Origin of the sequence: Streptomyces sp. cg40 (assembly GCF_050320165.1) — a bacterium.
Classification (GTDB): Bacteria; Actinomycetota; Actinomycetes; order Streptomycetales; family Streptomycetaceae; genus Streptomyces; species Streptomyces hokutonensis.
Window position 1 is genome coordinate 5800170 of sequence record NZ_CP190128.1, and the last position, 54575, is coordinate 5854744.

Sequence of the window (54575 nt, forward strand, 5' to 3'; positions counted from 1 at the left end):
GTCCGGGCCGGTCTCGACGAGCAGCGGCGACAGCGGCACGGCAGGAGAGACGTCAGCCATTGATCTGCTTCCATGCCCGGGCGACGGCGTCGGTGTACTGGCGGAGGCCGGCCGCACCGGGAACGGCGAAGCGGTCGCCGAGGACGGTGAAGGGGACTCCGCGGGCGCCCAGGGCCACCGCGGCGGCGTGGTCGGCCCGTACGGCGTCGCGGTAGCGGTCGGTGGCGAGCACGTCGCGGATCTCGGCGGCGGGGACGCCCAGCCTCCCGCCGAGGCGGACGAGCGTGTCGTGCCCGAACGCGTCGGGGTTTCCGCCGAACAGTTCGGCCTGCATCGCCGCCATGTACCGCGCGCCGACACCGTGTTCGTTTCCGAGGTGGACCAGGCGCAGCATGTCGAGGGTGTTGCGCACCGGCCGGTCGAGGACGTACGGCAGACCGTCCGCGGCGGCCTGCCCGGCGACGTCCTTCTCCATCGCACGCGCCTGGTCGGGAGTGACCCCGAACTTCTTCACCCGGTACTCCGGGATCCAGGTGACCTGGGCCGGGACGTTCGGGTCGAGCTGCCACGTGTGCATCCTGACCTCGATGCGGTCCGCGTACGGGGACCGCGCGACCGCGGTGCTCAGCCGGTGCTCGCCGACGTAGCACCAGGGGCAGAGCACATCCGCCCACACGTCGATCACCAGTTGGGGGGATGCCATCCCGGACACCGCCTTTCTTCGCACGGACGGGGCTACTTGAGCGCCATCGGGGTGACAGGCGAGCCGACCGAGCCGGTGATCTTGAGGCCGGGGGCGCACAGCAGGAACTCCCAGACGCCGTCCTGGGCGCAGTCGGCGGCGAGCGCCTCGAAGTCCCACATCTCGCCGAGGGTGAGGCCCATGTCCCGGATCGCGACCTGGTGGAACGGGGCGTAGGTGCCTTCGACCGGGGACGGGTAGACCTCGACGGCCCAGTTGTCGACGGCTACGGCGGCGACCTCGACGTCGTAGAGCCAGCGCAGGGTGTCCAGGCCGAGGCCGGCCTCGTTCTCGCCCATGTAATGGTCGCGGTCGCCCTCGGCGAACCACCGGTGCCATCCGGTGCGGACGCAGAGGATGTCCCCGGACTCCACGTGCACGCCCTGGCGTTCCTCGGCCGCCGAGAGGTCGGCGGCAGTGATCTCGTAGGAGTCCGCGAGCCGGTCGACGCCCTTGAGCGCGGCGATGTCCAGGAGCACCCCGCGCGAGATCGGGCGTCCGGCCACCTTGTCGAAGGAGTCCCTGGAGGCGCCCGTGAAGTTGTTCACCGCGGCGGCCGGCACGTTGTTGTAGAAGTGCCCGCCGTATCCCATGTGGGCGAGGCCGTCCCACTGGGTGGCCGCCTGAAGGCTCATGACCACCAGGTCGTCGGTGCCGAACATGCCGTCGGGGGCGCCGGCGCTGTCCGAGGGCAGCAGGGTCATCAGGTGCTGGGGGTTGTCCCGGAAGGTGTTCGGCGTGGCGGGGCCCTCCTTGCCGAAGGACATGCCCAGGTCGAAGGTCTTTCCGGACCTGACCAGTTGGGCCGCGGCGACGAGTTTGGCGGGCGTGACGAAGTTCAGCGTGCCGATCTCGTCGTCGGCGCCCCACCGTCCCCAGTTGCTCAGCTCCTTGCCGAGGGCGTGGTGCGGCCAGGTCGTGGTGTCGCTCATGTGGTTCTCCTGAAGGTGTGTTCGGGCCGGGGTGCTGGGTGGAGGTGCTGGGTGGGGGTCAGAGCTGGGTGTGGCCGCCGTCGACGACGAGGTCGGAGCCGGTGGTGTAGCGGTTGTCGTCGGCGGCGAGGAACAGCACGGCCGCGGCGATCTCCTCGGGCCGACCCAGCCGGTGCAGGGGGACCATGGCGGCGAGGGCGGCGCGCAGGGCGTCCGGGTCGTCCTGGGTGTCGATGACGGGCGTGTCGACGGGCCCCGGGCTGACCGTGTTCACCCGGATCCCGCGGTCCCTCAACTCACTCGCCCAGGTACGGGCGAAGGAGCGGACGGCGGCCTTGGTGGCGCTGTAGACGGTGCGCTCGGCCGCGCCGTTCAGATGCCCGGCGGACGCCATCAGGACGATCGAGGCGTTGTCGTTGAGCAGCGGCAGCGCCTTCTGCACGGTGAAGAACGTGCCCCGGGCGTTGACGGAGAAGAGCCGGTCGAAGTGCTCGGGGGTGGCCTCGGCCAGGGTGGCCTGCTCGCCGTGACCGGCATTGGCGACGACGACGTCGACGCCTCCCCGCTCCTCCTCGACCTGCCGCCAGAGCCGGTCGAGATCCTCCAGGCGGGATATGTCGACCTGTACGGCGGTGACGTCGCCGCCGATCCCGGCCCGGGCCTCGACCAGTTCCTCCGCGTCCAGGCCCGTGATGTACACGTCCGCGCCCTCGGCGACGAACGTTCTCGCGGTCGCGAGACCGATGCCGCTGCTTCCGCCGGTGATGACCGCGGTCTTGCCGTCCAGCTTGCCCATGAGGGCACCCGACCTTCCGTGTAGCGATCGCTAAAGTGGTGGAGGGCTACACTGTAACGACCACTAAAGGAATCGTGCAACGGGCACCCGTAGCGGAGCCGGACAAGGGAGGGGAACCATGCCCAGGGGAGGCAAGCGCGCCTTCGACGAGGAGGTCGCACTGGACACGGCCCTGGAGCTCTTCTGGCGCCAGGGCTACGAGGCCACCTCGATCGCCGACCTGACCCAGGCGATGGACATCCGGCCGCCGAGCCTCTACGCGGCCTTCGGCAACAAGCGGCAGCTCTTCGAGAAGGTCCTGGACCGCTATGCCCGGGCGCGCTCGCCGCTCTCGCGCGAGGCACTGGCGCAGCCCACGGCGCACGAGGTGGCGCTACGGCTGCTGACCGGCCTGGTCGAGGCGTACACCACACCGGGCAAGCCCCGCGGCTGTCTGACCGTGCAGGCGGGATTCGCCTCCGGCGAAGACGGTCACGCGATCGTGGAACTGCTGGCAGCCGCCCGGAACGACTACCGGCAAGCAGTCCAGGACCGCTTCGAGCGGGCCGTATCGGAAGGGGACCTGCCCGCCGACACCGACTGCAAGGCCCTGGCGCGCTTCCTCATGGCCACGGCCGAGGGCTTCGCCGTCAACGCCGCCGCGGGTGCGCCCCGCGACGAACTGCTGGCCGCCGCCGTCCTCGCCGTACGCGTGGTGCCTGTCGGCTGACACGTGACCGGGGTGCGGGATCGCCATCCGAACGGGTGGACCCGGTGCAGCGTGATCGTACGGAGGGATCGCTGCGGCGGCCCGAGAGAGTGGACTGCGCAGTGCGCCGGCTCCGTTCGGCCGAAGCGGATTCGGGGGAGGCCCGCAGCCTGAAACGAGTCCGGTCCGTCAGTGGTTCGTCAACAGTGCGTACGGCACCGGCGTGTGCTTCAGCGGAGGCGCCGGCCGTGGTGTGAGCGGGCGCTGAGGCGGACCTGTGTGCGGACGGTGTGGGGAGCGAGGGCGCTTTCGGTCTGGTCGGCGAGGGCGGTGAGTGCGGGCAGGACGCCGGCGGGGGTGATGTCCGGGTGGAGCCATACCCGCATCCTCACCTGAAGGTGGTCGTGTCGTCCCAGCACACGGGTACGGCAGCCGGCGACTCCCGCGACGGCGACCGCCTGATGGGTGACGGCGTCCTCCAGGGCTCGGGTCCGCAGGGCGCTGTCCGGTGCGGACAGGGGCACGACCGGGCGGGCGCCGCTGCGCAGTTGCCGGGCACACCACAGGGCGAACCCGGCGGTCGCGGCGATCGAGCCCGCCAGGACCGTGGGGGTCCACCAGCCGTGGGTCCGGAGCTGTGGGAGTCGGTCCGCGTTCAGGAGCACGGCGTGCGGGCCGGGCCCGGGCCATGGTGCCGGAAGGTGCGGTGCCCAGGGCGCGCGGAGGAGGACGAGTCCCGCGAGGGCGAGGAGGAGCAGTCCGGCCAGGGCGAGGGCGGTCCGGTTGAGGACCGTGCGCAGTCGTGGCATCAGGGGTTCGCTCCTTCGAGGGCGGTGCCGGTGGGCTGTACGCCCGGTGCTTCTCCCCCGTCCGGCGCAGGTGGTGTCGCCGGGTCCCAGGACGGCTGCGGTCGGACGGTGACGCGCAGCCGGGGTACGCGGCGCAGGCGGCAGTCCTCCAGTGTTCGGCGCGCCGCTTCACGGGCCTCGTCGCGTGCGGTCGTGCGGTCGCCGAAGGCGAGGCGGGCGCGGACGGCGACGCGGTGGCGCCGGACGCGTACCGTGACCGCGCCGATGCCCGCCGTCGCGGCCACGGCGTCCCGCACGAGGGCCGCGACCGCGCGGCGGTCGACCACCGCGCCCAACCGTGGGTCGCAGGCGACGGTGAGCAGCCCGCGGTGTCCGGGGGTGAGAGCCGCGACGATCAGCAGCAGGCCGAGTGCGGCGACCGCGCCGCAGCCGACGACGACACCGGGCTCGCCGGGGCCGTGCTCCGCCGCCCGGTGGAGGATCCCGGTGCGCCAGCCGGCGGCCGGTCGGTGCGCGGTGTGGACCATGACCATGTCGAAGGCCAGGGCGCCGGCGGCCGCGGCCGCCGCCAGTGCGACCAGTGCCATCGGCAGCCGCCGTTGCGACCACCGGCGCCGGGGCGCGCGGGTCCCGCCGGTCGCCGCCGTCGACGCGTGGTCAGGCGTCCCCTTCCGCGCCGTGGCCGTGCCGTCGGCCGGCAACGGGGTCAGGGCGGTGACGCCCACCCTCGGCCGGGTGACATCGAGGCCGGTCAACTGCCGGGTACGGGAGCCGACATGCTCCTGGAGACCGCGTACCGCCTCGGCCACCGGGGCCGGATAGGGCAGGGCCACCTCGACGGCCACGTCCGCCCGCCGCCCGCGTACGCCGGCGCTGCCTTTCGCGATGCCGCGCACGGCCGTGGCTCCGCGGTCGGCCAGCGCTTCGGCGGCCGCCCGCTCGGCGATCTTCCGAACGGCCTTGTCCGAGACGGCCGTTGTGCCGCGCTGTGCCGCCGCGGTCATCGACGGCTCCGCTCGTAGGCGTCCCGCAGATCCCGCATCCGGCCGCCACCGTCGAACCAGTGGCCCACCGCCCACCCCAGCGCGCCCAGAGCGGCCACGAGGAGGAACGCCCCGAAGCCCCCGAAGAATCCGGCGAAGGCCAACGCCATCCCGGCGGCCATCCCCACGATCGGTCTGCTCACCACGTGTTCCCTTCCCCACGGCTGTCGGACCTGCTGCCGGAGCGCACGATCACTCCACCCGGGAGTCCGTGGCCTGGATCTCGGCGTCGTCCTCGGGCAGGTGCACGTCGTTGACGGTGACGTTGACCTCCACCACCTCCAGGCCGGTGACGCGCTCCACGGCGGAGACGACGTTCTCCCGCACGTCACGGGCGACGTCCATGATCGGAACGCCGTACTCCACGACGAGGTCCAGGTCGATGGCCGTCTGGCGCTCGCCGACCTCGACCTTCACACCTCGCCCCACGTTCGGCCGGCCGCCGGGTACCCGGTCACGGACGGCGCCGATGGTCCGCGACAGGCCGCCGCCCATGTCGTACACGCCCGGGATCTCCCGCGCCGCGATGCCCGCGACCTTCACCACGACGACATCGGCGATCGACGTACGGCCGCGGTTCGCGGCCGGCTGGTCGGCCCCGGTGACACCGCCGGACACGTCCGTGGTGGTCTGCGCGGGCTTGCGCGTCTGCGGGGTGGACACGTTCTGGGAAGTCGGTGCGGTCTGCGTGGTCATGGCACGTCCCCTCTGCTTCGTTTGCTTCGTTCAACCGTTGCTCTCATCCCGTAGGACCCGCCTCGGCCGCGTCTGTGACGCGGGTGTCCGGAGAATCCCGGCCCGGTTGCGCCGGTACGTGCCGGGCACCGCCGCTGCGGCGCCCGGCACGTGCGGGCCTCAACTGGCGGGCATCAGGACGGTGTCGATGATGTAGACGTTGGCGTTGGCGGTCTTGACGTTGCCGCAGACCACCTTGGCGGAGTCGTCGACGGTGTAGGACTCACCGGAGCCGGAGGTGGTGACCTTCGACTTCTCCAGGGTGTCGAAGGAGCCGTTCTCCAGGTCCTTGGGTGTCAGCTTCTGGCCGACGACGTGGTAGGTGAGGATCTTGGTCAGCTGGGCCTTGTCGTTGAGGACCTTGTCGAGGGTGGCCTTGGGGATCTTCGCGAAGGCGTCGTTGGTCGGGGCGAACACCGTGATGTTCTGGGCGTTGTTGAGGGTGTCGACGAGCCCGGCCTTCTTCACCGCCGCCACGAGGGTGGACAGGGCGGGGTTGTTGGAGGCGGCGGTGGCGACCGGGTCCTTGGCCATGCCGTCGAAGGAGCCGGCACCGCTCTTGGGGACACCGGAGCAGGCCGTACCGAAGGGCTGGTCGGAGGTCGTGGCGCCGGCGCCGGTCATGCTGTCGTCGGACGCGGTCGCGGAGGCGGACGCCTTGGTGGAGGAGTCCGACTTCGCGGAGTCGCTGCCGCCGCAGGCGCTGAGGGCCAGCGGCAGCACGGCGGAGGCGGCGAGGACGACCGCGGTACGGCGGATACGAGTACTCATGGTGTTTCTCCTGCGGGTCGGTGCAGCCTGGGCTGCGGTGATACGGGAAAGGGGAAAGGGGAAAAGTGGTTCGAGGGGTCAGTCGACGGTGACGACCACGGAGTGCCATCCGCTCGCGCCGTCGGGGATGGTGCGGGTGCGCCTGTCGGTCTGCACCCGGCCGGTGCGGTCGGTGGCGCGGACGGTGAGGGTGTGGCCGCCCTTGGTGGCCTGCCAGGGGAAGGACCACTGGCGCCAGGTGTCGCGGGTGTCCTCGGCGGCGAGCCGGGCCGCCTGCCAGGGCCCGTCGTCGACGCGGATCTCGACCTTGTCGATGCCGCGGTGCTGGGCCCAGGCGACCCCGGCGACCATGACCGTCCCGGTCCTCGGCCGGGCGAACGGCTTGGGGGTGTCGATGCGCGACTCGGTCTTGATCGGCGCCCGGCGCGCCCAGCCCCGCTTGACCCAGTAGGGGTCGTAGGAGGCGAAGGTGGTGAGTTCGATGTCCTTGATCCACTTGCAGGCGGAGACGAAGCCGTACAGGCCGGGCACCACCATGCGGACCGGGAAGCCGTGCGCGAAGGGCAGCGGTTCGCCGTTCATGCCCACGGCGAGGAGGGCGTCACGGCCGTCCATCACGTCCTCGACCGGGCTGCCGATCGTCATCCCGTCCACGGAACGGGCCACCAACTGGTCGGCGGGACCGCCCTTCGACGGCGGCTTCACCCCGCACTCGGCCAGCAGGTCCGCCAGTCGTACGCCGATCCAGCGGGCGTTGCCCACATAGGGGCCGCCGACCTCGTTCGACACACAGGTGAGGGTGATGTCGCGTTCGATCAGCTCGCGCCGCAGCAGGTCGTCGAAGGTGAGGGTGACAGGCCGGGTGACGCCCTTGCCGTGGATGCGGAGTGCCCAGGTCGTGGCGTTGACCTTGGGCACCACGAGCGCGGTGTCCACACGGTAGAAGTCACCGTTCGGCGTGGTGAAGGCGCTGATCCCGGGAATCCGCAGCTGGGCACCCCTGGGAACGGCTTCGGCCGCGGAGGCGGGACGAGGCAGGACGACCTTGTCGCGTGAGGCGACCGCGCTCTGGCCGCTCGCGCTGTTCAGCGTCCGGCCCAGCACCCCCGCCCCGGCGGAGGCGGTGGCAACGGCCGTCGCCGCGATCACGAACCCGCGGCGGTCCCAGTCCGCGCCGGGACGCGGACCGTTCCGCTCGCCGTCCACCGGTTCCGGGGACGGCTCCCGTCGTGCGAGGCGGCCCACCAGGACGTAGAGCACCGCGGCTCCCGCGAGCGCGCCGACCAGGGAGGGCAGCGCGTCGGAGAGGCTCGTCGAATCCGGTCGGCCGGTGGCCGATACCGCCCCGACGATTCCGAAGAGCAGAACACCGGCAGCGCCGCCGCGCCGGAAACGCAGTGCGACAATTCCCAGCGTCAGCGCGAAAAGCGCCAGCATCACGAGAATTCCGAGCTGGAGAACCAGCTTGTCATTGGTTCCGAAGTTCCGGATCGCCCAGTCCTTCAGAGCGGCCGGGGTGCGGTCGATCGCCGCCCCGCCGACCGCCACGACCGGACCGGCCTGCGGACGGACCGCGGCCGACACCAGCTCGGCGACGCCGAGCGAGGCGAGGCCGGCCAGCACACCGCTGCACGCGCCCAGGGTCGGGCGCGCCCAGGTGAGGCGCTGTCGCGTCTGCTTCTCGTCGTCGGTCACGTGGGGAATCCGGCTCCGAAAGCCCGGCGGATTGGTCGTCCAACCGATCGGATGAACTTTTTCCCGGACCAATCCGCGCCCGAACCCGCTTCGGATATAAGAGCCGTCGAATTTCGCTCTCTTCCACCGGGCGAGCTTTCATGGCCACGTACGGATTTCGGCGTCGCACCGGTATCGAGTCACCGGTTTCCGATGCGGAACCTGGGCCTCGCGCTCGTACCGGCCGGCGGTCTCGGTCCGGTGCGCGGCGATGTACGCGAACAGCTCGCGCAGTGGGGGCAGAGCGCTGCCGGCCAACGCATACGGCCACGGCACGGCACCGGTGCGACTGTCACTCACCCTGCGCGGGCAGGCGGGAGGCGGGCGGTCGGGTGGTGCGGGTCCAGGTCTCCGACATGGGTCCGGGTCTCGACATCGAGTTGGTCGGTGCGCGGTGGAGGCACCCCTCCTTCGGCCTGGACCAGGGTGGCCGTGGCCTGTTGCCGGTCGATGCGCTCTGCCGGGCGTGGGGCGAGCGGCGTGACCGCCGCGGTCACACCGTGTGGGGCGACCTGGCTCGCGGCATCGCCCGATGTCGACTCGGGGCATCCGTACAGCGCCCATGTCCGGAAGTCGTGCGTAACGAGGGCGGCACAGCGGTGTCCAACCTTGAGAAGACCGGACGAGAGGAGCCGCCCAGTGGTGGGGGCCCGCACACAGAGCGCACCACCCGACGGCCGGGGCGACACGGACGACGCCCTGTTGGCGGTCCGGGCGGCGGAGGGCGACGAGGATGCCTTCGCCGTCCTCGTCCAGCGCCACGCACCGGCGCTGATCCGGCTGGCCACCCGACTGCTCGACACCCGGGCCGAGGCGGAGGACGCCGTACAGGACGCCTTCCTCAGCGCCTGGCGGAGGCTGCCGGAGTTCCACGGCCATGCCTCTTTCGGTACGTGGATGTACCGGATCGTCACCAACCGCTGTCTGAACGTGCTGCGCTCGCGCAGGCCCGTGGCCCCGCTGGAGGCGGCCGGAGACGTGCCCGCGGCCGAGCACGCCACCTCCCCGGCCCGGATCGCGGAGGGGCGCGACGCGGTCCGCGAGGTGCGGGAGGCGCTCGACCTGCTGTCGGCCGAGCAGCGGGCCTGCTGGGTGCTGAGAGAATTGGACGGCCGCTCCTACGAGTTCATCGCGGACGCGGTCGGCATCAGCCAGGAGGCCGTCCGCGCCCGGGTCTTCCGCGCACGCCGTTGTCTGACACAAGCACTGGGGGCCTGGCGATGACCGCCCAAGACGACCCGCTCGACGACGCCCCCGGCACCGAGGACGAACACCTCGCGTGCGGACGGTCGATCTCCTCCGTGTGGGAGGCATGGGAGCAGCAGTCCGACGACCCGCATCTGCTCTCCTGCCCGCACTGCCGACGGGCAGCGAGCGAGCTCGAAGCGCTGGAGACCGCCGTGCGCGGCCTCCGCGACGATGCGGCCGACCCCTCGGGCGACGACGTGGCGACACTGACGCGACGGGTCATGGACGTCGTCCGTCTCGAACTCCGCCCCGGCCGGCCGATGCCGTTGGGCGAACCCGGCGAGGACCTGTGGATCATGGAAGCGGTGGCTGCCCGGTCCCTGCGCGCCGCGGCCGAGAGGGTGCCCGGCGTACGGGCCGGCTCCTGCCGCCTCGTTTCCGGCGCGGACGCCGGCGAGGCAGGCGCTGTGGAGGTCCGTCTCGACGTCCACGCGCCGTCCGGCGCCGTCCTGCCGGACCTCGCGGAACAGGTTCGCCGGCAGGTGTGGGCCGCCGCGGACCGTGAACTGGGCATGGCCATAGCGTCGGTGGACATCCGTGTCACCGACCTCGTCGACGCCCCGGCCGACAGCCAGGAAGGCTCCGCCTCATGACCCGGACCGCCGTTCACGCCACGCTCGTCGAGGAGATCGCCCGGGTCGTGGAGGACCTGCCGGGGGTGGCGTTCCTCAGACCGGGACTCACCGGCCTGCTGCGCTCCGCCCTGCCCAGGCCCGACCGGAGTACGGCGGCCACCGCGTCGGCGGGGGTGCGGGTGAGCAGGCCCAGTGGGGCCGAGCCCTGGCGCGTCGAGATCAGCCTCGTCGCGCGCCGCCACCTGCGCGGCGTGGATGTCGCGCGCGCCGCCCGGCGCGCGGTCGAGGAGCGCGTGGCCGCGCTGTTTCCCGCGGAGACGACGCCGGCGCAGGTCAGCGTGACCGTCACCGGCCTCGTCTGACCCGCTGCCCGCGTCCTGTCCGCGAGGCGGCCTTACAGGTGCGGCGGCGGAGAAGTGGTCATGAGGTGCAGGAACACCGTCCAGGCGCAGGCCGCGCCGGCCAAGACACGCAGTCTGCGACGGCGCGCGGGCGCGACCGGATCAGCGCCCGCGCCCACGGGAAGGGCGACCGCACCCGGACTCCCCTCCGGCACGATCTCGGGTGTCATGCGCACCGGAGGGTCGTACGGCTGGAGTGCCGGCCGTGCCTGTGGCCGCTCGACCGGCAGCCCTGGACGGCGCCTCGAGGTCCGGCGGGTCGGGTGCACCGCCGGCGGCGGGGCCGCGGTGGCGGCCAGTCCCTGGGACAGGCCGCCGAGGAACGCGGCGTAGGCGGCCCGCCGCAGGCCGGTCGGGGTGGTGCGGCCACTTTCCCAGGAGCGCACCGTCGCCGTGGTCACGCCGAACGCCGCGGCGACCTGCTCCTCGGTGAGCCGCCAGGCCCGGCGCAACCGGGCGCGGTCCTCGGGTGCGGGCAGAGGCGCCTTTCCGTCGCGGCGGCGGGGGTGGGACGGCATGGGGTGCTGAGGCAGAAGGTTGATCGTCACGACGGTATGACAACCGGCAACCAGGTCATGTGATCACCGCTGATCCGATTGCACCCGTATGCCGTACGGCACGAGGCGGCCGAGGTCTCGTCGGGTGTTCCTCCCCGGTTCGACGGAAGATCGGCCCTTTGGCCAATCCGCTCCCGGGGCGGCTTCGGATTACGCGCGGGACGAGTGTCCGCGGCCGACCGGGAGGAGAAGCGATGTCGCACGAGCCAGGGAGCGGACCGCGGGAGCGGCGGCAGGAGGGCGGTGGAGCGGACGGGCGCCGGAGCGTCGCCGTCGTGGGCGGCGGTGTGGCGGGGCTGACCGCCGCGTACGTCCTGAGCCGCGACCGCCACGTGACGCTGTACGAGGCGGACGACCGGCTCGGCGGGCACGCCCACACCCACGAACTGACCTCCCGCGACGGCAGGACCCGGCGCGTCGACTCCGGGTTCATCGTGCACAACCGGCGCACCTACCCGCGGCTCCTGCGACTCTTCGACGAACTCGCCGTCGCCACCCAGGAGTCGGAGATGAGCATGTCGGTGCGGTGCGAGGGGTGCGGGCTGGAGTACGCCGGTGCCCGTGGCCCCGCGGGACTGTTCGCCCGGCCGCGCAACGCGCTGCGCGGCTCCTATCTGCGCATGCTCGCGGAGGTGCCCGCCTTCCACCGCGCCGCGCGACGCCTGCTCGCGCAGGAGCCCCAAAGCCCCCGCACGCTGGGCGCGTTCCTCGACCGGGAGGGCTTCTCCGCCTACTTCCGCGCCCACTTCACGACCCCGCTCGTATCGGCGGTGTGGTCCTGCGACGCCGCCACCGCCGAGCGCTATCCGGCCGCCCACCTGTTCCGCTTCCTGGACCACCACGGGATGCTCTCGGTGACCGGAGCCCCGACCTGGCGCACCGTCACGGGCGGTTCGCGCACCTACGTCGACCGGGTCGCCGCCCGCCTCGACGCGGTGCGCCTCGCGGCTCCGGTGCGCTCTGTACGCCGGCACCCGGACGGCGTCGACATCACCACGCGCGACGGCACCACGCAGTCGTACGACGCCGTGGTCGTCGCCACCCACCCGGACCAGGCGGTCCGGCTGCTGGCCGACGCGACCCCGAAGGAGAAGGAGGTCCTCGGGGCCTTCCGCTACTCGCGCAACACCACGCTCCTGCACACCGACACCGGCCTGCTTCCTCGCGCGCGGGGGGCCCGCGCCTCCTGGAACTACCTGATGCCGGCCTGCTCGACCGGCTCCGACCAGGTGCGGGTCAGCTACGACATGAACAGGCTCCAGCGCCTCGACGCGCCCGAGACCTACGTCGTCACCCTGGGCGGGCAGGACCGCGTGGACCCGGAGCGGGTGCTCGCCCGGATGGTGTACGAACACCCGGTCTACACCCCGGAGTCGGTCGCCGCGCAGGCACGCCTGCCCGAGCTGAACACCGCCGTGACCGCCTACGCCGGGGCCTACCACGGCTGGGGTTTCCACGAGGACGGCTGCCGTTCCGGTGTCCTGGCCGCCGCGGTGCTCGGGGTGCGCTGGTGAGTGCCGCGCCGGCCCTCTACCGGTGTGCGATCAGCCACGTACGGACCGCACCCGTCCGGTACGGGCTGCGCCATCGCACGTACATGTGGCTGATCGACCTCGACCGTCCGCCCCGACTCCCGTTCCTCCTGAGACCGTTGGCGCGCTTCGACGCGCGCGACCACTTCGGCGGGGACCAGCTGTCCATCCGTGCCGGGCTCGACGCCTTCCTCGCCGCGCACGGCGTGGACCTGGCGGGGGGCCCGGTCGTCATGCTGACCCACGCCCGCGTGTTCGGGTATGTGTTCAACCCGCTGACCCTGTACTGGTGCCACGACCGCGACGGCACCGCGCGGTGCGTGGTCGCCGAGGTCCACAACACCTACGGCGAACGCCACAGCTACCTGCTGTTTCCCGACGGGACGGGCACGGCACACGCCGACAAGAAGTTCTACGTCTCGCCGTTCTTCCCCGTCGACGGCCGCTACCGCATGCGCCTGCCCCGCCCCGGCGAGCGGCTCGACCTGACCGTGCACCTCGAACGCGCCGGCGGCAGGCCCTTCACCGCGACCGTCCGCGGGAGCCGCCACGACGTCACACCGTTCGCGCTGCTGCGGCTGGCCGCGCGCCATCCGTTCCCGACCCTCGCCGTGTCCGCCGCCATCCGTCTGCACGGCATCCGCCTGTATCTGCGACGGCTGCCCGTCCAGCCCCGTCCCCACCACCACGACCCGGAGAACGCGTCATGACGACCGCCGAACACCGTCCCGCCGTACGGCCGCCGGCCCCACCGTCCCCGTCCACCGCCGTCGACCCGGCCCGCTGGCCCGACGTGGCCGCCCCGCCGACGACGTCCCTCGCCCGCAGGGCCGTCACGGCGGCCGTGCTGCGCCACACCTTCGAACGCCTGCCACTGCGGGTGCGGTTCGCCGACGGCACCACGGCCGGGCAGGGCGGCCCGCTGCTGGACATCCACGACCCGACGGCGTTCCACGGCCGTATCGGCGGCCAGGGGCTGATCGGCTTCGGCGAGTCGTACATGGCCGGCGAATGGGACGCCCCCGACCTGGTCGCCGTCCTCGCGGTGCTGGCCCACAACGCGGCCACCCTGATCCCGGCCCCCCTTCAGCGGCTGCGCGGGCTGTGGGCACCGCGCCGGCCGCACGCCCAGCGCAACACCCCCGACGGCGCGCGGACCAACATCAGCCGCCACTACGACCTGTCCAACGACCTCTTCGCCCTCTTCCTCGACGACACCCTCACCTACTCCGCGGCCCTGTTCCGCGCCCTGCCCGCGGACCGGGAGCTGCTGGCCGCGGCCCAGCACCGCAAGATCGACCGGCTGCTGGACCTCGCCGGGGTCGGGGCGGGCGACAGGGTGCTGGAGATCGGCACCGGCTGGGGCGAACTCGCGATCCGCGCCGCCGCGCGCGGCGCCCGGGTCACCTCCCTCACCCTCTCCCGCGAACAGCGCGACCTCGCCCTCGAACGGGTCGCCGCGGCGGGCCTGTCCGACCGGGTCCGCATCGACCTGTGCGACTACCGCGAGGCCCGCGGCACGTACGACGCGGTCGTGAGCGTGGAGATGATCGAGGCCGTGGGCGCCGAGTTCTGGCCCGACTACTTCCGCACCCTCGACGACCGGCTGGCCCCCGGCGGACGCGCCGCCGTACAGGCCATCACCATGCCGCACGAACGGATGCTGGCCAGCCGCGAGACCTTCACCTGGATCCAGAAGTACGTCTTCCCCGGCGGACTGCTGCCCTCCGTGGAGGCGGTGGCCGACGCCGTGAACGACCACACCCGGCTGCGGACCGAGCGCCGGGACGGCTACGGAGCGCACTACGCCGAGACCCTGCGGCTGTGGCGCGAACGCTTCACCGAGCGGGCCGACGAGGTGGCCGCGCTCGGCTTCGACGACACCTTCCGCCGCATGTGGACCCTCTACCTCGCCTACTCCGAGGCCGGGTTCCGCTCCGGATACCTCGACGTGCAGCAGTACCTGTTCACCAAGGAGGGCCCCGCCCGATGAAGACCGTTCCCACTGTCCGCACCGGCGCCGCCCGGCGGCTCGCCGGGCTCGCCGGGACCGCGCTGGGCGGACCCCTCCCCCTGCGGCTACGGGCCTGGGACGGCAGCGAGACAGGCCCCGCCGGGGGACCGGTCGTCGTGGTCCGCTCCCGGCGCGCCCTGCGCCGCCTGCTGTGGCAGCCCGGAGAACTGGGCCTGGCGCAGGCGTACGTCACCGGCGAGATCGACGTCGAGGGCGACCTGGCGCAGGGGCTGCGCGCCATGTGGGCGGCCGCACGGGAACGCCGCCTGCACCCGCCACGACTCGGCCTCTCCGACCTGGCCCGTGCCACCGCGACCGCCGTGCTGCTGGGCGCGGCCGGACCACGGCCGCCCGCCCCCGCCTCCCAGGCACGGCTGCGCGGCGGCCTGCACAGCAGGGCCCGCGACCGGGCCGCCGTCAGCCACCACTACGACCTCTCCAACGACTTCTACCGCCTCCTCCTCGACGAGACCATGGCGTACTCGTGCGGCTACTGGACCGGCGACGATCCGGACCTCACCCCGGCCGACGCGCAACGCGCCAAGCTGGAGCTGATCTGCCGCAAACTCGCTCTCACCCCCGGAGCCCGGCTGCTGGACATCGGCTGCGGCTGGGGCGCACTCACCCTCTACGCGGCCGAGCGGCACAAGGCACAGGTCACGGCCGTCACCCTCGCCGGAGAACAGGCGGCCCACGTCCGCGAACAGGTCGCCGAACGGGGGCTGGAGCACCTGGTCGAGGTGGTGTGCCAGGACTACCGCGACATCACGGGCGGCGCCTACGACGCCGTCTCCACCGTCGAGATGGGCGAGCACGTCGGGGACGCCGAGTACCCGGCGTTCGCCGCCGCCCTGCACCTCCTGGTCCGGCCGCGGGGACGCGTGCTGGTGCAGCAGATGTCCCGCGGGAGGAAGGCGCCGGGCGGCGGCGCGTTCATCGAGGCGTACATCGCCCCCGACATGCACATGCGCCCGCTCGGGGAGACGGTCGCCCTGCTGGAGGAGGCCGGGCTCGAAGTGCGCTCGACGGAATCGCTGCGCGAGCACTACGTCCGTACGGTGGCCGCCTGGCACCGCACTCTTGAGGAGCGGTGGGACGACTTCGTGCGGCTCGTCGGCGAGGAGACGGCCCGGGTGTGGCGGCTGTACCTGGTCGGCGGGGCCCTGGCGTTCGAGGAGCGGCGGATGGGAGTGGACCAGATCCTGAGCGTGCGGCCGACACCCGGCGGGGACGCCGGCATGCCCGCGACGCCCCGGGACTGGTACGCGGGACCGGACCGGCCGTGAGCGGCTTCGGATGGAGCGCCTTCGCGGTGAATCTGGGCTGGGCCGCCGCGGCCTCGCTCGCCGTCATGCTGGTGACCTTCGCGATCGCCGTACGGCGTGGTCTGCACCGGATCGTCGACGTCGCCTGGGGACTCGCCTTCACCGCGGTCGCCGTGGCGAGCTGCGCGGCCTCGGCCGGCGAGGGCGATCCGGGCCGCCGCTACCTGGTCACCGCGCTCACGGCACTGTGGGGCCTGCGGCTGGCCGGGCACATCGCCCGGCGCGGCCGTGGCCACGGCGAGGACCCGCGCTACGACCAACTGCTCGGCAAGGCCCCCGGCAGCCGGAACCTGTACGCCCTGCGCACGGTCTACCTCCTCCAGGGCGCTCTGGTGTGGCTGGTGTCGCTGCCGGTCCAGGCCGCGCAGTACGTGCCCGGTCCCATGACGGCGTTCGCCGCCGCCGGCACGGCACTCGTCGTAATCGGCGTGTGCTTCGAGGCGGTCGGGGACGCCCAGCTCGCCCGGTTCAAGGCGGATCCGGCCCACCAGGGCCGGATCATGGACCAGGGGCTGTGGCGCTACACCCGTCACCCCAACTACTTCGGTGACTTCTGCGTCTGGTGGGGGCTGTACCTGATCGTCTGCGACTCCGCCGGAGCCGCCGCCGTGACGGTCGTATCGCCGCTGGTCATGAGTTGTCTGCTGATCTGGGGCAGTGGGAAGCGGCTGCTGGAGCGGCACATGGCCCAGCGGCCCGGATACGCCCAGTACGCGGCCCGCACCAGCGGCTTCTTCCCGCGCCCGCCCCGCTGAGGTGCGGCCCCGCCCTGCTGAGGTGCGGCCCTGTCCCGCTGAGGTGCGGTGGCCCGCCCTTCGCGATGCTGTTGGCCGATCCAGCACGGCGGGGGGACCTATCCGAAAAAGTGTGACACTCCTGCCAAAAGTGTCACACTTTTTCAACCAGGCAGAGCCGCCCCGGCCCGCCGACAGGATTGGCCAACAGCATCCTTCGCGGCGGGGCCACCCCTTCTCAGGCGGGGAAGTCCAGCAAGGCGAGCGGGCTGGTCGTGGGCTGTTTCGAGCCGCCGGCGGGTTCGACGGTGACGCCCACGCCGGACGCACCGTCCACGGCCCCCTTCAGCAGGACGGCCTGGTCGCTGAGTCCGGGGTCCATCAGACCGGCGGAGCGCATGGTGCCCCCGTCGTCGAACCACAGCTGGTAGACCTTCCCCGTCGGCGGATGCGCCATCCCGGCGGCGAGGAACACCGCCTGGTCCCGCTCGTGCGAGACCACCACGGTGCCGGTGGCACCGCCGGCCAGCTTCGCGACCCCGGTCCTGGCGTCCGGTGCGGCCAGCACCGCGCTGATCCCCGCCGTTCCCTGCTCGGCCCGGCGCGCCCGGCCGAGCGCGTCCTCGGCCCGCTGGTGCTGCCACACCGTGGTGCCGCCGAGCGCGGCGGCAGCCGCGAGGCAGGCGGCCAGCGTCCACCGCGACAGCAGCCGGGCCCGCAGTCGCGCACGGCCCGAACGGATCGGCGTCGGCTCGCCGGGGGATTCCTGACGGACGGTCGTGATGCGGTGCAGCACCTGCTCGCGCAGCTCCCGCCGAGGCGTCGCGGAGAGGGCGAGTCCCAGGCGGGCCGCGGTGGCGCACAGCTCGGCGGCCTCCTGAGCACAGGGCTCACAGCCGGCCAGATGCCGCTCGAACGCGTCGCGTTCCTCGTCGGACAGGGCGTGCAGGGCGTAGGCGCCGGTCATGCGGTGCAGTTCGGCGGTGGTCACGCGGTCACCCCCAGGCAGTCGCGCAGCCGGATGAGTCCGTCGCGCAGGCGGGTCTTGACGGTGCCCAGCGGGAGGGCGAGGGACTCCGCGACCTGGCGATAGGTCAGGCCGCGGTAGTAGGCCAGGGTGACCGCCTGGCGCTGGATCTCGGTCAGTGTGCGCAGACAGCGCCGGACCTGTTCCCGCTCCAGCCGTGCCTCGACCTGCTCGGTCACCTCGTCGTACTCGGGAGTGCGCTCCAGCAGCGCGGCCTTGTGGTCCCGGGCGGCCACGGCCTCCACGTGCCGGACGCGGTCCACCGCACGGCGGTGGGCGAGGGTGAGGATCCAGTTGATCGCCGTACCGCGGTCGGACCGGTAGCGCGGAGCCGTGCGCCACACCTCCACCAGAACCTCCTGGGCCACCTCCTCGGACTGCGCCTGATCGCGCAGCACGGCACGCACGACACCCAGAACCGGGTTCACGACGGCGTCGTAGACGGAGGCGAACGCGGGCTCGTCCCCCAGGGCCACGCGGCCCACCAGTTCTTCCAGGTCCGGCTCCATCGATGGGTTTCTGCCGATGTGTACGGCTTCTTTCACAACGCCCTCCGCGGTTGGGACATCTCCGGACGTAATCCGATCCTGGGCGGGCCGGGGATTGGTCCCGACAGCGACGAGAACGCAGGTGACGCGGCGACGGATCGTCCTCGAACGCCACTGGCACCGCGCCGCGGGTTCGACCGTCGCCGCCCTCCTCGTCACCCGGCTGCGCGACGGGCACGCCCGGGACCTTCGGCGCCCTTGGCGGCGGCCCGGGTGATGTTGCGGGCCATGCCGCCGAACACGACCGCGTGGAAGGGCGAGACGGACCACCAGTAGACGTGGCCGAGCAGACCGCGGGGGTGGAACAGGGCGCGCTGGCGGTAACGGGTGCGGCCGTCGGCGTCCGTCTCCGCGTACATCTCCAGCCAGGCAAGACCCGGCAGCCGCATCTCCGCCCGCAGCCGCAGCAGCCGTCCGCGCTCGATCTCCTCGACCCGCCAGAAATCCAGCGAGTCGCCGACCCGGAGGCGCTCGGCATCACGCCGGCCGCGACGCAGACCGACCCCGCCGACGAACCGGTCCATCCAGCCCCGGACCGCCCAGGCCGGCGGGAAGGAGTACCAGCCGTTGTCGCCGCCGATGCCCTCGATCACTTTCCACAACGCCTTCCCCGACGCGTCGACCGATGCCTGCCGTTCGTCCTCGTACAGGCTGCCGCCCGCCCAGTCCGGGTCCGTGGGCAGCGGGTCGCTGGGCGCACCCGGCACGGAGGCCGACGACCAGCGAGTGGCCACCTGCGCTTCTCGCACCCGCCGCAGGGCCAGGGCGAGTGCCTCGTCGAAGGGCAGCGGCAGGCCCGGCAGGTAGCGGGCGATGTCGTGCTCGTGGCAGACCACCTCGTGGCGCAGGGACTCCGTGAGGGGCCGGGCGATGGAGGCGGGCACGGGCGTGACGAGACCGACCCAGTGGCTGGACAGCCTGGGCGTCAGGACCGGAACGGGCACGATGAGCCGCCGGCGCAGTCCGGCGACGCGGGCGTAGCGGCGCATCATCTCGCGGTAGGTGAGGACGTCGGGCCCGCCGATGTCGAACGTCCGGTTGACGTCGTCCGGCATGGTCGCGGCGGCGACGAGGTAGCGCAGCACGTCCCGGACCCCGATGGGCTGGGTGCGGGTGTGCACCCAGCTCGGGGTGACCATCACCGGCAGTCGCTCGGTGAGGTGGCGCAGCATCTCGAAGGACGCCGATCCGGAGCCGATGACGACCGCTGCCCGCAGTACGGTGGCGGGCACCGGCGACTCCAGGAAGATCCGTCCCACCTCGGCCCGGGAACGCAGGTGGGGGGACAGGGAACTTTCGGGCACGCCCTTGGGGGTGAGTCCGCCGAGATAGACGATCCGTCGTACACCGGCGGCCCGTGCCTGCTCGGCGAAGACCCGCGCGGCGCGGCGGTCGGTGTCCTCGAACCCGGCGCCGGATCCGAGGGCGTGCACCAAGTAGTAGGCGACGTCGATGCCGCGCATGGCCGCGCCGACCGCCCCGGGGTCCAGGACGTCCCCGCGCACCGTCTCCGCGTCGGCGATCCAGGGGTGGTCACGGAGTCTGTCCGGCGAACGGGCCAGACAGCGCACCCGGTGGCCGGCCTCCAGCAGCTCCGGCACCAGGCGTCCGCCGATATAGCCGGACGCTCCGGTGACCAGGCAGTGCAGCGACTCGGGCCCGCGCCCGCTCTGTCCGTCCGCGGCGTCGGTCGCGTGCCGCTGTCCGTCCGCGCTCACGATCCTGCCTCCACGCGCTCGCTCCGACGCTCTTGCCCCGTCGGCCGATCATCTCCGCGACGGGGTGACCGTGCCCGCCGGGCGTCGCTGCCCGCCGGACCCGTGAAGCCTGCTCCTCCCGGTTCCGCTGCCGCCCGGCCGCACACGCGACACCCGCGAGCGGCTTTCCGCACGACCGGGGACGGCCTCGCGCCGCGAACAGCCCGGCCCGCTGCCCGCGGCACCGCGGCCGGGCACCTGTCCACAGGCGCGGTGTCCGGGTCGTGCATCGTCCGTTTCGGCATCGGCCGCCTCCACCACCTCTTCTTACGGGCGCTGGCCGGCGGATGCACCGTACGTCCGAAAAATCCGCGGGCATCAGGCACGGGTCCGCGGGTCCACGGGTCCCCTCCCCGGAACGCCCGGAGGTGACCGCGCTGGGAACTTCCAGCTGTACGGGGCCGTCGCCGCCACCAAGGCGGTGCTGCCCGCGATGCGCGAAGCCGCAACAGGCACCCTGCTGTTCACCACCAGTGCCGGCTCCATGACCCCTCAGCCGCCCACCGCCCCATGCGCCTGCCCGCAATACCCCCCGGCTCCCGCCTGCCCCGAGGCCCCTCCGCGACGGAGGTGATCGCGCATGGCCGACCGCCTCCTGACCGTCGCCGAGGCCGGCGAACTGCTCGGCACGGGCGAGCGCTTCGTCCGTCGCCCGATCGCCGATCGCCGCATCCGCTACGTGAAGCTCGGCCGCCCGGTCCGCGTCCCCGAGAGCGCGATCGCCGAGTACGTCGAGGCGCGCACCGTCGAGCCGGTCCGCCGTGTCCGTACCCGCTACGGGAAGGCCGCCTGATGGCGGGACGCAAGCCGCAGCGGCGGCGCGAGTTCGGCACGACCCGCAAGCAGTATGTCCAGACCTTCGGAGTGGCCAAGGCCGCTCAGCGCGGGCTCACTTACGAAGCTGTCGCTGAATCCGATTCCGTGGCGGATTCCGCCGTGGCGGATGACACGGACAAGTCCGTCTCCCAGGGGGACTCCGCGGACGTGGCGGCCGGCGCTGCGGCAGTCGATGGCGCCGCGACCAGTCACTGGAGCGTGGTGAAGTTCGTGGCCCATGACAAGGACGGCCGCTATATCCCGACCCGGCAGGGCAACAGGGACTTCGGCTGGGTCCACTTCTCCGGACCGCACAACATCCACGACGAAAAGGTCATCAAGGCGGCGGTGAACGAGCATCCCGAACACGGGAGTACGAAGACCCGCAAGGTGTACGGCACCGTGCTCTACGACACCCTCGGGATCATTCTCGCCCGGGTCAAGGTCATCGCGCAGTACCACTGGGAGACGAAGGACCACAAGTACAAGCTCGCCGACACGGATGACAAGATCGGCGTGATCACGGCCTATTGCGAGGGTGCCAACAAGTGCCCCGACGCGTTGAACCGGGTATGACGGAGCATTCGATGACGTGGGACGAGACGGCCCTTTCCGGTCTGCAGGCGCAGTTGGCACGCGAAATGCTCGGCCGCGCCACGGCGTTCGCGCCCGGACCGGTGGCCCGGCTCGTACGCGGGGTGGTGACGCCCCCTCAACGACGCGATGTCGGCCGCGTCATCGTATGGGACGGGCAGCGGCTGGACAGCTCGGTCGCCTTCGATCTGCCGCTCACGGACAGGCACGGCGGGAACATCGCCCCGGGAGACCTCGCGGCTGCCCTTCGCGGCGCACTGGCCGACTGCTGCGAACGCGACGTCGAGCAGGCGCCGCGTGATGCCTTCGGGATTCCCGTGCTCGACGGGTCCGCCGCCGTCCACACCTTCATGGCGCAGCCACGCTTCCATCTGGCGGACGCGCTGCACGCCGCAGCCGCGGCCTTCGCCGTCCTCCCGGAACCGGAAGAGCCCGCAGAACTACGGCTGCGGGGGTTCCTCCTTCTCGACGAGGCGACGTGCCGGCTGTACCTGGACACGCCCGAGTCGGAGGACGCGCCGCCGTTCGGTGTCGACCTTCCCCTGCGAGACGAGGACGGCTCAGTCGTCGTCGGCGTGACGGCAGCGCACGCTGCGCTGCCGGTCCTTCTGTTGGGAGAGTTGGAACGCCTGCGGAAGAACGTCCACGACCCCTACTGCCGTGCCGTCTACGACTTGGTGGACTGGCTCACGGGCCGCTGACCGAACGACTCCGAACACCGGTCCGCACAGGTCGAGTTCTGCTCCGGCAGCCTTTCGGTTGCCGGAGCAGAGCTGTGCACGCAACACCTCTGTGGTCAGGACGTCAGCCGAGAGGTCGGAGCTGTCCCGCAGGCATCGTGTGTCTGAAGCTCCCCCTGCCAGGCGGCCCCGCAGGTTCAACTGCAAGGACTCCCCTCCGACGCCGTTCTCGTGCGGATCATCCGGGTACGCCTCGCGATCGTGGCCCGACGTTCGCCACGTCCCGGCCCGGACCGCCGGCAATCGCACCGCAAAAACCCAGAACGGGTGCTTGGCCTCGGCTTAGGGCACGCGGAGGGCACGCCACCCCCGAATTGGTTTAGACAACAAACAACCCCCAGGCCGCTGACCTGGGGGCGATTTCTGGAGCGGGTGACGAGAATCGAACTCGCACTCTCAGCTTGGGAAGCTGATGTTCTACCACTAAACTACACCCGCTTAAGACGCCGGTTGAGCCGGTGTCGAATGCCCGCTCACTCTACCTCATGCCCGGCCGGCGGCGCTGAAGCCGTGGGGTGACGGTCGTGTTTCGGAGGGTGGACGCGGCTGCGGGGGGCCGGAGTTGGGGCGTACGGTGGAAGTGTGGAAGAGGGTCCGGGTGGGACGGAGTGCCGCCTGGAGAGTCGTTCCTTTCATCCCGTAATGTGGCATTTGGCGTTCGGCGAGCAGTAGCCGGACGCGGCTCTTGGGGAAGGGACTCATGGACTTGATGGAGCGCACCGTCGTCCGTTGTGCCGATGGGCACGTGTTCAGCACCGCTTCGTTCCCGATGCAGCAGGCCGAGCGGCTCGGCCCCGGACGGCTCGTCCGGTGTCCACGGTGTGCCCGGCTCCGCAGCGCGGTGCCGGTGACCTTGGAGAAGCAGTAGCGGTGACGCGGTAGGCAGTCGCTGGCGCGCGGGTCCGTCCGATTGTGGTCGGTCCGCGCGTCTTGCGTATCCTCGGGGCGTGCTTCTCTCAGACAAGGACATCCGGGCCGAGATCGACGCCGGGCGGGTCCGGATCGATCCCTACGACGAATCCATGGTGCAGCCGTCGAGTGTCGACGTGCGCCTCGACCGCTACTTCCGGGTGTTCGAGAACCACCGCTACCCCCACATCGACCCGTCGATCGAACAGGCGGACCTGACGCGGCTGGTGGAGCCGGAGGGCGACGAGCCGTTCATCCTCCACCCCGGCGAGTTCGTGCTCGCCTCGACCTACGAGGTCGTGTCGCTCCCCGACGACCTCGCCTCGCGGCTCGAAGGGAAGTCCTCCCTCGGCCGCCTCGGGCTCGTCACGCACTCCACCGCCGGCTTCATCGACCCCGGCTTCTCCGGGCACGTCACGCTGGAGCTGTCGAATCTCGCGACGCTCCCCATCAAGCTCTGGCCCGGCATGAAGATCGGCCAGCTGTGCCTGTTCCGCCTCACCTCGCCCGCCGAGTTCCCCTACGGCAGCGAGCGCTACGGCTCCCGCTACCAGGGCCAGCGCGGCCCCACCGCCTCCCGCTCCTTCCTCAACTTCCACCGGACGCAGGTGTGAGCATGGGAGACACGGACATGGACGTACGGGAGAACCTGACCTACGAACGCTTCGGCGTCGCCGTCCGCGAACTCGCGCAGACCATCGCCGACGACGGCTACGAGCCCGACATCATCCTCAGCATCGCCCGCGGCGGAGTCTTCGTCGCCGGCGGGCTGGCCTACGCCCTCGACTGCAAGAACATCCACCTCGTCAACGTGGAGTTCTACACCGGCGTCGGCACCACCCTCGACATGCCCGTCATGCTCGCCCCCGTCCCCAACGCCATCGACTTCTCCTCCAAGAAGATCCTGATCACCGACGACGTCGCCGACACCGGCAAGACGCTCAAACTGGTCCGCGACTTCTGCCTGGACACCGTCGCCGAGGTCCGCAGCGCGGTCGTCTACGAGAAGTCGCAGTCGCTGGTGAAGTGCGAGTACGTGTGGAAGCGCACCGACGACTGGATCAACTTCCCGTGGTCCGTCGAACCCCCGGTGGTGCGCCGCTCCGGCCAGGTTCTCGACGCCTGAGGGCGGCCAGCAGTTCCTACGACGACGGTGGGCTCCCGGTGTGTACCGGGAGCCCACCGTCGTCGTAGCCGAAGTACCTCAGCACCGCAGTACCTTTAGAACGTGCCCAGCTTCACGATCGAGAGCAGGGCGATCAGCTGGATCGCGGAGGCGCCCAGGGCCTTGGGCCAGGGGAGGTCGTGGGAGCGGCCGACCATCATCGTGAGGAGGGCGCCGGCGGCTACCCAGGTGGCCCAGCCGAGGGCCTGGACGAAGGTGGCGTCGCCGCCGAAGAACATGGCGAAGACCAGGCGGGGGGCGTCCGTGATGGACATGATCAGCATGGACAGGCCGACCGTGGGCTGCCAGGCCCCGTCGCCGCCCAGCTGGCGGGCCAGGGTGTGGGTGACCACGCCCAGGACGAACGACGACAGCACCAGTGCCACGGCGGTGATGAGGACGATCGGGACCGCGTTCGCCAGCGTGGCGTTTATGGCGTCCTTGCGGGCGCCGTCGAAGCCGAAGACCGCGAGCAGGCCGTAGAGGAACGTCACGATCAGGGCGGGGCCCCACATCGTGTAGTCCCGCATCTGGAGGAACGTCTGCTGGGGTGCGAGCACGATGCCCCTCAGCAGGTCCTTCCAGTGCAGACGGGGGCCGACCGGGCCCGTGGGGGCCTGCGCCGAGCCCGCGCGGTACGTACCGCCCTGGGTGTACGGGTCCTCACCTACGGAGAACGCCTGGGTGTTGCCCGGGTTGTTCGCCGCGTACGGGTCGGGGGTGGTCGGGTGACCGCCATGGCCGTAGCCGCCGTCGCCGAAGTACTCCGGCTCGTCGCCGTAGGCGCCATTGCCGCCGTTGCCCTGGGACCACTGGCGACCGCCGCCGCCCGCAGGGCTTCCGTACTGCGGTTGCTGCTGCGGGTACGGCTGCGGCTGCGGCGCAGCGGGGTAGCCGTACGGCTGTCTCTGCGGCGCTCCCTGCGGTGCCGGGGGAGCCTGCTGCCCGTACGGAGGTTGTTGAGGGCGCGCTTGCGGGGCCCGGCCGTCCCGGCCGCCGCGTCCGATCCTGAATCCAGCCACGTCATCGAACGTACCTGGTTCCGCAGAGTCACGGGCCGGGCCGGGGGTTTCGGGCGGGGCTTTGCTGCCGAGCTGTGACATCCCCTAAGGGACGTAGGGGGGAGGGAGCGGACGGTCGCCGGGCCTGTGGCCGTACGCCACGGGCCCGGCGGAGAAGAGGAGCTGGGACCTAGTCGGCGAACAGGGCGCCGAACTGCGGTGTGCCCGCCGTCGAGACGCCCGCCGCGCCCGCGGAGATGGCACGGGAGCCGGTCGTGACGATCTTCGTTCCGTTGGAGGGCAGGTACGTCACCGCGCCGTCGGCGCTGTTCTCGTACGAGCCGACGATCAGGTCCGCTCTGCCGTCGCCGTTGACGTCGTCGAGCTTGACGTCGGCGCCGAAGAGGTCGTTCTTCTCGTCGGCGCCGGGGACGCCGGCCGTGCTCTGGGCGAAGGACTGGACGCCGGTGGTGGTGTCCGCGCCGGACGCCGAGCCGTAGATGACCGTGACCATGCCGGCGTTGGTGGCGGCGCCGAGGTCCTCGTTGGGGGCGGAGACCACGACGTCCTGGTAGCCGTCGCCGTTGACGTCACCCAGGTCCAGGTCCCAGCCGAAGGCGTCGCCCTTCTCCGAACTGCCGGGTATGTTCCCGGAGTTCTGGGTGATGCCGGTGGTCGCGGCGGGGCCGGACGCGGAGCCGTAGGTGATGTTCACCTTGCCGCCGTTCGCCGAGTCCGGGACGGTCGTACCGTCGCTCGTCGTGGCGTCCCAGCCGGCGCCGGTGACGATGTCGCCGTAACCGTCGCCGTTGATGTCGCCGATGCCGGTGACGATGCCGGGCTTGAGGGTCCGCACGCCCGCGACGCTCAGGCCGCTCGCGGTGCCGGGCACGAGGTAGTTGGTGTTCCAGCCGTTGCTGGTCTGGGTCTCGTAGCCGTCGACCACCAGGTCGGTGCGGCCGTCGCCGTTGACGTCACCGGCCGTGAGGTGCTGTGGGCCGTACGGGAAACCGGTCGTGCCGGGCTGGATCGGGGGCTTGATCGTGTAACGGCCGCCGGGCTTGCCGGTGGAGCTGCTGAAGCCGCCCTTGTAGACGTAGAGGGTGGCAGCCGAACTGCCCACCGCCAGGTCCGCCTTGCCGTCGCCGTCGAAGTCGCCGGCGGCCAGGGTCTGGCCCCAGTTGTCGTGGCCGGACACGGCCGGGTCCGGTACGTCGCTGCTCTTGCCGGTGAGGCCGCTGCTCGAGCCCCACAGGATCGCGAGCGCGCCGCCGTCGGTGTCGGTGCCGACCTTCTCGTACGGCGAGCCCACGGCGAGGTCGTCGTAGCCGTCGCCGTTGAAGTCGGCGTAGGCCGTGGCGTAGCCGAAGTAGTCGCCCTTCTCGGCGGTACCGGGCACGTTGCCGGAGTTCTGGCTCAGCGTCGAACGCTTCGTCGACGACACTCCGGTGGCCGTGCCGTACAGGGCCACGACCTGGCCGGCGTCGGCCTTGCCGGTGACGTAGGCGCCCGGCGCTGAGACGACGACGTCACCGATGCCGTCGCCGTTGAAGTCGGCCTTCGCGACCTTGAATGAGTCGGCGGCGGTCGCCGTCGTCACCGAGAGGCTGAGCAGACCGCCCGTCAGCGCGGCCGCGGCGGCCGTCGCGAGGGCGAGTCGCAGGTACTGCTGCATGCGGGGTCTCCTGGCATGCGGGGGATGCTTGGCGGGCATCCGCGTCGATGGGGTGCGTTCCGTCCGTGTTTTCTGGGAGTTGCCCTTGGATTCACGGGTGGTTGGCGATCAGGAGACCTTTGGTGGGGCGTAAGGGTTGTGCGTGAGCTTGGTAAATCTCTGGGGTGATCGGTGGCCGAGTCGGCCCGCATCGCCGTTCGGCGCTCCTGGCAACGTCCCTGTGCGCTCCTTGCGGGAACATGACACCGGGAAGTCTGGGCGACCCAGTTGGAGGTGCGCATGGCGAACGCCGACCTGATGCGAGACCTCGGCACACCGGATGTGCACGAGGCGGCAGCAGACGCGTTGGTCGCGCTCGGGGCCGGAGGCGTGGAGTTGCTGGTGCGGGCGGCCATGGACGAGGAGTCTCCCGTCGACCCGCGGTGGATTGCCGCCGTCCTGGTGCGGATCGGGGACGCGGGCTTCGACGGCCTGCTCCAAGAGCTCGTCTCCGCCTCCACCGACCGTTCCCGCAGACAAGTGGGCTTCGCGTTTTCCCACTTGGGCGCGGTCGCCCTCGACCGCTACATCACTGCACTCTCGCACCCCCTGCCACTGGTGCGGCGCGAGGCGGTCCGCGGGATCCAGCACTGAGGCGAGGCCGGTAAGCCCGCCGTCGCCGCCCTTCTGCCACTGCTCGGTGACCCGGACCAGGAGGTCGCCAGGCAAGCCCAGGACGCCCTGATCCTCCAAGGTCCGCATGTGATTCCACCGCTCCAGCGCGTCCGGGAGCGGGGACCGGACCGACAGCGGGCCCGGGCGCTGACAGTGCTCGCCGAGCTGGGTGGTGAGCCGGTCCTGTCGCGTGCCGACGTGTTTCATATGGAACGCCTCATCCGCATCAAGCTCCTGGAAGACCGGCCCCAACCACTGTTGGCCTGCTGGAACCACTGGATGGCCGTCCCCAGCGGGGACCAGGCCGGGATCATGCGGGCCCTGGACCTGACCGACCCCAGGCCGGTGACCTTCGCGCTCGGCAACGACATCGTCGACAGTGACGGACACGGCTGCGACACGGATGAGTACACCAGCCATGAGCGGGTCTTCATCACCCCGAACTCGACGGCTGGACCTTTGTCCTCGGTGCCTGGTGCGACCCGTGCGGCAAGGAACGGAGCGCAGACGCCCTGCGCCGATGCGTCGAGCTGAGCGCCCGCTACGGTCGGGCCCAGGCGTACTACTACGGCGGCCGGGGCGACGGCTCCGCCTGGCTCGTCGCGGAGCACGGCACGGTGGTCCGACGGTACTGCGAAACGGGCGAGGGAGAGGACGAGTGGCGGTGGACCGCTCACGACCTCGCCCGGGACGTCGCCCGTTCCTTCGGTGCCAGCCCTCTCGACATCGGTGCCGGGGGACCGGTGTCATTGCCCTGACTCCGTACGGCGTCGCCCATGGCGTGCCGCCGGGCGCCTATCGCATCTGAGCCATGCGGGTACGGAGGGAAACGCGTCAAGCGATGTCGTGGACGTTGTGCTCGGTCAGGTCGGGCGTGTGCCGGGCAATGGCGCGGTAGTCGGCATCGTCATGGAGGACGGCCAAGCCGTGGTGGGCGGCGGTCGCGGCGATGACCAGGTCCACCGCCGAGGCGCTGCGATGCTCCCCGGCCCGGGCCATACGGTGTTGCACCGCGCTGATCCAGCGCCCAGCGTTCTTCGGCACCGAGACGTCAGGATAGAGATCGGTGAACATCTCCGTGATCTCGTCGTACTCGCGCCCGTTTCGCGCGCTGTGCAGAAACTCGGCCCGCTGTAGATAGCAGGATGCGATGGCTCCGGCGTCGATCGTGTCGTACCAGGCCGACTGCAGTTTCGGCTCACGGAGCAGCCTGACCAGGCCGGACGTGTCCAGCAAGTAGATCACCGGCTGTGCTTCTCCGCCTCGTGCAGGCGCTCGGCATCCTCGACGGCGCCCCACTCACGAGCCCGCTTGAAGTGACGGCTGATCCGCGCCGCGCGCTCCTGTTGTTCGGCGTAGAAGTGCAGAGCGAGATTGACCGCTTCCTTCTTGGTCCTGACCTTGGACAGGGCCATGGCGCGTTCCAGAGCGTCGTCGTCGATGTCGATCTGGGTCACCGACATGCGGCACCTCCCGGGCAATGTTGGTGATGTACATAGAAGAATATGTCACCAACATTCATGGGTCCAGGGCTCGCTGTCAGGATCGAGGTGCGATCCGGACAGTGGTACCGCCCAGGCGCGGAGGGGTGTCGCGACGGGCGCACCGTCCTGGATCTTTGCGAGACGGGGCAGGGGGCAGGGAGCGCGTGCCCCGCTGGACCTTCATGTCCGTGGTCGAACCAGGAACACGATTCGGGAATTCTCTCCGACGACGGCCGACCGCACTGCGGGAAATAATCACACAACGTCGTAGCGCACAGAGCCCTTGTCGACGCCTTGTCAGGATTTCCGGAAAGAAGGTCCGCTACTTCTCGCGAGAGTCACCCCGACGACTCAATAAGAGCCTTGCTCGCTGATATCGTTCTCACTCACCGCCCCAGAGTTGGTCAGGCCCGGCCGGACTGACCAGTCCGAGACGGGGGGTGATGAGAATGACCGGCAAGATCTTCGATCGATGGAGGAACGAGCCGGCGCGGACGACGCTCGAGCGGCTTTCCCAGATGAGCACGGTAGCGGTACGCATCATGCAAGTGGCGTACTACCTACTGCGTATCTTCGGATAATCGCAGGTCGGCAGGTCCGGTCGCCTGCATAGCAACCGGACCTGCCAGCTAGTCCAAGCCTTGGCCCCGCGCCATCTCTTACGACAGGGAGCGCGGGGCCTTCCTCATGTTGACTAGCCAGAGCAGCGTGTGACGCCGCTCATCTCGGATGCCAAACCACTGCGGGGGACTCCGAGTAAGCCAAGGATACATCCCCGGGGTAAATAAATTCAGCGCGCCTTTGGATCGCCATTAAATACCCACCATTGGGAGCGGCTTCGATCAGTCGACCGAAGTCGTTAAGAATGTCAGTCGATTAAACTCGCGCGATCTGTGAAGTGGTAGATCCTGATCCGAAGATGCCGCAACTTCTCGCATCGATTTGCTCTGCTCGAGGTGGGCGACTTCTGGCGAGCAGCGCTGAGTATCTATGTGCCGTGGGCGTGCGGCCTCAGGTCGCCGTCGGTGTCCGTTCAGGTTTGCCTCGCCGTACAGGTGCGGGCTTCCCGGCCCGCCATGGTCTCGCCACACGGATGAGGGTGCAGAACTTCCTTGCTCGACACTGATGTGCTGATCCACCATCGCCTTCAGCTCAATTACCGCAGGTCGCGTCCGCAGGAGTGGTGTATCGACTGCCGCTCGGTCGGGTCGGGAAGATATCGGCCCCTGGCGCGTCGGTGCGGCATCAGATCCCCTTTCTCCTTGCTCAGGTGCTCTTGTGGGTTGTGGGACAAGATCAGCCACCGTCAAAGGTCTGTGTGGTGCACGAGGACGCCGGCTATCGGGACGCAGTCTGCCGCGTCATCGGCGGCGATATACCCAGCAATGTCAGCGATCGTCCCCGGGATACTCGTCGCCCATTCCGAGCGTGCGACGCTGCGCGTCGGTGACGTGTTCCTGAAGGTGGACGGCGACCAGGGGCGCATCGACGCCGAGGTCGAGGCGTTGTCCCTCGCGCCGGTCCCGACCCCGCAGGTCCTGTGGCGCAGGCCGCACGTGCTCGCGCTCGCCGCGCTCCCGGGGACGACGCTCGGGCTCCTGGGCGGACCGGCGACCGGGTCACCGGCGGCATGGGCCGCGGCGGGCGCCGCCATCCGCAAGCTGCACGACGCGCCCCTGCCGCCCCGGACCGGCGGGGCCGGGCGGAACATCGACGCGCTGGCGGCGGAACTCGACACCGAATGCGAGTCCCTCGTGACGGACGGCCTCCTGCCCGCCGACCTGGTCGCCCGCAACCGGCAGGTCGCGGAGGCCGCGCTGCGGCCGTGGACCCCGGCGTTCACGCACGGCGACCTACAGATCGCGCACGTCTTCGTCGACCGCGACGAGGTCACCGGCATCATCGACTGGTCGGAGGCGGGCCGGGGCGATCCCCTGTACGACCTCGCCACCTTCACCCTCGGACACGAGGAGCGCCTCGGCGACCTCCTCGTCGGCTACGGCGCCGACGTCGACCTCGACGTGATCCGCGCGTGGTGGTCGGTGCGGAGCCTGCTGGTGGTGCGCTGGCTGAGCGGGCACGGCTTCGACCCGTTCGCACCGGGCTGCGAGGTCGACGTACTGAGATCCCGGAATGTGAGGCCGCATGGGCCTGACCGTTACGCATGCGCGTGACACATCGAGCAGGCCATCCGCTGGGGTGATCACGTGCCCTTGCTTCCGACACAGTGCGGTGTGCGATCGGCGTCGGCAGATGGCAGCACAGCTGAGGGTGACGAGCGCGTAGTGGATGTCGTCGCGGACCTCCCATGGGATGCGCGAGTGGCGCAACCAGTGCCCCGCCGCGATCGCTCCTTCTATAACCCAGCGTCACACACCCGGGCAGGGCGAGGTGCTGGCGTCCCCAGCTGCGTCCTTTACGGGTGCGGGGCTGCAAGGCGTATTCCTCCCGAGCGAGCCAACCGTTTCTAGCTGCGCCGACACGGGATCAGGCACACCATCCCCGAGTCGGTCGACCGTAGGCGCTGCGGCTGTGCGGGAGCCGTCCGCCGGCCTTCGACCGCCAGGACGACATCGCTCGCCGCATGGGCGAGCGCGGGATCAGCCGCCGCAAAACAGCACCGGGCCGGTGCCACCCAAAGCGACGAACTTGCCGTCCGCTTCGGGGCGATGGTTCAGATCGCGGCGATCCAGCAGTGGCTGTACCCGCCGACGGTCAACAGGGCCGTGCCATGCTGACACCCAAACAGACAGCGCACCGTGGAGGGTCGTCCAGCGGCTGCCAAGTACTACCGCGCAGACAGTGAGAACGGCGACCACATTGAGGACCCGTCCGAAGACGCCCTCTTCGAATTGATCAGCGAACTCAACGACGCGGACAACATGTTCGTCGTCGTTCAGTCCGACCAGGACGACCCTGCCTGGTTCGCGTCCGTCGCTGTCATCGACGAAGGCGACTACGAGATCGTCCGCCGCGACACCACCCGCCGTGGACACCAGGTCGACACCGACGCCACCATCAACCGGATCGCAAGCGACCTCATTGTCTGGCTGGCCGCCCGCGACCTCCCCTGACGGTCAGTCCAGTAGGTCAGCACCTTCTGATCAGCGGAATCAGTTGGGTGACGATGATCATGCAGTACCTGCTGTCCGGCTATGTCCTGATGCATGAGGACGACCGTTGACCGCGTGCATATGGCTGAAGTCGACCGCTGCGCTGGAGACATTCAGGAGGTCATTCACAGGCCGAAGCCCAGTTCATGGGGCGGGGACTCCCGGCGGATCCCGGTGTACTGCCCGAACAGAGTCCCGCACAGCACCTTGGGACTGTCGTCCAGACGCCTACGGTCCGGACGCCGCGGATTGCGCGGTACGACCAGCAGCATGGACGCCCATGGCTGGGTCGACTTCTGGTCATGACCGCACCGGCTGCGTCCACCAGGCTGGGCGCCGGACATATCGAGGGTGATCAGGGAGCGCAGGAAGGCGAGCCGGCCGATGCAGTCCTCGACGGTGATGCCGATGGCCTTCCGGACCGCTGGGTCAGCGCGTTGACGAGGACGAATGAGTAAGCCCACGAGCCAGTGGCCGGTTGAGGGAACAGGGCGACCTGCTTGTCCAAGCAGTTGTCCATGTCCGGGTCCTGCGGCCTTGGGTGTCTTGTCGACTGCCACCTAATTCATGATTTCCCACAATAGGATAATTAATCAAATAGAGTGATGGCTTTTACATTCGTCAGGACCTGCACTTAGTCTCGCGTTACTTCGCGAACCCGACGCAGAAGGGTGGACGCGACTAGCCTGAGAGGGTAAAGAGTTGGAGTACGCAAAAATCAGACTATCCGAAATTGAGCCTACCTCGGATTCGGTCGAAAGGCTCCAAAACCTTGACGGTCTGGCCGCATCTATTCGGGCCTCTGGCCTCCGGGAACCTCTGCTGATCGCCGAGAAGGATCATACCCTGCTGAGTGGAGCGAGGCGGCTCCAGGCGTGCAAACAAGCGCACATGAAATTTGTAGACGCAGTTTTTCCTGCGGACATCGAAGAAGGTGCGCGCGAACTGCAGCGGCATCTTGAAAACCTCGACCCTATTTTCTCGCTCCCCATGTCTGTCCCTGAAAAAGTGGCAGCTGCTTTCGCTTTGCATCGCCTTCCGGCACCAGCGGGAGCGGAAAATAGCTTTCGTCGGGATTTGTCGACTGCTGCCGCCCTGAGGCTGCCGCCCAAGGTCTACAAGGTGTTACGTTCAACTCTCCGCAAGGCGGAAAAAGAGGAAACTTCCCCGTCGGGCATGGCGGGTAAAGCGCAGAAGTCTCTCCAGCTCATGGTGGAAGCCGTTGAGAGTTCTACCCTTGATTATCCGCTCACTTCAGTCGTCGCAAAGTTGCATCAACTGCTGTTGCAGGGAATCTGTCCGGACACCCTGGAATCTTGTTTTCCTTATCTCGGTACTAAGCCTGCAGCGAGGGACGACAGTCCGGCTGCCGTCGATGGCGCAGGCCATCGAGTTCCAATGAATCGCCAGCCCAGGAGAGATTACGACTATATCCGCACGGCTGATGTGGTAATTGGAACCCTCGAAGGGGTGTCCGACGTCGTCACGGACGATCTGGCAACCTCTGAGCACTACGAATACCTGCTCAAGGCGCTCAAGGACGCTCGTCGAATGTCTCACACATATGTGAAGAAGATGGAGAAGATGCGCAATGAGTAGCCAACCCGAGTACACCGTCGAGATCGAATTCCTTGTGCCCAGCCAAGTGACGACCGACCGAGACGTGAACACGCGCCCGGTGGACAAAACCTGGGTGACACGAAAGCTGAGGGAGGGTTTCGACTTGGGACGTCTTGGAGTGCCCCAAGTATCCGCACGCCCGGACGGTACATATATCTGGCTCGATGGACAGCATCGAGGAGCTTTGTGTCTCGCCGCGGACCATGCGGATGTCAAGATCGGGATGAAAGTTTTTCGCGGTCTTACGAAGGAGCAGGAAGCGGAGCTGTTTCTTGGACTGAACGACAATCGGCGCGTGCAGCCCTTGTATAAGTTCGTGGCCGAGGTCAGTGCAGGCCATGTGGAGGCTCTGGAAATCACCCGAATGGCGCGAGATTACGGATGGATCATCTCCGATTCCGGTGCCGGTAACGCAATCATCGCGGTTGCAGCTCTTCGGAAGATCTACGGAAAGTCCACTGAGAAGGGCCAGCTTCTCGGGCGCACCTTGAAAGTGGTGACCGAGTCCTGGGGGAACACCCCCGCGGCGGCGAACAGCTACGTACTCCTGGGCGTGGCGTCCGTGCTGCACAATTTCCCTTTTCTCGACTTGGATGGGTTGGTACGCAAGCTCTCCAAGATTGCCGGCGGGCCAGCCCACCTCCTCAGTAAGGGACGTGGCTTCAAGGAAGTCACGGGAGGCACTGTGGTAGAGGGAATCGCCAAGGTGGTTCGTGACACATACAACTCGGGGCGGCGAGCCGGAAGGCTCAACTCTGACTCCCGAGAGGCGTTCTAAAGCGCGTTGCAAAAGGCCGTGAGATTGCAGGTCAGGGCCCGCCTGCTGCTGTGTTGATCACGCGGTCAGGGCGAGGTTGTGCATGTGGGCGACGGCCTGGACTGCGTGGTGGAGGCCGTCGCCGTGCTGTCGGCAGTCACGAAGGATCTTGTACTGCTTCAGGCGGCCGATCGCGTGCTCGACCCGCGCGCGGACCCGGCGATGCTCCTTGTTGTCGGCTTCCTCGCCCGCGAGCAGGGGCCGTCCGGGGCGTTTGCGGTGCGGGACGACCAGGCCGGTGTTGATGTAGGCGCCGTCGCCGAGCACGGTGACACCCTGACACTGCTGTGGCAGGCCGGAGCCGCGCCAGACCTGGGCGTCGGCCTTGTTGCCCGGGGCGGGACGGGCGGTGGCCACGACCAGGCGGGTGTTGGCGTCGATGATGACCTGCACGTTCGCGGAGAACCGGTAGTTGCGGCTGGAGGCGCCGACCGTGCGGTCGCGGACCGGGACCAGCGTGCCATCGACGATCCACAACCGGTCCGTGGCATCGACGGGACGCGAGACCGGCGCGATCGCGAGGAGGGGGCCCAGCCGCTGGATGACCCTGCACACCGTCGCCGGAGAGACCCCGAACAGCGGCGCGAGCTGCCGCATGGTGAGGTTCGTGCGGTAGTAGACCGCTACTACCAGCACCCGGTCGGCAAGCGGCAGACACCACGGCCGTCCGATCCGCGGCCCATCGCCACCCCGCTCCCGCACCACCTTCAGCAACCGCTCGAACTGCGTCATCTGCAGCCCCGTGAACGTCTCCACCCACAGCGGCTCAGTCCTCAACACCCCACGCATACAAGGGAAATGCCCAGATCACGGCCTTCTGCAACGCGCTTTAAGAGTTGTCCCGTAACTGCTGGTCACAGTGAGCCGTCGGTGCTGGCCGACGTCAGCCGAAGAGGAGGTCGACGTCCTTCTCGATGCAGAGCTGCAGGACGACCACGAACTGGCCGGCGTCGTCGAGGTGCCGCTGGAGGAGCGGGTCCATGCTTCCCTCTTGAGGTTGGTCGGCGATTTCCTGAAGGCGGGGCAGGATCGCCGCGCACTGGACCGGCGTGAGGTCCGGGCCGTCGTCGTCGGGATGATTGAGGAGTGGTGCCAGGGTGGTGGAGGCGTCTTTCCAGGAGCGCTGTCCACCGAAGCCGTCCATCTCGTTTAGTTCGAACCCCTCGGCCTGCGCCAGCCACCGCCGGAACACTCCAAAGCCGGTGTAGGACCAGGACACGTCCGGGCTGCTGGTGTTGTCGTCTCCTGGGAACAGAACGAGCCCCACGTGTCCTCCTCGTTGACCGAGCCCACAGGATCGGTCTGAGGGAAGGGCGACGGCAACTGAAATGATCTCGCTGTGGCTGGTGTGATCACGGCGTCGGAGTCGTCCTGGATAGTCCCGTTCACCGGGCTGAGCCCGCGTCAGTTCGGGAAGCTGATCACCGCGCTGCGGCGCGAGGGTGCGGACCCGGTGCGCAAGGGCCGGCCGTGGAGCCTGCCGCTGGAGGACCGGGTGCTTCTGGTCGCCGCCTACTGGCGGACCAACCTGACGCTGCGCCAACTGGCCCCGCTGTTCGAGGTGTCGAAGTCGGCCGCCGACCGCATCATCGACCACCTCGGACCTGCGCTCGCCCTCCAGCAACGCAAACGGTTCCGCAAGGACGCCGTCGGCAAGACGACGGTCATCGCGGACGGCGGCTACCGCGGCACCGGCCTGGTTATCCCGCATCGCCGCGAACCCGGCCAGGCTGAACTCCCTGACTGGAAAGAGGAACACAACGCCTCCCACCGCAAAGTCCGCGCCCGCGTCGAGCACGCTTTCGCCCGCATGAAGACTTGGAAGATCCTCCGCGACTGCCGCCTCAAGGGCGACGGCGTCCACCACGCCATGCTCGGCATCGCCCGCCTGCACAACCTCACCCTGGCCGGGTAGCGGAGAAACGCCAGGTCATCCAGCACGTCAAAGATCATTTACGGGACAGCACTTAGGTACCGGAACTTCCCACAGGTATCTGGGGGCGCCTGCCGACCTAGTACTCCAGCTGTAGATCGTTCTTGAGCTGCTGGTGCCTACGCTTTCCGTGGCTTACGTCGCTTGCCCCAGCTGCCTTGCGGCCGGCTCCGGTCCTGGGCCAGCATCGCCGCGTCGAACTGGACCTTGCTGTTCGCTGTTCGTGGTTCAGGTAGGAGCGTGGTCGCCGTCGATCGCCACGGGACGGCCGAGGCCCAACCGACCAGGGGCATGGTCTCGTCGTAGTGCGGGGCGAACTGCGCGACGGCGATGGCGGGCATCTGGTGGTTCAGACTGCGGACGTGTTCGAGGAACGTCTGGGGCAGCGAGACGTGGTGGGTTTCCAGGTAGTGCGGGAAGTCCTGGCGCCACAACCACGTGCCATCAGTCACCAGTGACGAGCATCCCGAAGAGAGTCGGTGGACGCTGCCGGTGATGACGTCGTGGCCCCCTTCCATAACGTCGATCAGGACGTGACCGGCGTCCAGGTAGGCCACCAGGTCTGCCTCATCCGGCTCGCCGACGGACCGGACAGCGTCGCGGATCGATCCGTTCGGCTGGCCGGAGCGGGTATCGAGTTCGTCGTAGAAGCCCAGCAATTCCAGCACTGCGTCTCCTTCGACGAGCCGTCCACCCTGCTGGCGCTGGCACGTGCGGCCACCGTTGATCATCAGTGTGTGAAGACAAACGATCACGCGGTGGCCGCAGGTCACAGCGTAGACGCTGCCCGCTGGCAAGAAGCGTTCGAGGGCCTGATGGACCGCATCGCGGGCAGGTTCGCCCGGGTCGAACCCCGACGCCGAATACGCCACCTGGTCCTGGGACTGCTCGCAGACCTGCCCCGGAAGAACTGCTGGACCATCGCCGAATGGGTCGGCGAGGCCACTCCCGACGCCATGCAGCACCTGCTGAGCCGCGCCAAGTGGGACGCCGAAGCGGTCCGCGACGACCTGCGCGACTACGTGGTAGAGCACCTGCACGACGCCCAGGCGGTGCTCGTGGTCGACGAGACCGGCGACGTGAAGAAGGGCAGCCACACCGTCGGCATCCAGCGCCATTACACCGGTACCGCGGGGCGAATCGAAAACGCCCAGGTCGCCGTCTACCTTACCTAGGCAGGTCAGCGAGGACATGCCGCACTGGACCGCGAGCTTTACATCCCGCGCTCGTGGACCGACCATCCCGACCGCTGCCGGACCGCCGGGCTCGCCCCGGACACCACGTTCGCCACCAAGCCCGAACTGGCCACCTGCATGATCACCCGCTTCCTGGACTCCGGCCACCACGCCCCCTGGGTGGCCGGCGACAAGGTCTACGGCGGCAACTCCACACTGTGCGCCGCCCTGGAGGACCGGGCCGCGGGATACGTGCTCGCAGTGGCCCGCACCCACGAGGTCACCACCAGGGCGGGCAAGTTCAGAGCGGACACCTTGGCCAAGAAGCTCCCCAAGTGGGCCTGGCAGAAGCTGTCCGTCGGAGCCGGAGCCAAGGGACACCGCTTCTACAATTGGGCCCACATCGATCTGCCCAGCACCGCGCCAGGTCACCGCCACCTGCTGATCCGCCGCAACCGCACCAGCGGCGAACTCGCCTACTACCGCTGCTTCTCACCCGGGCTGGTACCCCTGGCAGCTCTGGTGCAGGTCGCGGGACCCCGGTGGCGAGTCGAGGAGACGTTCAAGTCCGGAAAAGGTCTGGCCGGACTGGACGAGCACCAGCTCCGCCGCTACACGTCATGGTCCCACTGGGCCAATCTCGCCATGCTCGCCCACGCCTTCCTGGCCGTCGTCCGCGCCCACGAGCACCGTCTCCGCCCAGGCCCCAACGACCTGATCCCGTTGACCTGCAACGAAATCCAGCGGCTCTTCATCGCCCTCGTCGTCCGGCCCGTCCACGAGGCCGGGCACTGGCTACGGTGGTCCCACTGGCGGCGTCGTCACCAAGCCCGTTCCCGGGCCAGCCACTACAGCCGTCAAGCCGCAAGCAAAGCATGATTGTTATATACAGCTGGAGTACTAGGCCCAGCGGCGATCCGAGGCCACCAGCTCTGTCAATCGCACGGTCATGAGTGTCGCGCCGATCAGCATGCGAGCCCAGGCGTCGTCGGCGATCTTGCGGCGCAGGAGGGACTCAGGGCCCCTTCTGCGCCGTACCGATCGCCAGGACGATCACCCGTCGCCCCACCTCGCCTCTACGACGTACAGACATCCTTGAGCTCGTCCGCTGCCGCGTCGATCTTGCTGGAGTCGGGGTTCGTGTCCCCGTTCAGGATCGACTTGTTGTAGTCGGAGATCGCTTGGTCCAGGTCGTCGACCGCTTTGTTGACCTTGCTGTCGTCCGAGTCCGCGTTGATCTTGTCGAGGTTCTTGTCGATCGTCGTGATGGATTCGTCGGTGCGGGTCGGGTCCTTCGCCGCGTCCACGCCGGCCTCGTGGATTGCCTTGAGGCTGTCGGAGATCGTGTTCCAGTTCCCCAGGCAGTCCAGGGAGTTGGAGGTGTCGGTGGGGTCGCAGGCCGTGAGGAGTCCGGCGGTGAGGGTCGCGGTGGCAACGAGGGTGACCATCGTTGCCGCACGGCGTACACGGGGGCGATGCGCGGTCATGGGAGGCCTTTCGGGGCGGGGTCGGTGAGGGACTGCGGATCGGGCCGTCAGGCTCAGGCCCAGGGCTCGTCCGTCGGGGTCCGGGGGGACGCCGGGGCCGGGCCCTTACGGAGGTTGGAGATCAGGCCGCCTGCCGCGCCCAGGGAGACCAGGCCCATTCCGGCCGCCGTCGCGATGCCCTTGGCGCCGTCCATGGCGAAGTAACTGGCCACGGCCACACCGCCGTTGAACAGGAACAGGAACCACAGCGTCGACGTCTTCGACAGGAACGCCTTGATCTTCGGCTTCTTCGCGATACGCGAACCCGTCAGCAACGAGACGGCGATACCGGCGAAAGTGGCCGCGGTCTTCGCCGTGCCGTCGAGTACGGCGCCGGAGGCCGTGCTCGCGGCGAGGCCGCCGATGAAGAACGACCACAGCAGCAGGTTGGCGATGAACGACTTCACGGTGGCGAGCAGCGATTTCACGGGATTTCCTTCGGGGGAAGAGGGAGGAGCGGAGGGATCTTCGGGGCCTGATCTCTGTCCTCTACGATTCCGTCGCGCGCTCGCCGTCACGAGGGACCGTTCTCCCGAATGCATGGTGTAGCGCGCTACACCATGGGGGAGCCGGGGGGGGGTGGGGTTTGTGCGGGCTGTGCTGGTGTGGACCGTGCGGCTGTGCGGGCTGGTGGGGTGGGTCGCCGTCGCGGTCGCCTGTACGTGGCTGCTCGGGGTGGGAGCCGTATCGCGGCCGTGGAACGGGGTGTTGGCGTGGGGAGCCGTTGCCGCGGGGTGTGCCGTGGTCCGGGTGGGGGCGTTGTGGGGGGTGCGGCGGGTTGTGGGGGCCGGGGGTGGTGTTTCCCTCAACAAGGCGGATCACGGCGGGAGTTGGGCGGCTCACGGTCGGCCGGGGTCCGAAGTGCCCGGTCGTCGGCCGCCCTTGGGTGACGTGCTCGGGATCGATTTTGATTCCCGGGGCTGGGTCAGGGGTCGTACCGGCGCCGTGTGGCTTCTCGTGAGTTTCGCCTCCGGCGCGCTGTTCGTCGGGCTGTTGGACACCGGCAGCGGTGACGACCGGGTCGACGCCCTGCGGGACGCCGGTGCCCGGGTGAGTACCGCGACCGTTGCGGAGCGGCCGGGTGGGGTGCGGGAAGACTTGAGCGAGGATGTCGTACGGGGGTATTCGGCGCGGTTGGTGGTCGCCGTGCCCGGCGGGCCCGAGCGGCTCGTCGTGAAGGGGGCCTATACGTACGACAAGCCCCGCGCCGGTGCCGAGGTCACGGTGCTGTGGGCTCCGTCGGCGGCGCAGTTGGGCGGATACGTGCATGAGCGCAAGGATCTGCGCGCGCTTGCAGGGGGACGCTGGAGTGCCTTCTCGGGCGGGGCGGACGGCAGGGACGCCCTCGTCGCCTTTGTGCTTGTCATGGTCGTCGGGTGCGTACTGGCCGCCGTGTTCACCTTCACGGCCGGGCCGGGGGCTCTTCAGGGGCTGGCCTGGTCGCCCGGGGTCCAGACGGTGCGTGCCGCGCTGGTCGTGGCCGTGTTCCTGGGCTGGCGGCCGCTCCTTCTGGGGGACGAGGCCGGCCTGCCGGAGGAGTTGTTCGCCGGGGCTGGGTTCATCCTCGCTCTCCTCGTGTACGTCTTCACCTCAGTGGGGACCATCGGGGACGACTAGACGGGAACGACGACGCCCCGCACCCTCCGGCGAGGGTGCGGGGCGTCGTCGTAGCGGACCTGCTGGTTGTTACTTGACCGGCTGGGGCTCCGGGGCGTTCTCCGGTTCCGCGGTGCCCGCGGGGGGCTCGTCGTCGGCCGGCTTCTTGACCGAGTCGAGGAGGAGCTGGGCCACGTCGACGACCTGGATGGATTCCTTGGCCTTGCCGTCGTTCTTCTTGCCGTTGACCGAGTCGGTCAGCATGACGAGGCAGAAGGGGCAGGCCGTGGACACGATGTCCGGGTTCAGGGAGAGGGCCTCGTCGACGCGCTCGTTGTTGATGCGCTTGCCGATGCGCTCTTCCATCCACATGCGGGCGCCGCCCGCGCCGCAGCAGAAGCCGCGTTCCTTGTGGCGGTGCATCTCCTCGTTGCGGAGGCCGGGGACGCTGGCGATGATCTCGCGCGGGGGCGTGTAGATCTTGTTGTGGCGGCCCAGGTAGCACGGGTCGTGGTAGGTGATCAGACCTTCCACCGGCGTCACCGGGATCAACTTGCCCTCGTCCACCAGGTGTTGGAGCAGCTGGGTGTGGTGGACGACCTCGTAGTCGCCGCCGAGCTGCGGGTACTCGTTGCCGATGGTGTTGAGGCAGTGCGGGCAGGTCGCGACGATCTTCTTCGCGGCGCGGGGCTTCGCCGACTCCGGCACCACCTTGCCGTCGTCGTCCAGTTCCTCGCCGAACGCCATGTTCAGTGCCATGACGTTCTCCATGCCGAGCTCCTGGAACAGGGGCTCGTTGCCGAGGCGGCGCGCGGAGTCGCCGGTGCACTTCTCGTCGCCGCCCATGATCGCGAACTTGACGCCCGCGATGTGGAGGAGTTCCGCGAAGGCCTTCGTGGTCTTCTTGGCGCGGTCCTCCAGGGCGCCGGCGCAGCCGACCCAGTACAGGTACTCGACCTCGGTGAGGTCCTCGATGTCCTGGCCGACGACCGGGACCTCGAACTCGACCTCCTTGAGCCACTCCAGGCGCTGCTTCTTGGCCAGGCCCCAGGGGTTGCCCTTCTTCTCCAGGTTCTTGAGCATCGTCCCGGCCTCGGACGGGAACGCGGACTCGATCATCACCTGGTAGCGGCGCATGTCGACGATGTGGTCGACATGCTCGATGTCGACGGGGCACTGCTCGACGCAGGCGCCGCAGGTGGTGCAGGACCACAGGACGTCCGGGTCGATGACGCCGTTGTCCTCGAGCGTGCCGATGAGCGGGCGTTCGGCCTCAGCCAGGGCCGCCGCCGGTACGCCGGCCAGCTGCTCCTCCGTCGCCTTCTCCTCGCCCTCCATGGACTTGCCGCCGCCCGCGAGCAGGTAGGGCGCCTTGGCGTGGGCGTGGTCCCGCAGCGACATGATCAGGAGCTTGGGGGAGAGCGGCTTGCCGGTGTTCCAGGCGGGGCACTGCGACTGGCAGCGGCCGCACTCGGTGCAGGTGGAGAAGTCCAGCAGGCCCTTCCAGGAGAACTGCTCTACCTGGGAGACGCCGAAGACGTCGTCGTCGCCCGGGTCGGTGAAGTCGATCGGCTTGCCGCCCGAGGTCATCGGGAGCAGGGCGCCCAGGGACGTACCGCCGTCGGCGTTGCGCTTGAACCAGATGTTCGGGAAGGCCAGGAAGCGGTGCCAGGCGACGCCCATGTCGGTCTTCAGGGCGACCGTGATCATCCAGATGAAGGAGGTCGCGATCTTCAGGCCGGCGAAGAAGTACGTGAGGTTCTGGAGGGTGGAGACGTCCAGGTGCCGAAGGCCGGACACCACGGGGTACGAGATGAAGAACGACGCCTCGTACGCGTCCACGTGGTGCTGGGCGCCTTCGAGCGCGTGCAGCATGAAGATGCAGACGCCGACGATGAGGATGACGGCCTCGACGAAGTACGCCTGGCCGAAGTTGGAGCCGGCGAAGCGGGATTTGCGGCCCGGCCGGTTCGGCTTGCTCAGCTGGCGGATCACGATCAGCGTCGCGATGCCGAGCACCGTCATCGTGCCGATGAACTCGACGAAGACGTTGTACGGCGCCCATTCGCCGATGACCGGCAGTAGCCAGTCGGCCTTGAACAGCTGGCCGACGGCGTTGACGATCGTCAGCAGCAGCGAGAAGAAGCCCACCGCCACGAACCAGTGCGCGACCCCGACGACGCCCCAGCGGTTCATCCGGGTGTGGCCGAGGAACTCCTTGGCCACGGTGACGGTGCGCTGGACCGGCTCGTCGGTGCGGGTGCCCGCGGGCACGTTCTGGCCGAGTCGCATGAAGGTGTAGATCTGGAGGACGGCACGGGCGAACAGCGCCACACCGACCACGATCAGAACCAGCGACACGATGATCGCGGCGAGTTGCATTTCAGGGCTCCTCGGGCCTGCGAGGGGTCATTACCGAACCCAGAACATTACTAAGCGGTAACTTAATCGGTCCGACCGAGATTACCCCCATTCTCTGTCGCACTGTAGCCAGCCGTGCGGTGATCTATGTCGCTGAGGGTCGCCTTAAAAACCTGTGACGGTCCGATCGTGTTATTCGTACTGAATTGGTACATTTGCGTCTAATTTGGAACCGTGCTCTACGGGATTCTCGCCGCCACGACCGCCCTGCTCCTCTCCGCCCTCCTCGCCGCGCTGCTCCGGGTGCCCGCTCTGCGTGCCCGGATCGTCGACCGGCGGCGGCGCACGCGCCCGGTGCCGCTGCTCGGGGGGCTGGCCGTCGTGATCGCCGTCGCGGCGGTCACCTGGGGGTGCGACTGGACCGGCGTCGCGCCGCTGGGCGACGACGTCGGCGGCCTGCTGGTCGCCGGGTCCGCCGTCGCCGCGCTCGGGCTCGTCGCCGACGTGTGGCGGCTGAAGACGCGGGTCCTGGTGCTCGGTACGGCGGTGGCGGCGGCCTGTGTCGTGCCGTACGGGGAACTCGGGGTGGCCGGCGGGGTGCTGGCGGCGGCCTGGATCGTGTTCGTCGCGGCTGCCTTCAAGGGGCTCGATCACGCCGACGGGCTGGCCGGGACCGTGGGGGTGGTCACCGCCTTCGGGGTGGGGGCCTGTGCCGCGATGGAAGTGATGGACGGGCTCGCGGTGTTGCTGAGTGTGCTGGCCGCCGCGCTCACCGGGTTCCTGATGCACAACTGGCATCCCGCGCGGATCGCGCTCGGCGCCTGCGGGTCGCTGTTCACGGGCTTCGTGCTCGCCTCGGCGGCCGTGACCGCGCGGGCCGGGCACGATCTCGCGTCCAGTGCGGGCGTGCTGTTCGCGCTCACCGCGCTCGCGAGCGCCGACGCCGTCCTGGTGCTGCTGTCGCGGCGGCTGGCCGGGCGGGCGCTGCTGCGGGGCGGCCCGGACCATCTCGCCCACCGGCTGCGGAGGCTGGGGCTCACTCCGCAGGGGGCGGTGGTGCTCCTCGGGATCGGGGGGTTCTCCGGGGTGCTCGTCGGAGTGCTCGTGCACAACGGGTGGGCGGGTGAGTCCGCCGTGATGTGGGTGGCGGGCGGGGCCCTGGTCGTCGTGTTCGGGCTGCTTAAAGTCTCTGTCTACGGGGTGCGGCGGGCCGTGTCCACGCAGGTCAGGGCCCAGTTGCGTGTAAGGAACGGATAAGAGTTGAGCCTGCTCGACTCAGCTCTGTTGACCCAGCGATGAGTGTGGTGCACACTTGAGTCCGTTCCACTCAAGTCATTGCTGGAGGAATCAACCATGGCACGTGCGGTCGGCATCGACCTGGGCACGACTAACTCCGTCGTCAGCGTTCTTGAAGGCGGCGAGCCCACCGTCATCACCAACGCAGAGGGCGCCAGGACCACGCCGTCCGTCGTCGCCTTCGCCAAGAACGGCGAAGTGCTCGTCGGCGAGGTCGCCAAGCGCCAAGCGGTCACGAACGTGGACCGCACCATCCGCTCCGTGAAGCGCCACATGGGCACGGACTGGAAGATCGAGCTCGACGGGAAGCACTTCAACCCGCAGCAGATGAGCGCCTTCATCCTGCAGAAGCTGAAGCGCGACGCCGAGGCCTACCTGGGCGAGAAGGTCACGGACGCGGTCATCACCGTCCCGGCCTACTTCAACGACTCCGAGCGCCAGGCGACGAAGGAGGCCGGCGAGATCGCGGGCCTGAACGTCCTGCGCATCGTGAACGAGCCGACGGCCGCCGCGCTGGCGTACGGGCTCGACAAGGACGACCAGACGATCCTCGTCTTCGACCTCGGCGGCGGCACCTTCGACGTGTCCCTCCTGGAGATCGGTGACGGCGTCGTCGAGGTGAAGGCCACCAACGGCGACAACCACCTCGGTGGTGACGACTGGGACCAGCGGGTCGTCGACTACCTCGTGAAGCAGTTCGCCGCCGGCCACGGCGTGGACCTGGGCAAGGACAAGATGGCCCTCCAGCGTCTGCGCGAGGCCGCCGAGAAGGCCAAGATCGAGCTGTCCTCCTCCACCGAGACCTCGATCAACCTGCCCTACATCACGGCCTCCGCCGAGGGCCCGCTGCACCTGGACGAGAAGCTCACCCGCGCCCAGTTCCAGCAGCTGACGGCCGACCTGCTGGAGCGCTGCAAGACGCCGTTCCACAACGTCATCAAGGACGCCGGCATCTCCATCAACGAGATCGACCACGTCGTCCTCGTCGGTGGCTCCACCCGTATGCCCGCCGTCGCCGAGCTGGTGCGCGAGCTGACCGGCGGCAAGGACGCCAACAAGGGCGTCAACCCGGACGAGGTCGTCGCCATCGGCGCGTCCCTCCAGGCCGGTGTCCTCAAGGGCGAGGTCAAGGACGTCCTGCTCCTCGACGTGACCCCGCTGTCCCTCGGTATCGAGACCAAGGGCGGCATCATGACCAAGCTGATCGAGCGGAACACGACGATCCCGACCAAGCGGTCCGAGATCTTCACCACCGCCGAGGACAACCAGCCCTCCGTGCAGATCCAGGTCTACCAGGGCGAGCGCGAGATCGCGGCGTACAACAAGAAGCTCGGGATGTTCGAGCTGACCGGTCTGCCGCCGGCCCCGCGCGGTGTCCCGCAGATCGAGGTCTCCTTCGACATCGACGCCAACGGCATCATGCACGTGACCGCGAAGGACCTCGGCACGGGCAAGGAGCAGAAGATGACCGTCACCGGCGGCTCCTCGCTGCCGAAGGACGAGGTCGACCGCATGCGCCAGGAGGCCGAGCAGTACGCGGACGAGGACCACCGCCGCCGCGAGGCCGCCGAGTCCCGCAACCAGGGCGAGCAGCTCGTCTACCAGACGGAGAAGTTCCTCAAGGACAACGAGGACAAGGTCCCCGGCGAGGTCAAGACCGAGGTCGAGGCCGCCGTCGAGGAGCTGAAGGCCGCGCTCAAGGGCGAGGACACCGCCGAGATCCGCACCGCCACCGAGAAGGTCGCCGCGGTCTCGCAGAAGGTCGGCCAGGCCATGTACGCCGACGCCCAGGCCGCCCAGGCCGCGGGCGGCGACGCCCCGGGTGCCGAGGCGCCCAAGGCGGACGACGACGTGGTGGACGCCGAGATCGTGGACGACGAGCGCAAGGACGGTGCCGCGTGACGGAGGAGACCCCGGGCTTCGAAGAGAAGCCCGACGTCCCCTCCGGCGCCACCCCCGACGACGCCGAGCCGCAGGCCGCCGCCTCCTCCTCTCCGGGAGAGGGGGCGGCCCCGGCCGGGGACGCATCAAGTGCACAGATCGCCGGTCTGACGGCCCAGCTGGACCAGGTGCGCAAGGCGCTCGAAGAGCGCACGGCGGACCTCCAGCGGCTCCAGGCCGAGTTCCAGAACTACCGCCGCCGGGTCGAGCGGGACCGCATCACGGTCAAGGAGATCGCCGTCGCGAACCTCCTGACCGAGCTGATGCCCACCCTCGACGACATCGGCCGCGCGCGGGAACACGGGGAACTCGTCGGCGGTTTCAAGTCCGTGGCGGAGTCACTGGAGACCGTCGCCGCGAAGATGGGACTGCAGCAGTTCGGCAAGGAGGGCGAGCCCTTCGACCCGACGATCCACGAGGCCCTGATGCACTCGTACGCGCCGGACGTCACCGAGACGACCTGCGTGGCGATCCTCCAGCCCGGGTATCGCATCGGCGAGCGCACCATCCGCCCCGCGCGGGTGGCCGTGGCCGAACCGCAGCCCGGTGCGCAGGCGGTCAAGGCCGAGGACGAGTCCGAGGCCGGCGACGAGAAGGACAACGGCCCTGAGGAGGGCTGACGCACACACCGGGCGGGCAGACACCGGGCGGAAGGAGGGACGTCGAGGATGAGTACCAAGGACTTCATCGAGAAGGACTACTACAAGGTCCTCGGCGTGCCCAAGGACGCCACCGAGGCCGAGATCAAGAAGGCGTACCGCAAGCTCGCCCGCGAGTTCCACCCGGACGCCAACAAGGGCAACGCCAAGGCCGAGGAGCGCTTCAAGGAGATCTCCGAGGCCAACGACATCCTCGGTGACCCCAAGAAGCGCAAGGAGTACGACGACGCCCGCGCGCTGTTCGGCAACGGCGGCTTCCGCCCGGGGCCGGGCGGCGCGGGCGCCGGGAACTTCAACTTCGACCTGGGCGACCTCTTCGGAGGCGGCGCACAGGGCGGCGGCGCCGGGGGTGCCGGCGGATTCGGCGGCGGGATCGGGGACGTGTTCGGCGGCTTGTTCAACCGGGGCGGCGCGGGCACGACCCGGACCCAGCCCAGGCGCGGCCAGGACATCGAGTCCGAGGTCACGCTCAGCTTCACGGAGGCCATCGAAGGGGCCACGGTCCCGCTGCGGATGTCCTCGCAGCAGCCCTGCAAGGCCTGTTCGGGCACCGGCGACAAGAACGGCACACCGCGCGTGTGCCCGACCTGCGTCGGCACCGGCCAGGTCGCGCGCGGCTCCGGCGGCGGCTTCTCGCTCACGGACCCGTGCCCGGACTGCAAGGGCCGGGGCCTGATCGCCGAGCACCCGTGCGCCGAGTGCAAGGGCAGCGGGCGCGCCAAGTCCTCGCGGACCATGCAGGTCCGGATCCCCGCGGGGGTCACCGACGGCCAGCGCATCCGGCTGCGCGGCAAGGGAGCGCCGGGCGAACGGGGCGGTCCCGCGGGCGACTTGTACGTCATGGTGCACGTCGACGCCCACCCGGTGTTCGGCCGCAAGGACGACAACCTCACGGTGACGGTCCCGGTGACGTTCGCCGAGGCGGCACTCGGCGGCGAGGTCAGGGTGCCCACCCTGGGCGGACCCCCGGTGACGCTGAAGCTGCCGCCGGGCACGCCCAACGGCCGCACCATGCGGGCCCGCGGCAAGGGCGCCTTCCGCAAGGACGGCACCCGGGGAGACCTTCTCGTGACCGTCGAGGTGAGTGTCCCGAAGGACGTCACGGGGAATGCTCGTGACGCGCTTGAGGCGTACAGAGAGGCCACCGCGGGCGAGGACCCGCGGGCGGAGCTGTTCCAGGCCGCGAAGGGAGCATGACAGAGATGGACGGCCGTCGACGCAACCCGTACGAGCTGACCGAGGAGACCCCGGTCTACGTCATCTCGGTGGCGGCCCAGCTCTCCGGTCTGCACCCGCAGACGCTGCGCCAGTACGACCGCCTCGGCCTGGTCTCCCCGGACCGCACGGCCGGGCGCGGCCGGCGCTACTCGGCCCGCGACATCGAACTGCTGCGCACCGTCCAGCAGTTGTCGCAGACCGAGGGCATCAACCTGGCCGGCATCAAGCGCATCATCGAGCTGGAGAACCAGGTCGTGGCGCTCCAGCAGCGCGTCGCCGAACTCCAGGCGGCGGTCGACGGAGCGGCGGCGGCGATCCAGCAGCGCGAGGCCGCCGTGCACGCCTCCTACCGCCGGGACCTGGTCCCGTACCAGGAGGTCCAGCAGACCAGCGCGCTGGTGGTGTGGCGGCCGAAGCGGCAGTCCTCGGACTGACGCACCGACAAACCGTGCAGGGGCCCGGAGGCTCACCCGCCTCCGGGCCCCTTGCCGGTTGTGCGATCTTTGCCCACTCATGAACTCCCGTTGAGTGGAGGGTCGGTAAAGAGCGTTTGGATGGGATTCCGCAACGTCTCCACATACCAAACGGAACGTGGTGTTGCCATCTCGTTAAGTAGTTCCGCTTGACGCCGGTGGCCGCAGCCGCGTTGGCTTTTCAGTCACCTGGGTTGCAATGCTGCGCCCACGTCCGGACGGCACCAGAAGTGAGCTCACCAATGCGTCGTATCGCCATATCCGTGGCCGCGTCCTCGCTGGCCCTGCCCCTGGCCGCCTGTGGCGTGCTCTCCTCGTCGGGGAGCAGCTCGGACGCCACCCCGGCCAAGGGCAACGACATCACGGTGGGCGTCCTGATGCCGGAGAAGACGAACACGCGGTACGCGGAGTTCGACTTCCCGATCATCAAGTCGACGGTCAGCGAACTCACCGACAAGAAGGGCAAGGCCGAGTACCAGAACGCCGGCGGTGTCGCGAGCGTCCAGGACAAGCAGATGCAGAAGATGATCGACCAGAAGGTCGACATCATCATCCTCGACTCCGTCGACTCGCACCTCATCCTGCCCATGGTGAAGAAGGCCAAGGCCGCCGGCATCCCGGTCATCGCCTACGACCGCCTGGCCGAGGGCCCGATCGACGCGTACGTCTCCTTCGACGGCGAACTCGTCGGCGAGGTGCAGGGCCGCTCCCTGGTCGAGGCGCTCGGCAGCAACGTCGACACCTCCGACAAGGTCGTCATGATCAACGGCTCGCCGACCGACCCCAACGCCGGGGTGTTCAAGGCGGGGGCGCTGTCCGAACTCCAGGGCAAGGTGACGGTCGCCGCGAGCTACGACACCAAGGCCTGGGACCCGGACATCGCCAAGTCGGAGATGACCAAGGCGATCGACAAGCTCGGCAAGGACAACATCGCCGCGGTGTACTCCGCCAACGACGCGATGGCCGGCGGCATCATCGACGCCCTGAAGGCGGCGGGCGTGACGAAGATGCCGCCCGTCACCGGCCAGGACGCCGAACTCACCGCCGTGCAGCGGATCGTGACCGGCGAGCAGTACATGAGCGTCTACAAGCCCTACCCCGACCTGGCCGAGGCCGCTGCGAAGATCGCCGTCGCCGAGGTGCAGGGCAGGGACATCGAGTTCGACGCCCTCACCCGCGACTCGGTGGACAGCCCCACCAACAAGAAGATCCCCGCGCAGCTGGTGTCCGTGGTCGCGCTGACGAAGGACAACATCAAGTCGACGGTGGTCGCGGACGGGATCTACAAGATCTCCGACATCTGCACCGCCAAGTACAAGACGGCGTGCGACGCGGCCGGGCTGAAGTAGCCCGGGTTCAGTCGGCGGCTGTGATGGCGTGGAGCCGGGTGTCGTCGCTGCCCACGTACAGCACTCCGGCGTCGACGACGGGCGAGGAGACCACGGGCCCGCCGGTCGGGAAGCGCCAGCGCTCCCGGCCGGTGACGGTGTCCACGGCGTAGACGCAGCCGTCGTCGCTGCCGAAGTGGACCGTGCTGCCGGTGACCGCCGGGGTGGTGCGGACCGGGCCCGTGGCCGTGAAGCGCCACTTGACCTCGCCGGTGGCCGCGTCGAGGGCGTAGAGGCGCTCGTCGTCGTTTCCCACGTAGACCGTGCCGTTCGCGACCGTGGGGGCCGAGCGGACGGCGCTGCCGGTGTCGCGGCGCCACTTCCGATGCCCGTTCGAGGTGTCGAGGGCGTGCAGCTCGCCGCGCTCGTTGCCGACGTAGAGGATTCCGTCGGAGAGGGCGGTGGGGCCGGAGACGGGGGTGTCGACGACCCGGGTGCCCCACTTCTTGCGCCGGGTGTAGGCGTCGAGGGCGTACACGTGGTTGCCCTGGTTGCCGACGATCGCCAGCGGACCGTCCATCGCGACCCACTGGAGCGCCGTCATGCCGACGGCGTAGCGCCAGTGCGGGGTGCCGTGTCCGGCGTCCAGCGCGTACAGCGTGCCGCTGTTGCCGACGCACAGCCGGTCGGCGACGATTCCCACCGTCGCGGACACGCCCATCCGCTGCTCGGCGAACTCCCAGCGTCCCTGTCCGGTGCCCCTGTCGGTCGCGTACAGGGTCCGGCCGGCGGTGGCGTACACGAGATCGCCGCGGACGGCCGGGGTCGACCGCACGGGCCCGGCGCCGAGCGGGCGGCTCCACCTCCGCTCTCCGGTGGCCGCGTCCACGGCGTGCAGGGCACCGCCGTCGCCGCCGACGTACACCACCCCGTCCACCACGGTCGGCGTGGACCGTACGCAGTTGTCGGTCTGGAAGCTCCACAGCTCGGTGCCGGGCGCGGGGCGGGTCCGAACGGGCGCCGCGGGGGCGGGCGTTGGAGCCGGGACCCGGACCGGGACCGCGTCCTCGACGGCGGGCCGGTCCCCGAGGTGCGAGGCCGCCGCCCCCGACACGCTGCGGCTGTCGTCGTCCGACAGGCGCCGGAGTTCCTCCTCCGCGAGGCCGCGTACCGTCGCGTTGCCGGTGCGGTACAGGTGCGCCAGGGACTCCACCGCGCCGAGCCGGTCCGTCGCGATCGGGCTGCGCAGGGCGTGCCGAAGATGCGAGGGCAGCGCCCAGTTGACGTTGCGGGCGATGACGATACGGCCCTCGACGTTCTCCTGTTTCTTGGGCCGCTGTTTCGGCTGCTCGGCCACGACCCGCTCGTGGACGTAGGAGTACAGCTCGTCGAGGGTGATGTCGCCGTCCCCGTCGAGGTCGGCGCCGCCGTCGCGCAGGCCCCGCACCAGGTGGCGGGTGAAGACGGACTGCGGGGCGCTGCCGCTGACCTGGTCGCCCTCGAAGGAGTACTGGGTGGCGTCGGAGGCGGTGAGCACCGTACGGCCGCGGCCCTGGAACCGCTCCAGGGTGTGCACGTCGGCGTCGCCCTTGGCTAGCCGCGCGGCGGCGGGGAAGGCGCCGCCGTAGCAGCAGTCGAGGATCAGTACCTGGCGGCGCGACATGCAGCCGCTCATGGCCCGGTCGATCTGCTCGGCGGGCAGTGACGTGAACAGGAGGTTGTCGCGACGGGTGTTGGCCGCGGCCAGGTGGAGCCGGCCCTCGTCGTCCTTGAGGCCGTGGCCGGTGAAGTAGAGCAGGGTGAGGTCGTCGTGACGGCGGTCGCTGAAGAACGCGCCGATGACCTGGCCGATGCGGTGGTGCGGTTCGTCGACCAGGATGGTGACCTCGTCGAAGGCGGCGATGTCCGGGTCGCGCAGCACTTCGGCGAGTGCCTCCGCGTCGTGCGCGGGCGCGGTCAGCCGGCCCAACCCCGCGTCCTCGTAGGTGTAGTTGGCGATCAGGAGGGCGAGTCTGCGTCCCACGGCTACTCGGTGTCCGTTCCGTGCCGGCGGACGAACGCCTCGACCAGTTCCCGGCGTTCGTCGGCGGATGCCCACTCCAGCTCGATGGTGTCCCCGTCGATGGTGACCGAGACGCGGTGCCGGGCGGACTGGCGGCCGAGCCAGTCCCGCAGGGTCTCGACGAGTGCGGGGAGTACTCCGCCCGAGGCGCTCAGGGCCAGCACCACGGCCCCGACGGTCACCGGATCGACCGCCTTGGCGCCTTCGGGCGACACGTCGCCGGCGAAGGGGCGCAGCGCGTCGAGGTCGAGTCCGCGCAATTCGCCGCGCAGCCGGGACGCCAGCCTCTCGACCTCCTCGGCGTCCGCGTCCCCGTCCGGCGTGAGCCCCAGCACTACGTCCATGGTGTCTCTACCTCCCCGTACGTCACAGTGTGCTGAACCGGGCTGGTCGGCGGGGGAGATTGGGCGAAGTCGACATACGTCAGGCGCGGGTTTTGAGGTGCCGCAGGAGGGCGGCGAGGCCTTCGGGGGCGGTGGCGATGACCGTGCGGGGGCGGTCGCTCTCGCGTAGGCGGATCGTTCCGTCGGGGGTGGTGGCCATGGAGAGGCAGTTCTGTTCGGGGGCTCCGCTGAACGAGGACTTCTGCCAGTGCAGTTCGGACATGCGGGCCTCCTAGAGCATGTAGAGCAAGTGCTGGATGAGGGACAGCGAGTCCTTCACCGAGTGTGCTTCGGGGGCCAACGATACGTCGACAGGTTTGAGGGCGCTGTCGGCGAGGCGCTCGAACAGCGTGCCGTATCGCCGGAGTTGTGCCGGCTCACACAGATAGTCGGTCGCCGTCGCGTGGTCGAGGATCACGGTGCCGAGCTGTGGTGTACGGGGGATGACGTGGACGAAGTTGCCGCTGAGGGCCGCGTACGCCTGCGCGCTGAACGGATAGACCTGAATGGTCACATTGGGCAGTCGGGCCAACTCGATGAGCCGTACCAGCTGTTCGCGCACGACGTGGGTGCTGCCGAACCTCATGTGCAGCGCCGCTTCGTGGATCACGGCGTGCACGGATGGCGGGTTCTTGCCGGTGAGGATGTGCTGCCGTTCCATGCGGAACTTCAGGGCCTCGTCGATGTTCTCGATGCCCAGCTTGGGGCTGTCGAAGATGGCTCGCGCGTAGTCGATGGTCTGGAAGAGACCCGGAATGAACAGTGACTCGTGCACGCGCAGTGACGCGGCCTGGCTCTCCAGCTCGGCGAGGTTCAGTGCACCCGGTCCCAGGTGCTTCTTGTACGCGCTCCACCATCCTTTGCCGGTCGCCTCGGACATGGACACCAGTGCGTCAACAAAGGGCTTGTCTGTGCAACCGTATGTGCGGCACAGCTCCAAGAGTCTTTCGGTCAGGATCGAGGTGCGGCCCAGTTCGATGTGACTGAGCTGCGCGCGGCTCATGCCGATGAGCTGAGCGGCTTCAGCGGCGTTCAATCCCGCCTGCTCGCGCAATTGTTTGAGTTCGCCCCCCAGGCGGTGCTGCCGTTCGCTGATGGTGGTGCGTAGTCCCACGTTCACTCCTTCGCGGCTTCCCCGAAGTCTGCACTGCGCCGGGTGCTTGGTCCATTGAATCTCGTGAACTGGTTGATATGTATAACCCTGAGACTCTACGGTGAGTATGGAATCGGTCACGCACTGAAACCACTCAACTCCCCCTGCCCACCATCCGACAGGAGCCGACCTCCCCCATGGACCCATCCCGTCGCGCCCCCCACCGCCCAGCCCAACTCACCCACGAATACAGCCTCTTCGCCCCCGCCGACGCCACCGCACCCCGCGTCTGCCGCGACTTCGTGCGGGCCGTCCTCTTCACCCACGACCGCGAACCGCTCGTCATGCCCGCGGCCCTGTGCACCTCGGAACTCGTCACCAACGTCCACCTGCACACGAAGGGCACCGCCATGCTCCGCATCCGCCTCACCCCGGCCCGCTTCCGGGTCAGCGTTTTCGACGAGAGCCCGGACCCGCCCGTGGTTACGCACGCTGCTGCTGGGGCGATCGCTTGCCGGGGGAGGGGACTCGCTCTCGTCGAGGAGATGGCGGACGCGTGGGGCGTCGCCGACGGGAGGGCGGGGCGGTACGCGAAGGGGGTGTGGTTCGAGCTGGGCGGGGTGTCGGCGCTGCGCGCGGCCGGCGCCCCGAGGGCGTAGGCCACGACGTGGGCCACATGCCCTGCACCCTCACCCGCACGCTGTACGGCGGTCAGGCCGGCGGGGCGGGCAGGGCGGCCTTGGCGGCCAGTCGGAGGTTTCTGATCATCGGATTCGGGTCGCCCCCGCGGCTGACCAGGACGACCTGGCTGGGGGGAGCGCCCTCGATCGGGACGGTGACGAGGTCGGAGCGCAGTGAGCTGCGCCGGTCGCCGACCGGCAGTACGGCGATCGCCCTGCCGCTCGCGACGAGTTCGAGCTTGTCCTCGTAGCTCTCGGCCGGCGGCACACCGGCCCCGAGGATCCGGTAGGAAGC

At 69.5% G+C, this 54575-nt stretch carries 60 protein-coding genes, 1 tRNA gene and 1 pseudogene (2 of these 62 cut by a window edge); 31 read left to right on the top strand and 31 right to left on the bottom strand.

What is annotated here, in order from left to right; genetic code table 11:
- On the top strand, positions 1-63 hold the end of the coding sequence (locus ACQHII_RS25845) for a hypothetical protein (protein ID WP_427921550.1). Its footprint begins 93 nt before the window's first position; only the last 63 of its 156 coding nucleotides appear in the window; the start codon falls outside the window, past its left edge; it ends in the stop codon at positions 61-63.
- Here ACQHII_RS25845 and ACQHII_RS25850 read toward each other — a convergent pair.
- The 3 genes from ACQHII_RS25850 to ACQHII_RS25860 are packed head-to-tail and all read right to left on the bottom strand — an operon-like array spanning position 53 to position 2470.
- Positions 53-703 carry a DsbA family oxidoreductase gene (locus tag ACQHII_RS25850; protein ID WP_427921551.1) on the bottom strand — a complete coding sequence of 217 codons (651 nt, stop codon included), beginning with the start codon at positions 701-703 and terminating at the stop codon, positions 53-55. The genes ACQHII_RS25845 and ACQHII_RS25850 overlap by 11 nt on opposite strands.
- Before the next feature lie 32 nt (positions 704-735).
- On the bottom strand, positions 736-1674 hold the full coding sequence (locus ACQHII_RS25855; protein WP_427921552.1) for a cyclase family protein: 939 nt from the start codon (positions 1672-1674) through the stop codon (positions 736-738).
- Positions 1675-1732: 58 nt separating this feature from the next.
- A complete protein-coding gene (locus ACQHII_RS25860) occupies positions 1733-2470 on the bottom strand; it encodes an SDR family NAD(P)-dependent oxidoreductase (RefSeq protein WP_427921553.1) in 738 nt (245 codons plus the stop codon).
- A 118-nt stretch (positions 2471-2588) separates the two neighbouring features.
- Between ACQHII_RS25860 and ACQHII_RS25865 the strand changes: the two genes are divergently transcribed.
- Positions 2589-3179: a TetR/AcrR family transcriptional regulator gene (locus ACQHII_RS25865; RefSeq protein ID WP_427921554.1), complete on the top strand. Its 591-nt coding sequence runs from the start codon at positions 2589-2591 to the stop codon at positions 3177-3179.
- A 209-nt stretch (positions 3180-3388) separates the two neighbouring features.
- On the opposite strand, the gene ACQHII_RS25870 is transcribed toward ACQHII_RS25865, so the two are convergent.
- The 7 genes from ACQHII_RS25870 to ACQHII_RS25900 form a co-directional block, all read right to left on the bottom strand.
- Positions 3389-3967: a hypothetical protein gene (locus tag ACQHII_RS25870; RefSeq protein ID WP_427921555.1), complete on the bottom strand. Its 579-nt coding sequence runs from the start codon at positions 3965-3967 to the stop codon at positions 3389-3391.
- Positions 3967-4971, bottom strand: coding sequence for a DUF6286 domain-containing protein (locus tag ACQHII_RS25875; RefSeq protein WP_427921556.1), 1005 nt, complete (start codon positions 4969-4971; stop codon positions 3967-3969). Before ACQHII_RS25875 ends, ACQHII_RS25870 begins: the two co-directional genes overlap by 1 nt.
- Positions 4968-5153: a hypothetical protein gene (locus tag ACQHII_RS25880; RefSeq protein ID WP_427925568.1), complete on the bottom strand. Its 186-nt coding sequence runs from the start codon at positions 5151-5153 to the stop codon at positions 4968-4970. Before ACQHII_RS25880 ends, ACQHII_RS25875 begins: the two co-directional genes overlap by 4 nt.
- A gap of 49 nt (positions 5154-5202) precedes the next feature.
- Positions 5203-5706: an Asp23/Gls24 family envelope stress response protein gene (locus ACQHII_RS25885; protein WP_427921557.1), complete on the bottom strand. Its 504-nt coding sequence runs from the start codon at positions 5704-5706 to the stop codon at positions 5203-5205.
- A gap of 159 nt (positions 5707-5865) precedes the next feature.
- Positions 5866-6516, bottom strand: coding sequence for a fasciclin domain-containing protein (locus ACQHII_RS25890; RefSeq protein ID WP_427921558.1), 651 nt, complete (start codon positions 6514-6516; stop codon positions 5866-5868).
- A 78-nt stretch (positions 6517-6594) separates the two neighbouring features.
- Positions 6595-8211 carry a molybdopterin-dependent oxidoreductase gene (locus ACQHII_RS25895; RefSeq protein ID WP_427921559.1) on the bottom strand — a complete coding sequence of 539 codons (1617 nt, stop codon included), beginning with the start codon at positions 8209-8211 and terminating at the stop codon, positions 6595-6597.
- Positions 8212-8546: 335 nt separating this feature from the next.
- Positions 8547-8747, bottom strand: coding sequence for a hypothetical protein (locus ACQHII_RS25900; protein WP_427921560.1), 201 nt, complete (start codon positions 8745-8747; stop codon positions 8547-8549).
- Positions 8748-8889: 142 nt separating this feature from the next.
- Between ACQHII_RS25900 and ACQHII_RS25905 the strand changes: the two genes are divergently transcribed.
- From ACQHII_RS25905 to ACQHII_RS25915, 3 genes are read left to right on the top strand one after another with little or no spacing between them, the layout of a single operon-like run.
- Positions 8890-9474 (top strand): RNA polymerase sigma factor, encoded by a 585-nt coding sequence (locus tag ACQHII_RS25905; RefSeq protein ID WP_427921561.1) that lies wholly within the window; start codon positions 8890-8892, stop codon positions 9472-9474.
- Positions 9471-10091 carry an Asp23/Gls24 family envelope stress response protein gene (locus tag ACQHII_RS25910; RefSeq protein ID WP_427921562.1) on the top strand — a complete coding sequence of 207 codons (621 nt, stop codon included), beginning with the start codon at positions 9471-9473 and terminating at the stop codon, positions 10089-10091. Before ACQHII_RS25905 ends, ACQHII_RS25910 begins: the two co-directional genes overlap by 4 nt.
- Positions 10088-10435 carry a hypothetical protein gene (locus tag ACQHII_RS25915; RefSeq protein WP_427921563.1) on the top strand — a complete coding sequence of 116 codons (348 nt, stop codon included), beginning with the start codon at positions 10088-10090 and terminating at the stop codon, positions 10433-10435. Before ACQHII_RS25910 ends, ACQHII_RS25915 begins: the two co-directional genes overlap by 4 nt.
- A 32-nt stretch (positions 10436-10467) precedes the next feature.
- Here the strand turns inward: ACQHII_RS25915 and ACQHII_RS25920 are convergent, their stop codons facing one another.
- Positions 10468-11022 (bottom strand): helix-turn-helix domain-containing protein, encoded by a 555-nt coding sequence (locus ACQHII_RS25920; protein ID WP_427921564.1) that lies wholly within the window; start codon positions 11020-11022, stop codon positions 10468-10470.
- A 203-nt stretch (positions 11023-11225) separates the two neighbouring features.
- Here ACQHII_RS25920 and ACQHII_RS25925 point away from each other — a divergent pair, with 203 nt between their 5' ends.
- The 5 genes from ACQHII_RS25925 to ACQHII_RS25945 are packed head-to-tail and all read left to right on the top strand — an operon-like array spanning position 11226 to position 16657.
- Positions 11226-12545: an NAD(P)/FAD-dependent oxidoreductase gene (locus ACQHII_RS25925; RefSeq protein WP_427921565.1), complete on the top strand. Its 1320-nt coding sequence runs from the start codon at positions 11226-11228 to the stop codon at positions 12543-12545.
- The gene (locus tag ACQHII_RS25930; RefSeq protein WP_427921566.1) at positions 12542-13273 is read left to right on the top strand and encodes a DUF1365 domain-containing protein; all 732 of its coding nucleotides are present in this window, start codon (positions 12542-12544) and stop codon (positions 13271-13273) included. The genes ACQHII_RS25925 and ACQHII_RS25930 overlap by 4 nt, the downstream gene beginning before the upstream one ends.
- Positions 13270-14556 (top strand): class I SAM-dependent methyltransferase, encoded by a 1287-nt coding sequence (locus ACQHII_RS25935; RefSeq protein ID WP_427921567.1) that lies wholly within the window; start codon positions 13270-13272, stop codon positions 14554-14556. The genes ACQHII_RS25930 and ACQHII_RS25935 overlap by 4 nt, the downstream gene beginning before the upstream one ends.
- Complete coding sequence (locus tag ACQHII_RS25940) at positions 14553-15863, top strand: class I SAM-dependent methyltransferase (RefSeq protein WP_427921568.1); 1311 nt, start codon at positions 14553-14555, stop codon at positions 15861-15863. Before ACQHII_RS25935 ends, ACQHII_RS25940 begins: the two co-directional genes overlap by 4 nt.
- Positions 15860-16657 carry a DUF1295 domain-containing protein gene (locus tag ACQHII_RS25945; RefSeq protein ID WP_427921569.1) on the top strand — a complete coding sequence of 266 codons (798 nt, stop codon included), beginning with the start codon at positions 15860-15862 and terminating at the stop codon, positions 16655-16657. Before ACQHII_RS25940 ends, ACQHII_RS25945 begins: the two co-directional genes overlap by 4 nt.
- Before the next feature lie 217 nt (positions 16658-16874).
- On the opposite strand, the gene ACQHII_RS25950 is transcribed toward ACQHII_RS25945, so the two are convergent.
- The 3 genes from ACQHII_RS25950 to ACQHII_RS25960 all read right to left on the bottom strand — a co-directional run bounded on the left by ACQHII_RS25950 (position 16875) and on the right by ACQHII_RS25960 (position 19929).
- On the bottom strand, positions 16875-17627 hold the full coding sequence (locus ACQHII_RS25950; protein ID WP_427921570.1) for an anti-sigma factor: 753 nt from the start codon (positions 17625-17627) through the stop codon (positions 16875-16877).
- Positions 17624-18208 (bottom strand): sigma-70 family RNA polymerase sigma factor, encoded by a 585-nt coding sequence (locus ACQHII_RS25955; protein ID WP_427921571.1) that lies wholly within the window; start codon positions 18206-18208, stop codon positions 17624-17626. Before ACQHII_RS25955 ends, ACQHII_RS25950 begins: the two co-directional genes overlap by 4 nt.
- 158 nt (positions 18209-18366) lie before the next feature.
- Positions 18367-19929 carry an SDR family oxidoreductase gene (locus tag ACQHII_RS25960; RefSeq protein ID WP_427921572.1) on the bottom strand — a complete coding sequence of 521 codons (1563 nt, stop codon included), beginning with the start codon at positions 19927-19929 and terminating at the stop codon, positions 18367-18369.
- Between the two features lie 619 nt (positions 19930-20548).
- Between ACQHII_RS25960 and ACQHII_RS25965 the strand changes: the two genes are divergently transcribed.
- The 3 genes from ACQHII_RS25965 to ACQHII_RS25975 are packed head-to-tail and all read left to right on the top strand — an operon-like array spanning position 20549 to position 22079.
- Positions 20549-20761, top strand: coding sequence for a helix-turn-helix domain-containing protein (locus ACQHII_RS25965; RefSeq protein ID WP_427921573.1), 213 nt, complete (start codon positions 20549-20551; stop codon positions 20759-20761).
- A complete protein-coding gene (locus ACQHII_RS25970; protein WP_427921574.1) occupies positions 20761-21360 on the top strand; it encodes a hypothetical protein in 600 nt (199 codons plus the stop codon). Before ACQHII_RS25965 ends, ACQHII_RS25970 begins: the two co-directional genes overlap by 1 nt.
- An 11-nt stretch (positions 21361-21371) precedes the next feature.
- A complete protein-coding gene (locus ACQHII_RS25975) occupies positions 21372-22079 on the top strand; it encodes a hypothetical protein (RefSeq protein ID WP_427921575.1) in 708 nt (235 codons plus the stop codon).
- 403 nt (positions 22080-22482) lie between these two features.
- Here the strand turns inward: ACQHII_RS25975 and ACQHII_RS25980 are convergent.
- Positions 22483-22556 (bottom strand) — tRNA-Gly (locus tag ACQHII_RS25980).
- A gap of 509 nt (positions 22557-23065) precedes the next feature.
- Here ACQHII_RS25980 and dcd point away from each other — a divergent pair.
- Both dcd and ACQHII_RS25990 read left to right on the top strand, forming a co-directional pair.
- Positions 23066-23641, top strand: coding sequence for a dCTP deaminase (dcd, locus tag ACQHII_RS25985; protein ID WP_019055444.1), 576 nt, complete (start codon positions 23066-23068; stop codon positions 23639-23641).
- Positions 23642-23643: 2 nt separating this feature from the next.
- A complete protein-coding gene (locus ACQHII_RS25990; RefSeq protein ID WP_427921576.1) occupies positions 23644-24153 on the top strand; it encodes a phosphoribosyltransferase in 510 nt (169 codons plus the stop codon).
- Between the two features lie 95 nt (positions 24154-24248).
- Here ACQHII_RS25990 and ACQHII_RS25995 read toward each other — a convergent pair whose 3' ends face one another.
- Both ACQHII_RS25995 and ACQHII_RS26000 read right to left on the bottom strand, forming a co-directional pair.
- Entirely contained in the window at positions 24249-25295 is a 1047-nt protein-coding gene (locus ACQHII_RS25995) for a Yip1 family protein (protein WP_427921577.1), read from the bottom strand.
- Positions 25296-25383: 88 nt separating this feature from the next.
- Positions 25384-26868, bottom strand: coding sequence for an FG-GAP-like repeat-containing protein (locus ACQHII_RS26000; RefSeq protein ID WP_427921578.1), 1485 nt, complete (start codon positions 26866-26868; stop codon positions 25384-25386).
- Between the two features lie 279 nt (positions 26869-27147).
- On the opposite strand from ACQHII_RS26000, the gene ACQHII_RS26005 reads away from it, so the two are divergent.
- Both ACQHII_RS26005 and ACQHII_RS26010 read left to right on the top strand, forming a co-directional pair.
- Positions 27148-27501, top strand: coding sequence for a HEAT repeat domain-containing protein (locus tag ACQHII_RS26005; protein ID WP_427921579.1), 354 nt, complete (start codon positions 27148-27150; stop codon positions 27499-27501).
- Between the two features lie 174 nt (positions 27502-27675).
- Positions 27676-28056, top strand: coding sequence for a hypothetical protein (locus ACQHII_RS26010; RefSeq protein ID WP_427921580.1), 381 nt, complete (start codon positions 27676-27678; stop codon positions 28054-28056).
- Between the two features lie 300 nt (positions 28057-28356).
- On the opposite strand, the gene ACQHII_RS26015 is transcribed toward ACQHII_RS26010, so the two are convergent.
- Positions 28357-28767 carry a PIN domain-containing protein gene (locus ACQHII_RS26015; protein ID WP_427921581.1) on the bottom strand — a complete coding sequence of 137 codons (411 nt, stop codon included), beginning with the start codon at positions 28765-28767 and terminating at the stop codon, positions 28357-28359.
- Positions 28764-28985, bottom strand: coding sequence for a type II toxin-antitoxin system VapB family antitoxin (locus ACQHII_RS26020; RefSeq protein ID WP_427921582.1), 222 nt, complete (start codon positions 28983-28985; stop codon positions 28764-28766). Before ACQHII_RS26020 ends, ACQHII_RS26015 begins: the two co-directional genes overlap by 4 nt.
- 1406 nt (positions 28986-30391) lie before the next feature.
- Here ACQHII_RS26020 and ACQHII_RS26025 point away from each other — a divergent pair.
- Both ACQHII_RS26025 and ACQHII_RS26030 read left to right on the top strand, forming a co-directional pair.
- Positions 30392-31180: a phosphotransferase family protein gene (locus ACQHII_RS26025; RefSeq protein ID WP_427921583.1), complete on the top strand. Its 789-nt coding sequence runs from the start codon at positions 30392-30394 to the stop codon at positions 31178-31180.
- Positions 31181-31765: 585 nt separating this feature from the next.
- Positions 31766-32080 (top strand): hypothetical protein, encoded by a 315-nt coding sequence (locus ACQHII_RS26030; protein WP_427921584.1) that lies wholly within the window; start codon positions 31766-31768, stop codon positions 32078-32080.
- Between the two features lie 164 nt (positions 32081-32244).
- Here the strand turns inward: ACQHII_RS26030 and ACQHII_RS26035 are convergent, their stop codons facing one another.
- Positions 32245-32583 (bottom strand): hypothetical protein, encoded by a 339-nt coding sequence (locus ACQHII_RS26035; protein WP_427921585.1) that lies wholly within the window; start codon positions 32581-32583, stop codon positions 32245-32247.
- Positions 32584-32821: 238 nt separating this feature from the next.
- Between ACQHII_RS26035 and ACQHII_RS26040 the strand changes: the two genes are divergently transcribed.
- Positions 32822-33718 (top strand): ParB/RepB/Spo0J family partition protein, encoded by an 897-nt coding sequence (locus tag ACQHII_RS26040; RefSeq protein ID WP_427921586.1) that lies wholly within the window; start codon positions 32822-32824, stop codon positions 33716-33718.
- Positions 33711-34517, top strand: coding sequence for a DUF6551 family protein (locus ACQHII_RS26045; RefSeq protein WP_427921587.1), 807 nt, complete (start codon positions 33711-33713; stop codon positions 34515-34517). Before ACQHII_RS26040 ends, ACQHII_RS26045 begins: the two co-directional genes overlap by 8 nt.
- A gap of 57 nt (positions 34518-34574) precedes the next feature.
- Here the strand turns inward: ACQHII_RS26045 and ACQHII_RS26050 are convergent, their stop codons facing one another.
- Both ACQHII_RS26050 and ACQHII_RS26055 read right to left on the bottom strand, forming a co-directional pair.
- The gene (locus tag ACQHII_RS26050; RefSeq protein ID WP_427921588.1) at positions 34575-35345 is read right to left on the bottom strand and encodes a transposase family protein; all 771 of its coding nucleotides are present in this window, start codon (positions 35343-35345) and stop codon (positions 34575-34577) included.
- Positions 35346-35439: 94 nt separating this feature from the next.
- Positions 35440-35823: a hypothetical protein gene (locus ACQHII_RS26055; protein ID WP_427921589.1), complete on the bottom strand. Its 384-nt coding sequence runs from the start codon at positions 35821-35823 to the stop codon at positions 35440-35442.
- Between the two features lie 72 nt (positions 35824-35895).
- Between ACQHII_RS26055 and ACQHII_RS26060 the strand changes: the two genes are divergently transcribed.
- Positions 35896-36471 (top strand): transposase family protein, encoded by a 576-nt coding sequence (locus ACQHII_RS26060; protein ID WP_427921590.1) that lies wholly within the window; start codon positions 35896-35898, stop codon positions 36469-36471.
- A 137-nt stretch (positions 36472-36608) separates the two neighbouring features.
- On the opposite strand, the gene ACQHII_RS26065 is transcribed toward ACQHII_RS26060, so the two are convergent.
- The gene (locus ACQHII_RS26065) at positions 36609-37157 is read right to left on the bottom strand and encodes a hypothetical protein (protein ID WP_427921591.1); all 549 of its coding nucleotides are present in this window, start codon (positions 37155-37157) and stop codon (positions 36609-36611) included.
- A 147-nt stretch (positions 37158-37304) separates the two neighbouring features.
- On the opposite strand from ACQHII_RS26065, the pseudogene ACQHII_RS26070 reads away from it, so the two are divergent.
- Positions 37305-38543: pseudogene (locus ACQHII_RS26070) on the top strand (IS701 family transposase).
- A 197-nt stretch (positions 38544-38740) separates the two neighbouring features.
- On the opposite strand, the gene ACQHII_RS26075 reads toward ACQHII_RS26070, so the two are convergent.
- Positions 38741-39112: a hypothetical protein gene (locus ACQHII_RS26075; protein WP_427921592.1), complete on the bottom strand. Its 372-nt coding sequence runs from the start codon at positions 39110-39112 to the stop codon at positions 38741-38743.
- 92 nt (positions 39113-39204) lie between these two features.
- The gene (locus ACQHII_RS26080) at positions 39205-39618 is read right to left on the bottom strand and encodes a hypothetical protein (RefSeq protein ID WP_427921593.1); all 414 of its coding nucleotides are present in this window, start codon (positions 39616-39618) and stop codon (positions 39205-39207) included.
- 529 nt (positions 39619-40147) lie between these two features.
- On the opposite strand from ACQHII_RS26080, the gene ACQHII_RS26085 reads away from it, so the two are divergent.
- Entirely contained in the window at positions 40148-40807 is a 660-nt protein-coding gene (locus ACQHII_RS26085; protein WP_427921594.1) for a hypothetical protein, read from the top strand.
- A gap of 69 nt (positions 40808-40876) precedes the next feature.
- Here the strand turns inward: ACQHII_RS26085 and ACQHII_RS26090 are convergent, their stop codons facing one another.
- Positions 40877-43168, bottom strand: a complete 2292-nt coding sequence (locus tag ACQHII_RS26090; RefSeq protein WP_427921595.1) for a (Fe-S)-binding protein — start codon at positions 43166-43168, stop codon at positions 40877-40879.
- A 213-nt stretch (positions 43169-43381) separates the two neighbouring features.
- Between ACQHII_RS26090 and ACQHII_RS26095 the strand changes: the two genes are divergently transcribed.
- The 6 genes from ACQHII_RS26095 (at position 43382) to ACQHII_RS26120 (ending at position 50083) form a co-directional block, all read left to right on the top strand.
- Entirely contained in the window at positions 43382-44404 is a 1023-nt protein-coding gene (locus ACQHII_RS26095) for an MraY family glycosyltransferase (RefSeq protein WP_427921596.1), read from the top strand.
- A 96-nt stretch (positions 44405-44500) separates the two neighbouring features.
- Complete coding sequence (gene dnaK, locus ACQHII_RS26100) at positions 44501-46345, top strand: molecular chaperone DnaK (RefSeq protein WP_403645127.1); 1845 nt, start codon at positions 44501-44503, stop codon at positions 46343-46345.
- On the top strand, positions 46342-47004 hold the full coding sequence (gene grpE / locus ACQHII_RS26105) for a nucleotide exchange factor GrpE (protein WP_427921597.1): 663 nt from the start codon (positions 46342-46344) through the stop codon (positions 47002-47004). Before dnaK ends, grpE begins: the two co-directional genes overlap by 4 nt.
- A gap of 48 nt (positions 47005-47052) precedes the next feature.
- Positions 47053-48240, top strand: a complete 1188-nt coding sequence (gene dnaJ, locus ACQHII_RS26110; RefSeq protein ID WP_381245411.1) for a molecular chaperone DnaJ — start codon at positions 47053-47055, stop codon at positions 48238-48240.
- A 5-nt stretch (positions 48241-48245) separates the two neighbouring features.
- Positions 48246-48695: a heat shock protein transcriptional repressor HspR gene (locus ACQHII_RS26115; RefSeq protein ID WP_019070405.1), complete on the top strand. Its 450-nt coding sequence runs from the start codon at positions 48246-48248 to the stop codon at positions 48693-48695.
- Positions 48696-48976: 281 nt separating this feature from the next.
- Positions 48977-50083, top strand: coding sequence for a sugar ABC transporter substrate-binding protein (locus ACQHII_RS26120; RefSeq protein ID WP_427921598.1), 1107 nt, complete (start codon positions 48977-48979; stop codon positions 50081-50083).
- A gap of 7 nt (positions 50084-50090) precedes the next feature.
- Here the strand turns inward: ACQHII_RS26120 and ACQHII_RS26125 are convergent, their stop codons facing one another.
- The 4 genes from ACQHII_RS26125 to ACQHII_RS26140 all read right to left on the bottom strand — a co-directional run bounded on the left by ACQHII_RS26125 (position 50091) and on the right by ACQHII_RS26140 (position 53621).
- Complete coding sequence (locus tag ACQHII_RS26125) at positions 50091-52085, bottom strand: caspase, EACC1-associated type (RefSeq protein WP_427921599.1); 1995 nt, start codon at positions 52083-52085, stop codon at positions 50091-50093.
- 2 nt (positions 52086-52087) lie between these two features.
- Positions 52088-52468 carry an effector-associated constant component EACC1 gene (locus ACQHII_RS26130; protein ID WP_427921600.1) on the bottom strand — a complete coding sequence of 127 codons (381 nt, stop codon included), beginning with the start codon at positions 52466-52468 and terminating at the stop codon, positions 52088-52090.
- Between the two features lie 79 nt (positions 52469-52547).
- The gene (locus tag ACQHII_RS26135; protein WP_427921601.1) at positions 52548-52730 is read right to left on the bottom strand and encodes a DUF397 domain-containing protein; all 183 of its coding nucleotides are present in this window, start codon (positions 52728-52730) and stop codon (positions 52548-52550) included.
- 9 nt (positions 52731-52739) lie between these two features.
- The gene (locus ACQHII_RS26140) at positions 52740-53621 is read right to left on the bottom strand and encodes a helix-turn-helix domain-containing protein (RefSeq protein WP_427921602.1); all 882 of its coding nucleotides are present in this window, start codon (positions 53619-53621) and stop codon (positions 52740-52742) included.
- Between the two features lie 176 nt (positions 53622-53797).
- Here ACQHII_RS26140 and ACQHII_RS26145 point away from each other — a divergent pair, with 176 nt between their 5' ends.
- Positions 53798-54259, top strand: a complete 462-nt coding sequence (locus ACQHII_RS26145; protein WP_427921603.1) for an ATP-binding protein — start codon at positions 53798-53800, stop codon at positions 54257-54259.
- A gap of 52 nt (positions 54260-54311) precedes the next feature.
- On the opposite strand, the gene ACQHII_RS26150 is transcribed toward ACQHII_RS26145, so the two are convergent.
- Positions 54312-54575 carry the 3' portion of a LysR family transcriptional regulator gene (locus ACQHII_RS26150; RefSeq protein WP_427921604.1) on the bottom strand. It continues 612 nt past the right edge of the window, so 264 of the gene's 876 nt are visible here — the last part of the coding sequence; its start codon lies off the right edge, out of view; it ends in the stop codon at positions 54312-54314.

Bases quoted from the DNA above. Each gene is read 5' to 3' on its own strand.
- ACQHII_RS26090 (WP_427921595.1), bottom strand. From the start codon at position 43,168: ATGCAACTCGCCGCGATCATCGTGTCGCTGGTTCTGATCGTGGTCGGT.
- ACQHII_RS26130 (WP_427921600.1), bottom strand. From the start codon at position 52,468: ATGGACGTAGTGCTGGGGCTCACGCCGGACGGGGACGCGGACGCCGAG.
- ACQHII_RS25925 (WP_427921565.1), top strand. From the start codon at position 11,226: ATGTCGCACGAGCCAGGGAGCGGACCGCGGGAGCGGCGGCAGGAGGGC.
- dnaK (WP_403645127.1), top strand. From the start codon at position 44,501: ATGGCACGTGCGGTCGGCATCGACCTGGGCACGACTAACTCCGTCGTC.
- ACQHII_RS26025 (WP_427921583.1), top strand. From the start codon at position 30,392: ATGTCAGCGATCGTCCCCGGGATACTCGTCGCCCATTCCGAGCGTGCG.
- ACQHII_RS26120 (WP_427921598.1), top strand. From the start codon at position 48,977: ATGCGTCGTATCGCCATATCCGTGGCCGCGTCCTCGCTGGCCCTGCCC.
- ACQHII_RS25850 (WP_427921551.1), bottom strand. From the start codon at position 703: ATGGCATCCCCCCAACTGGTGATCGACGTGTGGGCGGATGTGCTCTGC.
- ACQHII_RS25860 (WP_427921553.1), bottom strand. From the start codon at position 2,470: ATGGGCAAGCTGGACGGCAAGACCGCGGTCATCACCGGCGGAAGCAGC.
- ACQHII_RS25885 (WP_427921557.1), bottom strand. From the start codon at position 5,706: ATGACCACGCAGACCGCACCGACTTCCCAGAACGTGTCCACCCCGCAG.
- ACQHII_RS25965 (WP_427921573.1), top strand. From the start codon at position 20,549: ATGGCCGACCGCCTCCTGACCGTCGCCGAGGCCGGCGAACTGCTCGGC.
- ACQHII_RS25890 (WP_427921558.1), bottom strand. From the start codon at position 6,516: ATGAGTACTCGTATCCGCCGTACCGCGGTCGTCCTCGCCGCCTCCGCC.
- ACQHII_RS25870 (WP_427921555.1), bottom strand. From the start codon at position 3,967: ATGCCACGACTGCGCACGGTCCTCAACCGGACCGCCCTCGCCCTGGCC.
- ACQHII_RS26115 (WP_019070405.1), top strand. From the start codon at position 48,246: ATGGACGGCCGTCGACGCAACCCGTACGAGCTGACCGAGGAGACCCCG.
- ACQHII_RS26145 (WP_427921603.1), top strand. From the start codon at position 53,798: ATGGACCCATCCCGTCGCGCCCCCCACCGCCCAGCCCAACTCACCCAC.
- ACQHII_RS25935 (WP_427921567.1), top strand. From the start codon at position 13,270: ATGACGACCGCCGAACACCGTCCCGCCGTACGGCCGCCGGCCCCACCG.
- ACQHII_RS25875 (WP_427921556.1), bottom strand. From the start codon at position 4,971: ATGACCGCGGCGGCACAGCGCGGCACAACGGCCGTCTCGGACAAGGCC.
- ACQHII_RS25995 (WP_427921577.1), bottom strand. From the start codon at position 25,295: ATGTCACAGCTCGGCAGCAAAGCCCCGCCCGAAACCCCCGGCCCGGCC.
- ACQHII_RS26000 (WP_427921578.1), bottom strand. From the start codon at position 26,868: ATGCAGCAGTACCTGCGACTCGCCCTCGCGACGGCCGCCGCGGCCGCG.
- ACQHII_RS26050 (WP_427921588.1), bottom strand. From the start codon at position 35,345: ATGCGTGGGGTGTTGAGGACTGAGCCGCTGTGGGTGGAGACGTTCACG.
- ACQHII_RS25915 (WP_427921563.1), top strand. From the start codon at position 10,088: ATGACCCGGACCGCCGTTCACGCCACGCTCGTCGAGGAGATCGCCCGG.
- ACQHII_RS25910 (WP_427921562.1), top strand. From the start codon at position 9,471: ATGACCGCCCAAGACGACCCGCTCGACGACGCCCCCGGCACCGAGGAC.
- ACQHII_RS25990 (WP_427921576.1), top strand. From the start codon at position 23,644: ATGGGAGACACGGACATGGACGTACGGGAGAACCTGACCTACGAACGC.
- ACQHII_RS25855 (WP_427921552.1), bottom strand. From the start codon at position 1,674: ATGAGCGACACCACGACCTGGCCGCACCACGCCCTCGGCAAGGAGCTG.
- ACQHII_RS26020 (WP_427921582.1), bottom strand. From the start codon at position 28,985: ATGTCGGTGACCCAGATCGACATCGACGACGACGCTCTGGAACGCGCC.
- ACQHII_RS26135 (WP_427921601.1), bottom strand. From the start codon at position 52,730: ATGTCCGAACTGCACTGGCAGAAGTCCTCGTTCAGCGGAGCCCCCGAA.
- ACQHII_RS25865 (WP_427921554.1), top strand. From the start codon at position 2,589: ATGCCCAGGGGAGGCAAGCGCGCCTTCGACGAGGAGGTCGCACTGGAC.
- ACQHII_RS26075 (WP_427921592.1), bottom strand. From the start codon at position 39,112: ATGGTCACCCTCGTTGCCACCGCGACCCTCACCGCCGGACTCCTCACG.
- dnaJ (WP_381245411.1), top strand. From the start codon at position 47,053: ATGAGTACCAAGGACTTCATCGAGAAGGACTACTACAAGGTCCTCGGC.
- ACQHII_RS25970 (WP_427921574.1), top strand. From the start codon at position 20,761: ATGGCGGGACGCAAGCCGCAGCGGCGGCGCGAGTTCGGCACGACCCGC.
- ACQHII_RS26005 (WP_427921579.1), top strand. From the start codon at position 27,148: ATGGCGAACGCCGACCTGATGCGAGACCTCGGCACACCGGATGTGCAC.
- ACQHII_RS25975 (WP_427921575.1), top strand. From the start codon at position 21,372: ATGACGTGGGACGAGACGGCCCTTTCCGGTCTGCAGGCGCAGTTGGCA.
- ACQHII_RS25940 (WP_427921568.1), top strand. From the start codon at position 14,553: ATGAAGACCGTTCCCACTGTCCGCACCGGCGCCGCCCGGCGGCTCGCC.
- ACQHII_RS26045 (WP_427921587.1), top strand. From the start codon at position 33,711: ATGAGTAGCCAACCCGAGTACACCGTCGAGATCGAATTCCTTGTGCCC.